Annotated in this window: 48 protein-coding genes, 1 tRNA gene and 2 pseudogenes (1 of these 51 running past the window's edge); 27 read left to right on the top strand and 24 right to left on the bottom strand. The window is 44.7% G+C overall.

Features of this window, described 5'->3' with window-relative positions; genetic code table 11:
• The 8 genes from QUA36_RS18025 to QUA36_RS17990 form a co-directional block, all read left to right on the top strand.
• A protein-coding gene (locus tag QUA36_RS18025) for a site-specific DNA-methyltransferase (protein ID WP_333458598.1) crosses the window boundary here: on the top strand, positions 1 to 2519 show its 3' portion. Its footprint begins 91 nt before the window's first position; only the last 2519 of its 2610 coding nucleotides appear in the window; its start codon lies beyond the left edge, outside the window; the stop codon is at positions 2517 to 2519.
• A gap of 53 nt (positions 2520 to 2572) precedes the next feature.
• Positions 2573 to 2917 carry a DUF433 domain-containing protein gene (locus tag QUA36_RS18020; protein WP_333055562.1) on the top strand — a complete coding sequence of 115 codons (345 nt, stop codon included), beginning with the start codon at positions 2573 to 2575 and terminating at the stop codon, positions 2915 to 2917.
• On the top strand, positions 2910 to 3266 hold the full coding sequence (locus QUA36_RS18015) for a hypothetical protein (RefSeq protein ID WP_333102654.1): 357 nt from the start codon (positions 2910 to 2912) through the stop codon (positions 3264 to 3266). Before QUA36_RS18020 ends, QUA36_RS18015 begins: the two co-directional genes overlap by 8 nt.
• A complete protein-coding gene (locus QUA36_RS18010) occupies positions 3266 to 3874 on the top strand; it encodes a Uma2 family endonuclease (RefSeq protein ID WP_333458597.1) in 609 nt (202 codons plus the stop codon). The genes QUA36_RS18015 and QUA36_RS18010 overlap by 1 nt, the downstream gene beginning before the upstream one ends.
• Positions 3875 to 4004: 130 nt before the next feature.
• The gene (locus QUA36_RS18005) at positions 4005 to 5189 is read left to right on the top strand and encodes a Fic family protein (protein WP_333344135.1); all 1185 of its coding nucleotides are present in this window, start codon (positions 4005 to 4007) and stop codon (positions 5187 to 5189) included.
• Positions 5190 to 5214: 25 nt separating this feature from the next.
• Positions 5215 to 8040 carry a BPTD_3080 family restriction endonuclease gene (locus QUA36_RS18000; protein ID WP_333458596.1) on the top strand — a complete coding sequence of 942 codons (2826 nt, stop codon included), beginning with the start codon at positions 5215 to 5217 and terminating at the stop codon, positions 8038 to 8040.
• A 55-nt stretch (positions 8041 to 8095) separates the two neighbouring features.
• The gene (locus QUA36_RS17995; protein ID WP_333458595.1) at positions 8096 to 9961 is read left to right on the top strand and encodes an ABC transporter ATP-binding protein; all 1866 of its coding nucleotides are present in this window, start codon (positions 8096 to 8098) and stop codon (positions 9959 to 9961) included.
• Positions 9962 to 10582: 621 nt separating this feature from the next.
• Complete coding sequence (locus tag QUA36_RS17990) at positions 10583 to 11203, top strand: Uma2 family endonuclease (protein WP_333452839.1); 621 nt, start codon at positions 10583 to 10585, stop codon at positions 11201 to 11203.
• Between the two features lie 129 nt (positions 11204 to 11332).
• Here QUA36_RS17990 and QUA36_RS17985 read toward each other — a convergent pair whose 3' ends face one another.
• Entirely contained in the window at positions 11333 to 11755 is a 423-nt protein-coding gene (locus QUA36_RS17985; RefSeq protein WP_333160556.1) for a hypothetical protein, read from the bottom strand.
• 293 nt (positions 11756 to 12048) lie between these two features.
• Here QUA36_RS17985 and gnd point away from each other — a divergent pair, with 293 nt between their 5' ends.
• The 3 genes from gnd to arfB all read left to right on the top strand — a co-directional run bounded on the left by gnd (position 12049) and on the right by arfB (position 14602).
• A complete protein-coding gene (gnd, locus tag QUA36_RS17980) occupies positions 12049 to 13503 on the top strand; it encodes a decarboxylating NADP(+)-dependent phosphogluconate dehydrogenase (RefSeq protein WP_333452837.1) in 1455 nt (484 codons plus the stop codon).
• A gap of 142 nt (positions 13504 to 13645) precedes the next feature.
• Positions 13646 to 14116, top strand: coding sequence for a restriction endonuclease (locus QUA36_RS17975; RefSeq protein WP_333458594.1), 471 nt, complete (start codon positions 13646 to 13648; stop codon positions 14114 to 14116).
• A gap of 72 nt (positions 14117 to 14188) precedes the next feature.
• Positions 14189 to 14602 (top strand): alternative ribosome rescue aminoacyl-tRNA hydrolase ArfB, encoded by a 414-nt coding sequence (gene arfB, locus QUA36_RS17970; RefSeq protein WP_333102661.1) that lies wholly within the window; start codon positions 14189 to 14191, stop codon positions 14600 to 14602.
• A gap of 39 nt (positions 14603 to 14641) precedes the next feature.
• On the opposite strand, the gene QUA36_RS17965 is transcribed toward arfB, so the two are convergent.
• Both QUA36_RS17965 and QUA36_RS17960 read right to left on the bottom strand, forming a co-directional pair.
• The gene (locus tag QUA36_RS17965) at positions 14642 to 14911 is read right to left on the bottom strand and encodes a helix-turn-helix transcriptional regulator (RefSeq protein WP_333160550.1); all 270 of its coding nucleotides are present in this window, start codon (positions 14909 to 14911) and stop codon (positions 14642 to 14644) included.
• Between the two features lie 235 nt (positions 14912 to 15146).
• Positions 15147 to 15428: a helix-turn-helix transcriptional regulator gene (locus QUA36_RS17960; RefSeq protein ID WP_333028172.1), complete on the bottom strand. Its 282-nt coding sequence runs from the start codon at positions 15426 to 15428 to the stop codon at positions 15147 to 15149.
• A gap of 361 nt (positions 15429 to 15789) precedes the next feature.
• Between QUA36_RS17960 and QUA36_RS17955 the strand changes: the two genes are divergently transcribed.
• Both QUA36_RS17955 and QUA36_RS17950 read left to right on the top strand, forming a co-directional pair.
• Positions 15790 to 16788: a hypothetical protein gene (locus tag QUA36_RS17955; RefSeq protein WP_333458593.1), complete on the top strand. Its 999-nt coding sequence runs from the start codon at positions 15790 to 15792 to the stop codon at positions 16786 to 16788.
• On the top strand, positions 16730 to 16957 hold the full coding sequence (locus QUA36_RS17950) for a hypothetical protein (RefSeq protein WP_333160543.1): 228 nt from the start codon (positions 16730 to 16732) through the stop codon (positions 16955 to 16957). Before QUA36_RS17955 ends, QUA36_RS17950 begins: the two co-directional genes overlap by 59 nt.
• A 319-nt stretch (positions 16958 to 17276) precedes the next feature.
• Here the strand turns inward: QUA36_RS17950 and QUA36_RS17945 are convergent.
• The 7 genes from QUA36_RS17945 to QUA36_RS17915 all read right to left on the bottom strand — a co-directional run bounded on the left by QUA36_RS17945 (position 17277) and on the right by QUA36_RS17915 (position 24253).
• Positions 17277 to 17350: transfer RNA gene (locus QUA36_RS17945), tRNA-Val, on the bottom strand.
• An 86-nt stretch (positions 17351 to 17436) separates the two neighbouring features.
• Positions 17437 to 19467: a serine/threonine-protein kinase gene (locus QUA36_RS17940; protein ID WP_333458592.1), complete on the bottom strand. Its 2031-nt coding sequence runs from the start codon at positions 19465 to 19467 to the stop codon at positions 17437 to 17439.
• A 258-nt stretch (positions 19468 to 19725) separates the two neighbouring features.
• Positions 19726 to 20172, bottom strand: a complete 447-nt coding sequence (locus QUA36_RS17935) for an SRPBCC family protein (RefSeq protein WP_333456033.1) — start codon at positions 20170 to 20172, stop codon at positions 19726 to 19728.
• Positions 20173 to 20363: 191 nt separating this feature from the next.
• The gene (zds, locus tag QUA36_RS17930; protein WP_333458591.1) at positions 20364 to 21800 is read right to left on the bottom strand and encodes a 9,9'-di-cis-zeta-carotene desaturase; all 1437 of its coding nucleotides are present in this window, start codon (positions 21798 to 21800) and stop codon (positions 20364 to 20366) included.
• A 62-nt stretch (positions 21801 to 21862) separates the two neighbouring features.
• The gene (locus QUA36_RS17925) at positions 21863 to 22234 is read right to left on the bottom strand and encodes a type II toxin-antitoxin system PemK/MazF family toxin (RefSeq protein WP_333160535.1); all 372 of its coding nucleotides are present in this window, start codon (positions 22232 to 22234) and stop codon (positions 21863 to 21865) included.
• On the bottom strand, positions 22224 to 22478 hold the full coding sequence (locus QUA36_RS17920; RefSeq protein ID WP_333458590.1) for a hypothetical protein: 255 nt from the start codon (positions 22476 to 22478) through the stop codon (positions 22224 to 22226). Before QUA36_RS17920 ends, QUA36_RS17925 begins: the two co-directional genes overlap by 11 nt.
• A 122-nt stretch (positions 22479 to 22600) precedes the next feature.
• Entirely contained in the window at positions 22601 to 24253 is a 1653-nt protein-coding gene (locus tag QUA36_RS17915) for a DUF6930 domain-containing protein (protein ID WP_333458589.1), read from the bottom strand.
• A gap of 245 nt (positions 24254 to 24498) precedes the next feature.
• Here QUA36_RS17915 and QUA36_RS17910 point away from each other — a divergent pair, with 245 nt between their 5' ends.
• From QUA36_RS17910 to QUA36_RS17900, 3 genes are all read left to right on the top strand, one after another.
• On the top strand, positions 24499 to 24852 hold the full coding sequence (locus tag QUA36_RS17910) for a HesB/IscA family protein (RefSeq protein WP_006632680.1): 354 nt from the start codon (positions 24499 to 24501) through the stop codon (positions 24850 to 24852).
• 125 nt (positions 24853 to 24977) lie between these two features.
• Positions 24978 to 25394, top strand: coding sequence for a tetratricopeptide repeat protein (locus tag QUA36_RS17905; RefSeq protein WP_333458588.1), 417 nt, complete (start codon positions 24978 to 24980; stop codon positions 25392 to 25394).
• Between the two features lie 196 nt (positions 25395 to 25590).
• Entirely contained in the window at positions 25591 to 25788 is a 198-nt protein-coding gene (locus tag QUA36_RS17900) for a hypothetical protein (protein WP_172187588.1), read from the top strand.
• 313 nt (positions 25789 to 26101) lie between these two features.
• On the opposite strand, the gene QUA36_RS17895 is transcribed toward QUA36_RS17900, so the two are convergent.
• Positions 26102 to 27733, bottom strand: a complete 1632-nt coding sequence (locus QUA36_RS17895) for a DUF3352 domain-containing protein (protein ID WP_333458587.1) — start codon at positions 27731 to 27733, stop codon at positions 26102 to 26104.
• Positions 27734 to 27881: 148 nt separating this feature from the next.
• Between QUA36_RS17895 and thyD the strand changes: the two genes are divergently transcribed.
• Positions 27882 to 28808, top strand: coding sequence for a thylakoid membrane protein ThyD (thyD, locus tag QUA36_RS17890; RefSeq protein WP_333458586.1), 927 nt, complete (start codon positions 27882 to 27884; stop codon positions 28806 to 28808).
• 976 nt (positions 28809 to 29784) lie between these two features.
• Positions 29785 to 30567 carry a hypothetical protein gene (locus QUA36_RS17885; RefSeq protein WP_333458585.1) on the top strand — a complete coding sequence of 261 codons (783 nt, stop codon included), beginning with the start codon at positions 29785 to 29787 and terminating at the stop codon, positions 30565 to 30567.
• A 538-nt stretch (positions 30568 to 31105) separates the two neighbouring features.
• Here QUA36_RS17885 and QUA36_RS17880 read toward each other — a convergent pair.
• Positions 31106 to 32050 carry a glutathione S-transferase family protein gene (locus QUA36_RS17880; protein ID WP_333458607.1) on the bottom strand — a complete coding sequence of 315 codons (945 nt, stop codon included), beginning with the start codon at positions 32048 to 32050 and terminating at the stop codon, positions 31106 to 31108.
• Positions 32051 to 32305: 255 nt separating this feature from the next.
• Entirely contained in the window at positions 32306 to 33208 is a 903-nt protein-coding gene (locus QUA36_RS17875) for a hypothetical protein (RefSeq protein WP_333458584.1), read from the bottom strand.
• A 331-nt stretch (positions 33209 to 33539) separates the two neighbouring features.
• On the opposite strand from QUA36_RS17875, the gene QUA36_RS17870 reads away from it, so the two are divergent.
• Both QUA36_RS17870 and QUA36_RS17865 read left to right on the top strand, forming a co-directional pair.
• The gene (locus QUA36_RS17870; protein WP_333458583.1) at positions 33540 to 34475 is read left to right on the top strand and encodes a class I SAM-dependent methyltransferase; all 936 of its coding nucleotides are present in this window, start codon (positions 33540 to 33542) and stop codon (positions 34473 to 34475) included.
• Between the two features lie 303 nt (positions 34476 to 34778).
• Complete coding sequence (locus QUA36_RS17865; RefSeq protein ID WP_333160513.1) at positions 34779 to 35102, top strand: hypothetical protein; 324 nt, start codon at positions 34779 to 34781, stop codon at positions 35100 to 35102.
• 37 nt (positions 35103 to 35139) lie between these two features.
• On the opposite strand, the gene QUA36_RS17860 is transcribed toward QUA36_RS17865, so the two are convergent.
• A complete protein-coding gene (locus QUA36_RS17860) occupies positions 35140 to 36492 on the bottom strand; it encodes a cytochrome P450 (RefSeq protein ID WP_333458582.1) in 1353 nt (450 codons plus the stop codon).
• A 298-nt stretch (positions 36493 to 36790) separates the two neighbouring features.
• Here QUA36_RS17860 and QUA36_RS17855 point away from each other — a divergent pair, with 298 nt between their 5' ends.
• Both QUA36_RS17855 and QUA36_RS17850 read left to right on the top strand, forming a co-directional pair.
• Complete coding sequence (locus tag QUA36_RS17855) at positions 36791 to 37015, top strand: DUF433 domain-containing protein (protein WP_190662860.1); 225 nt, start codon at positions 36791 to 36793, stop codon at positions 37013 to 37015.
• On the top strand, positions 36999 to 37325 hold the full coding sequence (locus QUA36_RS17850; RefSeq protein ID WP_333160505.1) for a DUF5615 family PIN-like protein: 327 nt from the start codon (positions 36999 to 37001) through the stop codon (positions 37323 to 37325). Before QUA36_RS17855 ends, QUA36_RS17850 begins: the two co-directional genes overlap by 17 nt.
• A gap of 51 nt (positions 37326 to 37376) precedes the next feature.
• Here QUA36_RS17850 and QUA36_RS17845 read toward each other — a convergent pair whose 3' ends face one another.
• The 10 genes and pseudogenes from QUA36_RS17845 to QUA36_RS17805 all read right to left on the bottom strand — a co-directional run bounded on the left by QUA36_RS17845 (position 37377) and on the right by QUA36_RS17805 (position 48064).
• Positions 37377 to 38318, bottom strand: coding sequence for a methylated-DNA--[protein]-cysteine S-methyltransferase (locus tag QUA36_RS17845; protein WP_333458581.1), 942 nt, complete (start codon positions 38316 to 38318; stop codon positions 37377 to 37379).
• A gap of 266 nt (positions 38319 to 38584) precedes the next feature.
• Positions 38585 to 39091 (bottom strand): MogA/MoaB family molybdenum cofactor biosynthesis protein, encoded by a 507-nt coding sequence (locus QUA36_RS17840; RefSeq protein WP_333160501.1) that lies wholly within the window; start codon positions 39089 to 39091, stop codon positions 38585 to 38587.
• A gap of 179 nt (positions 39092 to 39270) precedes the next feature.
• Entirely contained in the window at positions 39271 to 39606 is a 336-nt protein-coding gene (gene psb28, locus QUA36_RS17835) for a photosystem II reaction center protein Psb28 (RefSeq protein ID WP_333160499.1), read from the bottom strand.
• A 219-nt stretch (positions 39607 to 39825) separates the two neighbouring features.
• Positions 39826 to 41289: a DUF1565 domain-containing protein gene (locus QUA36_RS17830; RefSeq protein ID WP_333458580.1), complete on the bottom strand. Its 1464-nt coding sequence runs from the start codon at positions 41287 to 41289 to the stop codon at positions 39826 to 39828.
• Between the two features lie 376 nt (positions 41290 to 41665).
• Positions 41666 to 42388, bottom strand: a pseudogene (locus QUA36_RS17825) (IS1 family transposase).
• A 190-nt stretch (positions 42389 to 42578) separates the two neighbouring features.
• On the bottom strand, positions 42579 to 42713 hold the full coding sequence (locus tag QUA36_RS31385; RefSeq protein WP_445300008.1) for a transposase family protein: 135 nt from the start codon (positions 42711 to 42713) through the stop codon (positions 42579 to 42581).
• Between the two features lie 395 nt (positions 42714 to 43108).
• Positions 43109 to 46222: a CHAT domain-containing tetratricopeptide repeat protein gene (locus tag QUA36_RS17820; RefSeq protein ID WP_333458579.1), complete on the bottom strand. Its 3114-nt coding sequence runs from the start codon at positions 46220 to 46222 to the stop codon at positions 43109 to 43111.
• A 58-nt stretch (positions 46223 to 46280) separates the two neighbouring features.
• The gene (locus QUA36_RS17815) at positions 46281 to 47042 is read right to left on the bottom strand and encodes a DUF1822 family protein (protein ID WP_333458578.1); all 762 of its coding nucleotides are present in this window, start codon (positions 47040 to 47042) and stop codon (positions 46281 to 46283) included.
• Positions 47039 to 47734 carry a hypothetical protein gene (locus QUA36_RS17810; RefSeq protein ID WP_333458577.1) on the bottom strand — a complete coding sequence of 232 codons (696 nt, stop codon included), beginning with the start codon at positions 47732 to 47734 and terminating at the stop codon, positions 47039 to 47041. Before QUA36_RS17810 ends, QUA36_RS17815 begins: the two co-directional genes overlap by 4 nt.
• Positions 47735 to 47800: 66 nt before the next feature.
• Positions 47801 to 48064: an HNH endonuclease gene (locus QUA36_RS17805; protein WP_333458576.1), complete on the bottom strand. Its 264-nt coding sequence runs from the start codon at positions 48062 to 48064 to the stop codon at positions 47801 to 47803.
• A gap of 909 nt (positions 48065 to 48973) precedes the next feature.
• On the opposite strand from QUA36_RS17805, the gene QUA36_RS17800 reads away from it, so the two are divergent.
• From QUA36_RS17800 to QUA36_RS17780, 5 genes and pseudogenes are all read left to right on the top strand, one after another.
• Positions 48974 to 51148, top strand: coding sequence for a glutamine synthetase III (locus QUA36_RS17800; protein WP_333160438.1), 2175 nt, complete (start codon positions 48974 to 48976; stop codon positions 51146 to 51148).
• A gap of 114 nt (positions 51149 to 51262) precedes the next feature.
• Positions 51263 to 52357 (top strand): BMP family protein, encoded by a 1095-nt coding sequence (locus tag QUA36_RS17795; protein WP_333458575.1) that lies wholly within the window; start codon positions 51263 to 51265, stop codon positions 52355 to 52357.
• Between the two features lie 41 nt (positions 52358 to 52398).
• Entirely contained in the window at positions 52399 to 55233 is a 2835-nt protein-coding gene (locus QUA36_RS17790; protein WP_333458574.1) for a PAS domain S-box protein, read from the top strand.
• Between the two features lie 229 nt (positions 55234 to 55462).
• A complete protein-coding gene (locus QUA36_RS17785; RefSeq protein WP_333160432.1) occupies positions 55463 to 56470 on the top strand; it encodes an ADP-ribosylglycohydrolase family protein in 1008 nt (335 codons plus the stop codon).
• Positions 56471 to 56590: 120 nt separating this feature from the next.
• Positions 56591 to 57623: pseudogene (locus tag QUA36_RS17780) on the top strand (IS630 family transposase).
• Positions 57624 to 57671: the final 48 nt, after the last annotated feature.

Here is a 57671-nt window from a genome sequence, read left to right as displayed (position 1 = left end):
TTACGCCAGACACCGATCCAGATGGGGATAGCAAAAAATATGCCTACGATCCTCACCTTGACCCTCAGTTAGTTTGGGCTGGCAAAGCAGAACATACTAGCTTTGAAGTCCCTACAGTCTCGCTACACGTTCACGAACGCATCGATCCGCGCAGCATCATTGAAGCAGTGCGGAAGCAAAATCAAAGTCAGGGTGTACAGTTATCTCTGTTTGAAACACCCGAAGAAAATCCTCCGATTCGACAGGCGATCGAGTTTTACAAGCACAAGCATAATTGGAGTAACCGCTTACTTGCTGGAGACTCGCTTTTAGTGATGAATTCCCTATTAGAAAAAGAGGGACTGGCGGGACAAGTACAGATGATTTATTTCGATCCGCCCTATGGGATTAAATATGGTTCAAATTTTCAGCCATTTGTGAATAAGCGAGATGTCAAGGATGGGAAAGATGAGGATTTGACTCAAGAACCGGAAACGATTAAGGCATTTCGGGATACTTGGGAATTGGGGATTCATTCTTATTTAAGTTATTTAAGAGATAGATTGTTGTTAGCGAGAGAGTTATTGTCGGAAAGTGGTAGTATTTTTGTGCAGATTTCTGATGATAATCTGCATCTTGTTAGAAGCTTGATGGATGAGGTTTTTGGAGTATCAAATTTTTGTAGTATTATTACTTTTCAGAAAACGGGGAGCGTTGCATCAAATTTACTAGGCACAACAGTTGATTTTATTATTTGGTATGCCTCTGATAAAAACAAAGCAAAGTATCGCCAACTCTATTTGGAGAGAGAGCAAGGTCGTACATCGCTTGATCGTTATGACTATATAGAGTTTAAAGATGAAACTAACCGCAGATTAACAAAAGATGAAATTCAAGGAAAAATTCCACTTCCAGAAGGTAAGAGATATCGGTTAACTAGCCTTTTTTCTGAAGGTGTTTCTGCTACTGTGCAAGAGTTTAACTTTCAAGGAATAAAGTTTTTACCTAAATCTGGAAATCATTGGAAAACAACCATTGAAGGATTATCAAAACTTAGCATACAAGGTCGAATAGTAAGAAATGGGAATTATATTCAATACAAAAGATATGCTGACGATTTTCCTGTAATTCCTTTGTCTGACAGATGGGAATCTATTCAAATTGGCACAGAGAGACAATACGTTGTACAAACTTCTGAAGTAGTTATTCAACGCTGTCTTTTAATGACTACTGACCCAGGCGATCTCGTTCTCGATATCACCTGCGGTAGTGGCACAACTGCCTATGTTGCGGAACAATGGGGACGGAGATGGATTACTTGCGATACCTCAAGAGTAGCAGTAACCCTGGCCAAACAACGCTTGATGACTGCAACATTTGACTATTATCAACTTGCAAATTCCCAGGAAGGCGTAGGTAGTGGTTTTAAATACAAAACCGTTCCTCACATCACCCTCAAATCGATTGCCAATAACCCAGAAATTCGGGAAGGCATGAACCGCATAGAAATCGAACAAGCTATTAATAAATATGCCGACCAAGAAACCCTCTACGACCAACCCTTGATAGATAAATCCAGAGCCAGAGTTACAGGCCCATTTACAGTTGAAGCAGTCCCCGCCCCCATAGTCAAACCAATTGAGGATGTTATCAATCCACCCGTTGCTGACCAATCAATTGCCCGTTCTGGCGAAACTCTGCGGCAATCAGAATGGCGTGATGAAATGCTAAAAACAGGAATTCGCGGTAAAAACGGGCAATACATCCTGTTTTCGCGAGTCGAAGCTTTACCCGGTACTCGCTGGCTTCATGCCGATGCCGAAACTAAACCTAACGATTTGGGATCAAATACCGTCAAAGAATCTGGCGGCACTTATGATAAACCGATGCGAGTTGTGATTTCTTTCGGGCCAGAACACGCACCCCTAGAACAACGCCAAGTCACTCAAGCTATTGAAGAAGCACAAACTTTAGTACCAAAACCTAAATTAATCATCTTTGCCGCCTTTCAATTTGACCCTGAAGCGGCCAAAGACATCGACGAAACCAACTGGCCCGGTGTCACGCTTCTGAAAGCACAAATGAACATGGATATGCAGACAGAAGACCTTAAGAAAAAACGCGCTAGTAACGACAGCTTCTGGCTGATGGGTCAACCAGATGTCGCCCTCCGCCACATTGATCAAGGCGAAAATAAAGATAAGTGGGAAGTAGAAGTTTTTGGCTTCGATTATTACAACACCAAGACTGGAAATATCGAGTCTGGCAGCGTTGAAAAAATTGCCGTATGGATGTTAGATACCGATTATGATGGCAGAAGCGTTTTCCCGCGTCAGGTTTTCTTCCCAATGGCAGGAGAAAAAGATGCTTGGTCGCGTCTAGCCCGCAATCTGAAAGCCGAAATTGACGATGATTTAATTGAGTCCTATCAAGGGACGGTATCATTGCCCTTTGAAATCGGCGAGTATCAGCGCGTTGCTGTCAAGATTGTGGACGATAGAGGAATTGAGAGTTTGAAAATTATCCAGTTAACGGCATGATTTTCATTATTTATCACAATTCAAACCTTAAGCAACAAATGGAGGAATAAACCATGCTAATAGAAGAATATTTTGAGTTTTTAGCCGAGGATGACATTCGAGTAAAAGGGACAAGAGTGGGAATAGAAAGCATCCTCTATGAATATATTTATCAGCAACGTTCTCCCGAAGAAATTTTAAAACATTTTTACACTTTGACCCTCGATCAAATTTATGCGACTATCCTGTATTATTTAAACAATAAAGCACTCTTAGATAAATATATCGAAGACTGGCTAGAATGGTCGCACCAACAACGAAAAGCCCAAGAATTAAACCCTCACCCAGCTTCGGTCAGGCTCCAAAAAATCAAGGAAGAAAGAAATAAAAACAATGGCGCTCAAGTATCTCATGGATGAAAATATTGACCCGATTTATCCTACTCAAATTCGGAGCAAACAAGTAGAATTAATTATTCGGGTCATTGGCGAACCTTTTATCCCAGCCAAAGGAACTAAAGACCCAGAGATTTTAGAATGGTGTGAAAAATATGATTTTATTTTAGTCACGAATAACCGTAAATCTATGCCTGTTCACTTAAACGATCATTTACAAGCAAATCATCATATTCCTGGGATATTTATTTTAAATGCGAACTTAAGCGTTGGGCAAAACATAGATGAATTAATTTTGATAGCTGAATGTTCTTTTGTCAATGAATATCAAGATCAAATTATTCATCTACCTATCACTAAAGAGGTTTCCTGATGACTCAAGCTATATCCAAGTTAATGACTTTTGATGAATTTCTGGCATGGAAACCAGAAACCGGACGCTACGAACTACATAACGAAGTTATTGTTGAAATGCCAAATCCAACTGGTAAACATTCAGCCAGCGCCGGTTTTCAGGCGTTCGAGTTTGGTTTAGAAATCAGGCGACTACAACTTCCTTACTTTATTCCCAAGGAATGTACAATTAAATTTAGCGATAACTCTGGCTACGATCCCGATGTAATTGTATTAGATAAAGAAGCCGTAGCAGCCAATGAGTCTCGATGGGAAAGAGAATCAGTTATTACTGATGGAGATTCCGTAAAATTAGTGGTTGAAGTGGTCAGCACAAATTGGCGTGATGATTATGCCCACAAAATGATTGATTATGAAGCATTAGGCATTCCTGAATATTGGATTGTAGATTATTTGGGTTTAGGTGGTAGCCGTTATATTGGCTCTCCGAAACAGCCTACTTTATCGGTCTATCAGTTAGTAGATGGTGAGTATCAAATTAAGCTGTTTCGGGGAGATAAAAGGGTTGAATCAGCGGTATTCCCAGAGTTGAATTTGACCGCAGAGCAAATTTTTAATTGTGGGTAATTATTCAGACGACAAATCTTATTATACTAAAAAGTGTTTTAATATAATAAGATTCCGATCCAGCCGTCTTATTTCACTGGAATAACATAAGATAACAAGACCTCAACCTTTGTCCCTCCGTCACCCAATTATGCGATCTGGTCGATACGTCCAACAAATTGAAGGATACAGCGCCTTCATTCCAGCGCCCCTCCCTCCCGAACCGCCCATTAAAATGGACGCAGAGCTTCATCGCTTGCTCTCCAATGCCGATCGAGCTTTGGGAAGACTAGACGGTGCTACCTCTATTTTGCCCAACCCTGACCTGTTCGTAGCGATGTACGTCCGTCAGGAAGCCGTTCTTAGTTCGCAAATTGAAGGAACGCAAAGCACCCTAGAGGACGTACTTCAATATGAAATTGATGTCAAAGGTCAAGAACGCTTTAAAGATGTGCAGGAGGTTGTTAACTACGTTAACGCCATGAACTACGGTTTAAAGCGGCTTCAAGAATTTCCACTTTGTCTGCGCTTGCTGCGAGAAATTCATGCAGAATTGATCAAAGATGTGCGAGGGAGCGATCGCACACCGGGAGAATTTCGGAAAAGTCAAAATTGGATTGGCCCTCAAGGTTGTAACCTGGGTACTGCGGCCTATGTACCTCCAACAGTTGCAGAAATGCACCAATCTCTCGACAACCTAGAGAGATTTTTGCACGATAACAATTCTTTACCTGTACTGATTCATTGCGGATTAGCTCACGCTCAATTTGAAACAATACACCCATTTTTAGATGGAAATGGACGGATTGGACGATTGCTAATTACTTTTCTGCTTTGTCAGCAAGGAATCCTGCAAAAGCCTTTACTATACCTCAGTCATTATCTAAAATTTCACCGAATAGAATATTACGATCGCCTGATGGCAATTCGCACTCATGGTGATTGGGAAGGATGGTTAAAGTTTTTTCTTCAAGGTATTTTTGAAGTCAGTCAGTCAGCAACAACAACAGCCCGTTCTATTCTGGAAATGCGCGAAAAACACCGCGAAATTATTGGGCAGCAAATTTCCAGTAGCAGTTATGGGTTGCGCTTGCTAGAATTACTTTTTCAGCACCCGATCGTGAATATTCGTTTGGTCGAAAATGAACTGCAATGTAGTTACGCAACTGCTAGTAAAATAGTCGATAAATTTGTAGAAGTTACTTTGCTTCAAGAAGTCACCGGTTGGCAACGCAACAGACTTTATCGTTACGAACCCTATCTCAATCTTTTTGAAAGTAGCTACACATTAATCAATCCAGAAAAATCTGATTCTATACCCTCAACTCAAAGTTAATATTTTTTTTAAGACAGCAAATCTTATGTCATCAAAAACTAACATCGATCAACTTATTATCAATTCTCCCTACAAAGAACCCCAACAATATTGGCACTACGATCGCACTTCTCGCCTGTTTAATCTTGCAGAAGGAAGAAGACCCGCAGGCTATATCATTGCTTCCGAAAGCTCCAAAACCTTCGACGATCCAGGCAAATTTGTCGAAATTCCTCTAGTTAACCAAATCCGTCCCCGCGTCAAAGCTTGGTGCAATGAGGGACACCCCGGCGTTACAGGCGTTACCAAACGTCTGCTAGAACACTGGCACAACTCCGAAGAACGGGACTTCCCCTTCTTTTTCTGTCAGTTAGAAGCCATAGAAACCCTAATCTGGCTAACGGAATCCCCCCCGTCTGAAAAAGTTGGTATCGACATCCCTTCCGATGGGGGAAACTTCAAACGCCTGTGTTCCAAAATGGCAACAGGTTCCGGCAAAACAATCGTCATGGCGATGTTAATTGCATGGCAAATTCTGAATAAAGTTACCTATCCCCAAGACTCCCGCTTTTCCAAAGCTATTTTTGTCATAGCCCCCGGACTTACAGTTAAGAATCGTCTGCAAGTTCTGCTTCCCTCTGCTGAAAATAGCTACTACGAAATTTTTAATATAGTGCCTGTTGGCTTATTCGATCAACTTCGTCAAGGCAAAGTTTTAATCCGTAACTGGCACACCCTCAATTGGGAAACTGAGGAACAAATTAAAAAGAAAAAAGGAGTTGATAAACGTGGTGCAAAAAGTAATGAAGCCTACGCAAGGGAGGTTTTAGGTGAACTTGGCAACTCCAGCAACATAGTTGTCATCAACGACGAAGCACACCACGCATGGCGCATTCCTGCTGAATCCAAAGTTAAAGGTGTCAGTAAAGAAGACTTAGATGAGGCAACTAAGTGGGTTGGTGGGTGCGATCGCATCCACCAAGCTAGAAAAATCCTCACCTGCTTTGACTTCTCCGCCACACCCTTCGCCCCGTCTGGTAAAAAGAGTTCAGAAGAAGCTCTCTTTGGCTGGATTGTCAGTGATTTTGGCTTAAATGATGCGATCGAATCTGGCTTAGTCAAGACTCCCCGCGTTGTGATTCGCGACGATGCAAGACTCAACGTGCAAGATTTCAAATCCCGCCTTTACCATCTTTATCGAGATCCAGAAGTTTACGATGATGTAAATCGTAAAGCCAAGCCCAATGAATCGCTTCCTGATTTGCTCAACAACGGCTACCTCTTACTCGGAAAAGATTGGCTGGAAACTGCGAAAGCATGGAAAGAATCTGGGCATAAAGTTCCACCAGCCATGATTTCGATCGCCAACCGTACCGAAACTGCTGCCCGAATCAAATATGCCTTTGACCACAACAAAATTCAGGTCGAAGAACTCTGCATTCCAGAATACACCTTACACATAGATTCTAACGTTCTGAAAATGGCAGAATCCCAAGAGGAAAGCACTGAGATACAAGACACAAACCCAGAGACTGCCGAAGATGATAACTCTGATGATGAGCCTATTCGCAAACTTTCTAAGAAAGAACAGGCAGAACTTTTACGGCAAATGGTGGATACGGTTGGTCAAGTTGGGAAGCCTGGGGAACAGATTCAAAATGTCATCTCAGTTGGGATGCTGTCTGAAGGCTGGGACGCTAAAACTGTAACGCATATTATGGGGATTCGCGCATTCACCAGCCAACTTCTCTGCGAACAAGTCGTAGGTAGAGGTTTACGGAGAACTACTTACGACATCAACCCAGAAACAAAGCTACTTGAAGCCGAATATGTTAATATTTTTGGTGTTCCTTTTACCTTTCTTCCCCACGAATCCGATGAAGGAACTCCGCCTCCGCCCCCTACTCCAAAAACTGAAATTAAACCCGATCCAGAAAAGCAGCAGTTTGAAATAAGCTTTCCAAATATCGTTCGCATTGATTACATTTATAAACCAGAACTCAAACTCGATTTGAGTCAGGTTAAGCCTTTGAAGTTAAATGCCTCTGACAATATTACCCTAGCAGACCTCGCTCCCAGTGTCGATGGCAAACCCGATGTCACGAAAATAAAGGCGATCGACCTAGAAGATTTAGGTCGCAAACAGCGGATGCAAAAAATCACTTTTGAGGTTGCTAGAGATATCTTTGACCAGATGAAACCTGGCTGGAAAGGTAATCGAGAATACTTACTAGCAAAACTGATTCAATTAGTCGAACAATTCATCCACTCAGATTTTATCCAAATTACTCCGCCATTGTTCAATCGAGACGAAATTCGACGACGTATCCTGATCACTCTTAATCTGAGAAAAGTCGTTGAACACATCTGGAACGCTATTTATTTAGAAAATACAGAAAGAATTGAACCAGTTTTTGATCCAGTTCATCCAATCCGATCTACAGGTGATATGCGTTCGTGGTACACAGGTAAACCTTGTGAGTACACTCGTAAATCTCACATCAACTGCTGCGTCTTTGACAGTACATGGGAAGCCAGCGAAGCCTACGAACTCGATAGAGAAAGAAACGCTCATATTGTAGATGCTTGGGTGAAAAACGATCACCTTGGATTTGAGATTCTCTATATTTTTGGCGGAGTTGTTCGGAAATATCGCCCCGACTTTATAGTTCGTCTGAAAAATGGCAATTTTTTGATTCTAGAAACTAAAGGGCAACAAACTCGTCAAGATGAGGCTAAATGGGTATTTCTCGATCAGTGGATTAAAGCTGTTAACCAGCATGGTGGTTTTGGTTATTGGCAGTATGATGTATCCACAAATCCGGCTGATGTTGGATTAATCTTGGAAAAAGCTGCATTTCAGTTGAGATAAAGTTACTATAATATACCATCCGGGGATGAGTAGACCCGACACCTACCCACAAATAATGCAACCCATCCAAATTACCACATTCCAAGCTTTGCGGCGCAGCTTGAGCCTGATAATCAAAGCTGCACCCATTGAACTCCGCAATTTAATATTACTCAATATCATTCGCGGTACAGCCCCATCTGGCGTACTATTTTTAGATAAATTAATCATTGATGAAGTCTCTCGCTTGCTGTCGCAACCCAAAACAGCACAGCCCTTAGCTTTGATACTTTCTCATCCAATATTGCTGTGGAGTATTGCCGGAGTCTTAACTCTCAAATTAGTCAGCGATTCCATCGATACAATGAGTTCCTTTACAGTAACATCTTTGCGCGATCGCCTTCAAGGCGCAGTTGAAGGAAAAGTCCTGGAAAAAGTCGCCAATTTCGACGATATCGCCCTGTTTGAAAACCCAGAACTCTTAAATATTGTAGAACTCGCAAAAACCGGAGTATCCCGAATACAACAACTAGCATTCAGCATCAGCATGACAATCACCGGAATTTTTATATTTATTCCATCTGTCAGCCTTGCTGCTGCTATAGCGTGGTGGGTACCCGTGCTGATGTTAATCTCATCACTTCCCTCAATTTACATCGAAAGAAAATATACCAGAATCATCTGGAGAGTTCAAAAAAAGCAAGCTAAAATTAGTCGCGAAATGAACTTGTCATCACGAGTATTAACTGGGGAAGAATACGCTAAGGAATTGCGTTTGTTTGGGCTGCAAGAACTTTGGCTGAAACGCTGGCAAAGTCAGTTTGTGCAGTTTTTTAGCGAGATGCAGGGCATCCGAAAAAAAGCATCAATCATTGTACTGTTGTGGTCGATATTTAGTAGAATAGGAGTAGCTTTGCCTTTTGTTTATGTAGTAATGGGAGCTTTGGGAGGGCGCTATACTTTGGGGGATTTGGCGCTATATTCTGGTTTGATTGTCCAAGTAGAAAACAGTTTAGAATTATTGATTAATAGTTACACTAATTTGTACGATATTGGCCTCGGTGTCAGTCCGATTTTTCAACTGTTGGATCTGAAGCCAGAATTGCAGTCTCCGCTGGTAAATGTAGCATCTCGCTTGCCAAACTTGCCGGATAGCAGCCAAGATGTTGAGGTGAGAAAAGATAAAATTGGCATCGAAATTAAGGATTTATCTTTTGGCTATCCCGGTAGCACTAAAAACACAATTACAGATATCAACTTAACCATTAATCCGGGGGAAATGCTAGTGCTTGTTGGTGAAAATGGCGCGGGTAAAACAACTCTTGGCAAACTCCTCGGTCGCCTGTACGACCCGACAAGTGGTACGATCGACTGGAACGGCAAAGATTTGCGATCGTACTCTCTAGCATACGTGCGATCGCGCATCGCTGTCGTTATGCAAGATTACGCCCGTTTCCCCTCCACAGTCCGCGAAAACGTCGGTTTCGGCGACTTGCTTTCACTGTCAGATGACACCGCAATTAATGAAGCTATTTCCGAAGCAGGAATTAGCGCCAAAGTCAATAGTCTTTCCGCAGGTTTAGAGACACCGTTGGGGAAACAATTAGAAGACGGCATAGACTTATCGGGGGGACAGTGGCAAAGAATTGCGATCGCCCGCGCCTTAATGCGGCTTTCTACAGCCGAAGTGCTAATTTTTGACGAACCAACCGCCGCCCTCGACCCCAAGACAGAACACGAAATTTACAGCATCTTCCGCCAAATAGCCGCCGGGAAAACAACCATAGTCATCAGTCACAGATTGGGATTAGCAAAAATAGCCGATCGCATCGCCGTCATGGAAAATGGTAAAATAGCAGAAATAGGAACTCACGACGAATTGATAGCATCAAACGGAATTTACTGCTCAATGTTCACCCGTCAAGCTAGTAGCTATATTTAGAGTTAAACAAACAGTCCGCCAGGGTTGAAAACCCCGGCCTCATATCTCCCCAGTCGGTTTCAACCGACTGGGGAGATATTGCAATGCTGGTTCAAAAATGTGTCTTTCAGTCATCTTTGAGAGGACTTTTGCTATGAGACGGGGGTTTTCAACCCGGCGGATTTGTGGGTTAGCGTGGGGAATCTGGCGCGGGTGATTGCGATCAATTATCGCGGATTTGCGATCTAATTTCTCTCGTTAGGTGGCGAGAAACCGAGTTCCTGCGACAATTTTCAGTTGAGTACGAGAAATATCGGAAGAAACGCGGTTTCTGGGATGATTGTGCGAGATAGATTTATGATAGATTAATCTCATTTGTTTTGTGGCAAAGTCTCGATCCCCCCTAGCCCCCCTTAAAAAGGGGGGGACAAAAGTCAAATACAAATTCCCGCTTCTTAACGAGGGGACAAAAGTTCGATTCAAAGTCAACCCCTACTCCCCTTCTTAAGGGGGATTTAGGGGGATCTAGCCTTCGAGGTAAAGCAGAGATACCTGTTTTACTGTTGAATGCGATCTAATTGAGAAAATTGTCAGAAAGTGCGAGCTATAATAAAACCAACCTAGTTGGCGATAATATCAACGATGGAAACTATAACTCTCAACCTACCTGCAGCCGTCGCTTTAACCGACGAACAATTTTATCAATTGTCCATCGCTAATGAAGAGTGGCGATTAGAACAAACCCCAGAAGGAGAACTAATTATTATGCCTCCAACAGGCGGCGAAAGCGGCATCAGAAATTCCGATTTGACTACAGACCTAAATTTGTGGAATCGTCAGACTCGATTAGGAAAAGTCTTTGACTCTTCCACTGTCTTTCAATTACCCAACGGTGCGAAGCGTTCCCCTGATGCTGCTTGGGTACTCCTAGAACGTTGGGAAGCATTATCCGCAGAAGATAAGCGCAAATTTCCTCCCCTGTGCCCGGACTTTGTAATAGAATTGCGTGAAGCGAAGCTATCCCGTAGGGAATCGCAAACTGATTCCCTAGAAACATTGCGGGCTAAAATGCGGTATTATCAAACTAACGGCTGTCGCTTAGGTTGGCTAATTGACCCCCAAACGCCTTTAGTAGAAATCTATCGCTTGTCTGAAGAGGTAGCAGAAGTTATTAATTTCTCTTTTGACCAACCGCCTACACTTTCGGGTGAAGATGTACTTCCCGGATTTCTTCTAGATCTTACACCTATTCTCAATCCTTGAATCTAGATCCAGAACTGTCGCCAAAGTGGCGAGAAACCGGGTTTCTGCGACAATTTGGGTTGAGTACGAAAAATAAGGGAAGAAACCCGGTTTCTGAGATGAGCCTCCATCCACAAAAATGATCAGCAATTATCTCCCCGTCAACGTATCAGCATAAGGATCGGGCAAAGCTTGCTGCACTTCCAAAAGCGGCAAAGGATCTCCAGTCAACGGTTGACTAATCAAATTTTTTTTTACCCCATCCCCCCGGCGATCGCGCTCTTGCAAATGCGATAATTCCTCTTGATAAACCGCAACAATCCGCGCCAAACTCGCCGCCAAATCATCCCAGTTCTCATCTCCCACCAACTTCTCAGAAATTCCCTCAAATAACTCTCCCGCTTGCTTTTTTTGAACATAAGCTTTCAACAGCTTTCCCGACTTTTGCAAAACGGCCTGATAAATATCCCCATCCGACCACCACAGCCCCTGTTGACTCAGTAGCCAAGTCAAAATATACTCGCGAGCGTGTTGCTCCTTCACCCAGGCCGCGAGATACTGCAAATCTTCCATAGTTACAACCGTCTCCTAAAATTTCCTTAAAATGTCCGCTTGTTTGTATCTACCGTTACTGCGATCGACATAATACCTGCCTTATCATCACCTGCCCGCGTCATTAATATCCCTTAAATCTTAAAAAAACCCTACTGATTTACCAAACAGCAATTCTGAGAATATAAAAATAAACCTAAACCTCCTAGGTCTATTGTCCAATACTTTTAGTCCACCGGAAAGCGCTACACCCCGCCTCGCTTTCCTCTCTCGCAAACCTATCATCAAGCGGGAACAACAAGCGGGTTATTAGCATGACAAAGCAAAATTTTGGTTTAATCGGTCTAGCAGTGATGGGCGAGAACCTCGCGCTCAACGTCGAAAGCAGAGGCTTCTCCGTGGCTGTATACAACCGCACAGCAGCTAAAACCGACGAATTCATGGCCAAACGCGCCCCCGGCAAGAACATTGTAGCCGCCAAGACTCTGACAGAATTCGTCGATGCCCTAGAAACCCCGCGCAGAATCTTAGTCATGGTGCAAGCTGGGAAAGCCGTAGATGCAGTTATTGACCAGCTTAAACCCATGCTGTCACCGGGCGACATGATTATTGACGGCGGCAACTCGCTCTACGACGACACCGAACGCCGCACCAAAGATTTAGAATCGATGGGACTGGGATTTGTTGGCATGGGCATCAGCGGCGGCGAAGAAGGCGCCCTCAACGGTGCTAGCCTGATGCCCGGTGGCACGCGCACTGCTTACGGCCTACTAGAGCCAATTCTCACCAAAATTGCGGCTCAAGTAGATGACGGCCCCTGCGTCACATTCATCGGCCCTGGTGGCGCCGGCCACTACGTGAAGATGGTTCACAACGGCATTGAGTACGGGGATATGCAGCTCATTGCTGAAGCCTACGATTTGCTCAAAAACGTTGGTGGATTGGACGGCAAGCAGTTGCAGGAAGTTTTTGCCGAATGGAACACCACAGACGAACTCAACTCGTTTTTGATTGAAATTACGGCTAACATTTTCAAGTATATTGACCCAGAAACTAAGCAACCCTTAGTTGAGGTAATTATGGACGCAGCCGGTCAAAAAGGCACCGGCCGCTGGACTGTAATGAGTGCTTTAGAATTGGGCGTGAGCATTCCCACAATTATTGCTGCTGTGAATGCGAGAATCATGTCTTCTTACAAAGACGAGCGCGTTAAAGCTTCCCAACAACTGACCGGGCCTAGCGGCAAGTACGAAGGCGATACTAAAGAGTTTGTGAACAAAGTTCGGGATGCGCTTTACTGCTCGAAGATTTGCTCCTACGCGCAAGGCATGGCGCTGTTGAGCGCGGCATCGAAGTCGTACAACTATGACTTGAGTTTGAGCGAAATTTCCCGAATTTGGAAAGGTGGCTGTATAATTCGGGCTGGATTTTTGGACAAGATTAAAACAGCTTTTAAGGACGAGCCAACGCTGCCGAATTTGCTGTTAGCGCCGGAGTTCAAACAGAGCATTCTCGATCGCCAATCGGCTTGGCGGGACGTGTTAGCTACTGCTTGCCAACTGGGGATTGCAGTGCCAGCATTTAGCGCCTCGCTGGACTATTTCGACAGCTATCGGCGTGCTCGATTGCCACAAAACCTCACGCAAGCTCAGCGTGATTATTTCGGGGCTCACACCTACGAACGCACCGACAAACCGCGCGGTGAATTCTTCCACTCAGAGTGGACGCAAGTTGCTGAAGAGTCGCTGCAAACCGGTACTACCGACTAATTAATTTTTGTAGGGTGCGTTTCGGCGCACCTTACTAATTAATTATTCTGGTGTTGCTGCTTTGACGTTTGTTTTTGAGATAGTTTTAATATATTCGTCGTTAAAGAGCGATGGCGTCGTTTGTAGTAATTTATGTAATTTCATGAAACCTTTTATAGTAAAAGCCGCTGCCGTTTTCGGTGTGATTGCAACATCGGTATTGGATACATTGAAAGAAGAAGAGTCAAGAAAACGTTTATTAGACAGTGGTATTCTGGAAGTAGATGAAATGACGGGAAAAGAGTTTGAAAATTTTCTATATCTTTATTTTATAAACTTTGGTTATAGTGTTAAGTTAACTCAAGATAGTCAAGATTATGGGGCGGATTTAATTTTATACAAAGATGGATCAACAACTGTCGTTCAAGCGAAGAGAAGCAAAAACCCAATTGGTATTAAAGCAGTTCAAGAAGTAGCAGGAGCCGTCAGACATTACAAAGGGAATAAAGGAAGAGTAATCACGAACAATAGATTTACAGAAAACGCTTACAATCTTGCTAAATCTAACGACGTAGAGTTCTGGGATAGAAAAAGACTCATCGAATTCATCCTGACAGCTAAGAAGTGTAAATAATTTATCTACCCAAGTAAGTTATATATAAAAGATGCACTGCTTTCTCAGTATCTTTAATTTCACTTATTCATCATGTTACAAATTTCTAATACTGTGTTCATTCCTGATGGCGAAATCGAGATTAGTGCGATTCGCTCTCAAGGCGCGGGGGGGCAAAATGTAAATAAGGTGGCCAGTGCTATTCACTTGCGCTTTGATATCCCAGCTTCCTCTTTGCCCGATCGCTACAAGGAGCGTTTGTTGCAAATCAATGACCAGCGCATCACCTCCGAAGGTGTGATTGTCATCAAAGCCCAGGAACACCGCAGCCAGGAACAAAACCGGGAGGAGGCTTTGAGACGGCTGCAAGAACTGATTAAAAGTGCGATCGTCATACCGAAAAGGCGCAAACCCAGCAAAGCGACTCGTAGTTCCCAGCGCAAGCGTCTCGACAGCAAAACCAAGCGAGGGCAGATTAAAGCTCTGAGAGGGAAAGTCACCGATTGAGGGATGAAAGGTCGATCGGGCTTTTTGAGTTTTTACTTCTCAGTCAGGATTTGGTGGGCCTAAGTCGTCAGGCAAATCGTTAAGGGTTTTTCCCAAAGCTTTGCAAAGAGCTTTCATTTGAGCAATGGTCAGTTCTGGTTCGTCTAGTCCTCGTTCCCAGTTACTGATTGCTTGTTGACTTAGGGTTTTTGCGCCCGTTTTGTCGGGAATTTGTTTTGCTAAAGCTGCTTGCGATAAACCAACAGCCTCTCGCAAGATTTGCAGTGCTGGTATATCTTTGGACTCTTGAGTTTGTTTCTTTCGGGGCATATCATGGGAAATTTACAAGCAAACTTGTTGACAACCGCGAGGTTTACAAGTATCCTTGTTAAAGATAGAGACAACAGAAAGGCCGCTGCTTTAGCCGGACGGTGGAAACGCTTTGGTTTAGCAAGCTGCCCTATTTGTAGTTTCTACCCATTATGCCTGCATAGCCCAACCTATTTTCCGGGCTTGGTTGCATGACTCAAACCCGTTTCCCTAGACATTTCCGAACCCCTGCGGGTTAGTTGTCGTTCTGCGAGGGCGATCGACTTGGTAAGTCATCGGGAATTTTAGTTACATCTAATCCTAAAAGCTCAAACATAGTTTTTAGAGAAACCTGGTACAGGTTAGCCATAGCAAGTATGTTTTCAGCATTAGGTAGAGCCTTGCCTAATTCCCAGTCAGCTTGTCTTCGCTCGGAAATTCCGATTTTTTCTTTGACTTGAGGGCGTGTTAGTCCAGCTTGTTCTCTGAGTAGTCTCAATGGAGACTTCTCCTTTTCTTGTAAATCTTCTTCTATCATAGGACGAAATATTCATGAAGCTTACGTCTTGACAAAGGCTTGAATAAGACGTAAACTTCATGTTGGTAGGCAAAACAAAGGCCGCTCAACGAGCCTCCAAGGTCAAAATGCAGGTTTGAAGAACCGCCTTATTTGTTGTGTCTATCAATTATGCCTGCATACCCAAGCGTATTTTCGGGGGTTGGGCGCATACCTCAAGCCCCTTTTTTCTCAACGCCGAGGAGGTGGTGCTATGTAAAAGGTCGATCGACCTCACAGGAGTGCCCAACTCAAAATTGTATCAAAGATCCAGCCCAAAACTTATACTTTGCGATCGCACAACTTCCGTGGTATCGTGCCATTTCTCGAACCATTCCAGATCATGCCCACATCCATTGACAACTTCTACCTAGGCGATGTCGCCTCCAACTTTCACTTTGCAGGCCCGCTGCTAGACTTTGAAGAAGAAATCCAGAATCAATCTCCCTTTCACGATTTAGACTACCTGACAGGCGAAATTAAAAGGGGATTCCTAGACTACGTGCGTCAAGGAATCATGCTGGACGCCATCCGAAAGCTGCGATTGTACAAAGACAAATTCAAAACTTTTAAAACTTACTGTGAGCAAGCATTAGGCAGGCAGTATTTTTACTGCACGCAAATTATTAAATCGGCGAGTATTTGCCTGCGCTTAATTAAAGCAGGATTTGAGATTTTGCCTAGCTGCGTTGCTCAAGTTGTCCCTTTGTTCAAACACGCAATCACCGACCAATACGGCGACAGTCCTTTACAGGAAAAGTGGCAAGAAGTTGTCGATGTCATACCCAAAGAAAGGATTACCGCAGTAACTATTGCCGAAACCGTTGACAACAATCCCAACCTGCGGCTCAAACAAATTCGGATTAAAACCGACACTTACGCCCTTTTAACGAAAAAAGCAGCCGCAGCCGGACTATCAATTTCGGAATTTTTGGCAAGGTTGGTTGACGAATACAATCCCAGAAATTTAGAGCAGCCAGTGGAACATACTCCCGAACAAGAGGAGATTTTAGACCAATTAGACGCGGAGTTTAAGAAGCCAGCAACGGGAAAGGCTTCAACTTCTGCCCAAGGAAAAGTTAAGTCTAAAGGTTTTGGAGTCAAAGTTGAGCCTAAAGGTGGTAAAACGGAAGTGAAGGCGAAAACTTCGGAAAGGGAAGTTAAGGCAAAAACTTCGGAAGGTGAAGTTAAGTTTAAAAATCGGCAAGCTGAAATCAAAGCCGAGAAACAGTCGAATTCATTTAATGAGAAAAATCATGAAGTCATCTGCCCAAAATCCTATCATGCGTCAACTGAAATTAATGGAGGCTCAACTGAACGAAATTCACTGCCACCTTATTAAAGCCAGTGTGTTGAATTGGTGGCAAATAGTTTTGCCTGACGGTCAGAAAATTGCGATCGAGCACGCGGGCGGCGGACACTGGATTTTTCGGGCTAACGGGCTTGAGAAATTTCATCCAGAAGTGCGGCTAGCGGTGTTAAGGGCGATCGCCGAAGGCTGTCGCAGGTAAGTTATCAGGGGGTTTTTCCCTTTGGCGTCTCAAGTAGTCCTGCGGGTGAGGACACGGCTGTGATGCCGTGTCCCGGAAGGGGCTGGTGGGCGGACACTACTACCACGTCTTCTGAAATAGTCAAACCAAAAGCTTTATGCACTTTTTCTAAAGTAAAATCACTTTAAGCTATTTGATTTTTTCCCCTATTTTTCAGAATGGCTGACCTTGACTTATTCTGTCACCGTTCGTGTGGAACTGAGCCAAAGATCAGCGGAAAACAGAACTCTTAGTGAGATGGAAAACCTCAAACCCCGGATTTATAAATGGTGGAAATTCATGGACACAACTGGACTCGAACCAGTGACCCCTACGATGTCAACGTAGTGCTCTAACCAACTGAGCTATGCGTCCTCACGAATTCCTAATGTAGCAGAACATTCGATCGCCTGTCAAGCATAAATATAAGATTTTTTAGGCCGGCACTCTTGACATCTCCCCTAAAGCCCAATCCCCCGCCAAATCCTCACAGTTCGATCGCCCGCACCGCTAGCCAAACTACCCCCATCAGCACTAAACGCCACCGACAAAACCTCGCCCTCGTGGCCGGTCAGAATTTCCAGCAAACCCCCCGTACCCGCATCCCACAAATAAATCGTGCCATCCCGACTCCCCGTCGCCAAAACCCGACCATCGGGACTGAACGCCACACACAAAACATCCCCAGAATTGTCCCTCATACTCCGCAACAGCGTCCCTCGCCCCTGTGCATCCACCCGCCACAGCTTCGCCGTACCATCCCGACTGCCACTTGCCAAAATCAATCCTTCTCCTACTCCCCCCCTTACCAAGGGGGGGCTGGGGGGGGGCGGGCCGGCAAGGGAGTTGGGGGAACTCGCAGCAAAAACGATCGCCCGCACCCAATCCCCGTGCTCTGCTAAAGTACAAATCGATCGATTATTTTGCCAATCCCACAACTGCACAGTCTTGTCCCGACTGCCACTTGCCAAAAACTCCCCGCCAGGACTAAAAACCACCGCCTCCACCGCGCCAGCGTGACCAGTCAAAGCCGACATCCGCCTTCCCTTATTCAAATTCCACAACTGCACAGTTTTGTCCCGACTGCCGCTAGCCAAAACTTGACCATCCCGACTAAACGCCACAGCAGAAACCCTGTCAGAATGACCCGTAAGAGTGTACCACCGCTTACCCTTATTCAAATCCCAAATATGAATCATTTTGTCCCGGCCGCCACTAGCCAAACTCGCACCATCAGGACTAAACGCCACACAAGTCACCCACTCAGAATGACCCGTGAGAGTGTACCACCGCTTACCCGCGTCCAACTTCCACATCTCAATCGTCTTGTCCTCACTGCCGCTAGCTAAAGTCGCGCCATCAGGACTGAAAGCTACCGACGTAACAGCATTAGAATGCCCTACCAGAGTATGAACACACCTCCAAGTAGGCGCGCGTGCCGGTACAACCCGCTGCATCGGCGGCACAGGTAAAATGGTGCCTGCAACCGTTGGCGGCACAGCATTCTGCACCACAGGCGTCCTCTGTGGCACGGAAATTTTAGGCGCTGGTAGGGGCGATGCCCCCGCTCCCGCCCCCGCCGACTGCTGCGGCTGCAAATCTTTCAATACCTCAGCTACAGATTTGTAGCGCCGACTGAGACTCGATTCGATCATTTTGTCGAGGATGCGACTTAATTTCGGATCAATTTGAACCTTCAAAAAGTCTCGCCAAACCCAAGCATCTCGATTGATATCGAACAAATCAAAAGGAGATATTTTAGTCAGCAAATAAATGCAAGTTACTCCCAAACTGTACAAATCGCTGGCATAAACCGCTTGACCTCTAATTTGTTCCGGCGCCACGAATTCGGGAGAACCGATGACTGTACCGGTTTCTCTCAAACCCTCCACAACTTTTGCAGCGCCAAAATCAACTAAAACTAATTCCCCGGTTAATGTTGGGTAAGTATAAATGATGGGAGTTTGAGAAATGCGGCGGCGGATAATATTGGGCGGTTTAATATCTCGGTGAATTACACTGCGATCGTGCACGAACTGCAATACTGGCAATAAATCCTTCAGCAGACTGAGAATCTGACTTTCGCTGAAAGGCCCAGTCCGCGCCAACTCTTCTTGTAAATTGTGACCTTCTATAAATTCTTGTACCAAATACTGATAGCGTTCTTGCTGAAAGTGCGCCAGCAGTTCAGGAATTTGCGGGTGTTTCCCCAACTCGTCTAGCCGCACCGCTTCTCGGTTGAATAATTCTGCTGCTTTTTCGCTGCTGCTGGTACCTTGGGATAAGGGGAAAAATTGTTTAATTGCACAGCGCGGTTTTGAGGGTTTGTCTTGGTCTATTGCTAAAAAAGTGCGACCAAAACCGCCGCGCCCCAGGGGTTTGATGGCGCGGTAACGCTCTCTCAGCAACAGTTTGGAGCCGCAATTCAGGCAGAATTGGGTACGATCGGCATTTTGCGGGTTTTGACAGGCGGGGTTTAGGCAATAACTCATAACTGAACCGAGAAGGAATCAGCAGCACATCTCTATGATACTGAGGCCGGGGGGCGATCGACTCTCGCGTTACAATTATAGTCCTGGACGCACGGGCGACCAGAAACCGGGTTTTTAACCAAAATATTTGCTTCAAACTTTCAATCTCGGTTAAAAACCCGGTTTCTTTGTTCGGGTGTCTAAGTCCTAAATTAAAAATTAAATGACTGAAGTCCTTACTACAAAATGGTTAGGAGTCATGACTTTAGTCCTCATAATTTAAGATGTTGCCTTAACTTCCAGAGCATACTCTTTAAACCTTTCCAAGTCAGCCATAAGAGTCGATTCAACTACTCGCGCTAGAAATGAATTGTCCATCAATTTTGCCAGCCAGCCGGGAACTCCATAAGCTACCGTCAGTTTGACAATGCTACTGTTTTTGCGATCGTAAAATCTGATCGCACCCCGATTTGGCAAACCGTCTACCGATTCCCACTGAATTATCTGATTCGGTACTACTTTGAGAATCCGAGAAAGCCAGCTAAATTCTAACCCGCCAGTTGCGAGTTTCCAGCGCGATAATTCCGGGTTGTCTTCGAGAACGCGAACTGATTCTATCCACTTCATCCAGCGCGGCATTTGCTCTAAGTCTGACCAGAGTTGCCACGCTAATTCGATGGGAACTGCTACTTCTATTTGGACGCTGTGTTCTAACCAATCAGTCATGCGATTTTAGATTTTAGATTTTAGATTTTAGATTTGTTTCTTTCTGGTTTTCTCGTTACTAGGCTCTGCCTGGTAACGCATTTCTAGAGGCTCTGCCTCGCGTTTTCTGTCTAGATACTGGAGGCGGAGCCTCCTGATAGGCATTCCCAGGCATAGCCTGGGAACCAGAGAAGACGAGGGAGAACTAATGACTAATGACTGTAAGCTTCGAGAATTGCCTTAGCCGCTTGATGCCCTGAAAGTGTCGCTCCTTCCATACTATCAATGTAGTCTTGCTGAGTGTAACTTCCTGCTAGAAAGAAATTGGCGATCGGAGTTTTTTGAGCAGGGCGGAAAACATCCATTCCCGGTGCTTCGCGATACAAAGATTGAGCGAGCTTAACTACACTGTACCAAGTCATGTTTAATTCCCGCGCTGAGGGGAATAAATCCTGAACTTGTTTGAGTACGTGTTGGGCGATCGCCTCATTGCTTTGTTTAATAAATGGATCTCCCGGTGTCAGCACCAACTGCAGCAGCGAGCCTTGTCCTTCTTTATAATAATCCTTGGGACTTGTCAGTGCCAAATCTGCAAAACAAGAAAAATCTGCATCTGCTGAATATAGCAAATTATCGATTCCTACAGCGTGGCTCAACTGTTTGCGCTTGGCTTCGTCTTCGAGTTCCGTTACCCAACCGTCGAACCGCAATTGTACTGTAGCAACTGGCACCGCATCTAATTTATAAATGTTGTCAAATTCTGACCATTTGCGCCAGGCTGGGGGCAATATTTTCTGAATTCCTGGTACGTCGCAGGCGAAAACATAAGCGTCTGCGGTAATATTTTCTTCTGTTTCGCCGTTAGCTACTAGCAAGCCTGTTACGCGGGTTTCTTCGCCTTCTTCAAACTGAATTTCTCGGACTCTGCGCCGCGTGTAAATTTTGGCTCCTTTGCTTTCCAAATATTCCACAATTGGTTTGTGCAAATATTCGTTGGGAGAACCAGCTAGCATCCGCATGACAGAGGCTTCGGTTTTTGATGCAAAGAATTGAAAGATTGTCAACATACACCGGGCAGAAATATTTTCAGTGTCGATAAAACCCAGTGCGTAGGCGATCGGATTCCACATTCTTTTGAGCGAGTTTTGGTTGCCACCTTGACTGCGGAACCAGTCAGCGAAGCTAATTTTATCCAAATCGCGGATAGTTTTCATTGCCCCTTCAAAGTCTATCAAACCCCGGACGATCGGGCTAGTTCCCAGGGCGATCGCATTTTGAATTTTGTCTTGTACCGATAGCTGAGATGTCGTGAAAAATGCCTTCAATCCGTGCAAAGGAGCACCCACGGGAAAGCGAAAATCTAAAGAACCAGTTTCTCCGCCTCTATTAATAAAAGTGTGAACGTGTTCTTTGAGGAGCAAATCATCAAAAGCCCCCACTTTTTTCATCAGGGCAAATAAGTTATAATAGCAGCCGAAGAAGACGTGCAAACCCATTTCAACGTGATTGCCGTCGGGATCTACCCAACTGCCGACTTTGCCGCCGACAAAGGGGCGGGATTCAAAAATTTCTACTTCGTGGCCAGCATCCACTAAATCGACTGCTGTGGTCATTCCAGCCAGTCCCGCACCTGCGATCGCAACCCGCATTTTACCTATCCTTTACACTATTTTTACAAATTGTAACAAAATTTAGAATATTAGAAATATTATTAAAGTTCATAAATGCCGATCGACACTTGTACAGCCCTCTGAATTCTGGCTAGGACATCGGCACTAATTTGACCGTAAGGGCCTTGTTCTAGGAATGTCTGCCGCAAAGCAGAAACGTTTTCACATACATCTAGAGAATCAGCTTGCAATCCTCCCTCACCCGCAGGAATCAAGACACGAGTAGGATTTTCTACTCCTGCAAGATTACTTGTGAAAGGAACAACAATTACAGAATCAGTAAACTCGTTGCGGATATCGGGAGAAAACACAACTACAGGTCTTTTTTTGGTATCTCCTAACTGACGCAAAGCCCTTGAAAGATAAATCTCACCTTGGCGAGGATAAGTTTTTCCTGTTGAGTTAGAGTCCATCGCTGCTCCATGTTTCTTCTATCTGTTCCTCTACAAAATTAAACCACTCTTTTTCCTCCTCAATATCTTCGGGGCGGCGGTTTTGATAAAACTTCCGCAACTTATCTTCTATTTGCTTAGCGTACCAGAGACGGAGAGCTTGTTCGATCGCCTCCGTCCAATCATCAGTAAGTTGGTCTATTTTCTCCGCGAATTCAGCATCAAGGGCTACTAACACTTCTCGCTTTTGAGTAGAATTTGACATAATCCTTCTCCTTAATAATTTAAAAACTACGGTGCGCGGCAGCGCACCTTACAAATTACTTTTACCTCTTCCTTCTCAAAACAGTCAACAGTCAACAGTCAACAGTCAACAGTCAACTAACTTCAAAACATCGGCATCAACTGAAGTGGCCCAATTCCCAACTCTTTAGCAGACACCCAGCGCACCTCAAGCAAAGCGATCATATCCTTAAACTGAGGCTGACCGCGAGAAGCACCCATCAACCCTTTAGCAATAATCAAACCGCACCAACCGTTGGTTAATTTACAGCGACGGTCCCACTTTTTGCGAGCTTCCTGATGCACCGGATCGTCTTCATTAAACTCTCCAAACAAATACAGCTCCCCATTTTTTGTTTGCAAAATACCCAAGTCGAATTGCTCATCCTGAAAAGGATTTTCGCCCGGATTAAAACCAATCCCCTTGACGCCTCCAGCTTCTTTCAAATCCTGAATCATAGTTTTTGCCTTCGGATGAGAAGTTTGGATCATCACCACCGGCAAACCATCTCCGGCGGTATTAATATCAACTTCTGCACCTTGGTGAAACTGGACACTTTGGCGCAGGAAATCTACCGTTTCCCAAGGTACGGCGCCGAGACTCAAAAATGAATTTTGCGGCACCAAATCGTCCCGCAGCAGTGGCTTGTCAAATTCATCATCATCGTCATCATCGTCATCATCGTCATCACCGAGCATCTGTAATAATTCGTCTGACACATCCGGCATCGTCGAAACTTTAACGGATACCTGTTGAATTTCTCCGTCAGACTGCGGAACTGGGATGCGGTAGCGGCTGCTAAGACTGGGAAAAGTGTCTGATCCCAATTTCCGGCGACCGTTGCGGAAAAAGCGGTGAAATGCTTCGAGAGCAACTAACATCGTGAGGGCTTCTTCTTCATAAAGAATTGATCGCAATCCTTCTAAAGGATGCAGGTTGCCGAAATTTGGTTCAATTTCCGATGGAGGCAAATCAGCTAAATCAATTTCTTCTTCGTCGTCCTCATCAATATCGGTGGCACTTTCAAAGGTGAGAAACAAACAGTCTTGCCCTAAAAAAGCCTGTTCTAAATCTTCAAAAGATTCATCGTTGTTGACGACTCGTTCTCGAAACCGCTTCAAGGATTCTAGAGAACGGTACAGTAAAACTCCGTAATCCATTCTGCCTTGCCCCAATACCGACACGTAGAGGCTGGCGACATCCCACTGATTGATTTCAATAGATATAATTTGGTGTTCGCTCAAAGTCCGCCATGGAGCATCTTGCCAAATTTGAGCAGCTTTTTCCATTAAAACTTCAGCATACTGAGGGGGCAACTCAGGAGGTCGGTTGATGGCGACCTCTTCCATGCCTCGAAATATTTCGTCAATTAGGGGCAATTCCGGCACGTAGTCAATGGAAATGCCTAAATCTTGAAGTACGCCCCGCAGATAAAATTGAATTTCTCGGTTTTTGACTACTATTTTTTGGGGGCGGACTGCGGGAGCAGGACTTTGGGGATGTTCCATTGCCCGTAGCAGGGCCCGGACGATCGCCTCTGGGCCAGCATCTGGGCCTACCATGTCCATAGCCCTCACGACTCCTTCGGATCCATCGACCCAGAGAATGCACTCGCCACCAGCTTCTAGAAAGTCATCGTCATCTAGCATCATGTGCGAGTCAGCATTAGATAAGGGTCGGCGATCGCCCTCCCACACGCTGGGAATTTGAGGTAAGTTTTGTAGCCGACGAAGAGTAGAGCGATTCAGCGCTGCCATAGAGTAAGCCCGTTGGGTGAAGCATTGTTGCGGTGCCGGTAGCCGGTCAACCGCTGCTTATCAATCATAAACCCTATAGGGGGAGAGGACATCAAGCTGGGGAACGAGGCCCCACGGGAATTAAAAATTAGCAGGTAAAAATTCTGCCTTCAGCATCTAACCGAAGGCCTTCTGGCGAATGCCTGTACAATGGAGGGATAAGATTAAACTCTTAGCATTAGACAATCTCAGGAGTTCGGCAATTTATGACTCAAGCCATTTCTGAAAAGCGTGGAATTCAAATGACGGACTCTGCTGTCCGTCAAGTTTTAGCTCTGAGAGAAAAACAAGGTAAAGACCTCTGCTTGCGGGTAGGGGTGCGCCAGGGCGGCTGCTCTGGTATGTCCTACGTGATGGATTTCGCAGATCCTAGCACTGTGAAATCCGACGATGAAGTGTTCGACTACGACGGTTTTCAGGTAGTTTGCGATCGCAAGAGCATTCTTTATCTCTACGGTTTGGTTCTCGACTTCAGCGATGCTATGATCGGGGGCGGCTTTCAGTTTACTAACCCCAACGCAACTCAAACTTGCGGTTGTGGCAGTTCTTTTTCTACATAAATTGGAAAATAGGGCATTGGGGATTGGTAATTGCTAATTGCTGAGAATGCCTCGGACTGCATTGCTGCGTCCCGCACCCAATGCTCTTTCCAATCTAAAATCTAAAATCCAAAATCTAAAATCGAATGACCCCTGAAGAATTGTTTAAAGACGGTTTCGATCGCTACCAAGCTGGCGAAGCCCCGGCTAATCTGATCCCCGTGTTTAAAGAAGTGTGCGAAAAAGCTCCCAAAAATGGCAATGCCTGGGCTAGTCTCGCGTGGCTCTACCTGTTAGAAAATAAACCCGCACCGGCTCACAAGGCAGCGAAAACCGCCGTTAAATTGAACCCTCACGACCCCCAAGCTCGCATCAACCTAGCAGTAGCAATCCTCGATCTCAAAGAAAAAGGAGTGCGCCCTCACGTAGAAGTGGCTCAGCAATTAGTGATGGCTTCCGAAGAGTTGCTCGACGAAGTTAAAAAAAATTTTGAAGAAGGATTAAGTAGAAAACCCGACTGGAAGAGTCTCGCCCGCGTTAAACAGTGGCTTCTGGAGCCGTAACCGCGCAAACAAGTCGATTTTTGGGCGGGGATCGAAGGAATCGGGTTTGTGGTTTATTACGATCTCGTAATAAATCAATAAATAACTTTATGGAAAACTCAGAAAGTCAGTGCTAGTATTTGAAAACTTAGACGATTGACAAACCCGCTCAGCGGTTTTCAGATTTTACTACGATAATACTAGGAGTTGTAAAAACATGAGCAATGACAGCCACGTTAACATCAAACCAGCAACCCGCAACCACAAAGGTTTCTTTATTCAGCCCGCTTCTTACAAATTGATGAGCATAGATAAATCTGGCTGGGCATTGATTTGCATGGACAAAGCTGTTTGTCACTATGTAGATCCTGATGATTTGCAATTGCCCAATAAATCGGGAATGTCTGAAGGTTAATTCTGAAGTTTTGAGAGACTTTAAGATGTTTTATTTGAGTAGCTGCCCTCCCTAGAGAGGCAGCAACTTTTTTTTGTCGCTTTTTTGTGCCGAAGGAAATCCCGAAACGAAGCCGTGTACGGGATTTAACGGATAAAAGGATAGAAGGAAGAATTAGCGATTACAAATTATATCTATTCCGGTTGCACTCCTCATGAGAGTTGGCTGTTTAGAGTTAACTCTGGGTCGAAAAACTGAATGGTTGAGTGTTAACTGTTGACTGGATTTTATGATTCCGATGCAGCCGGAAACGATGTTACCGATTACAAATTCCCTAATTGGTAGATTTCAAAGCAAAAAGTATCTCCAACTGAGCAGTTGTCGGTTGTGTAGAAGCTGTGGCTACGCTAACCCCTCGGAGAGAATTGAGCAATTCAGCGACGGGCGGCGAAACTAAATTGGGCTGTACTGCGAGCAAATATTGGTTGGCCCAAGACATGGTTTTTTCCATATCTATGTAAAAGTAACCTTGGTTGCCCCGCGGTAAAGAAGTGGCGATCGCCTGAAAACTCGGACTGCTGCTTAGCGGTTGCGGTGGTGTGGAAGTAATCACATCAACTAAAGGCCCGCCGAAAGCTACAAACACAGAATTTTCATTCAGCCAACCGTGCCCGAATAAAGTGCCTTGCTGGGGTATTTGCCACTCCGTAACCTCTTTGCCCTCAACGGTTCTAGGGGCGACGCTGACTGTAGGATTGCTTTTGGCGATCGCATCGAGTTTTTTCAGGGTTGCTTCGGCTGCAGGGCGATCGCTCGTTTCAAAAATCATCGCCGCCCCCATCCCCAACTGAGACAAAATCCCTTGATCCGAACCGATCGCCCCGATCGCAAATTCCCCATTCATCCAACCAAAAACATCTCGATCGGCATCTAAATCCAACCGCTTAAAACTATTCCTCACCTGCTGAACTCCCCTGTCAACTTCCGGGCTATCTTGTGCCTCAGCAGTTACTTGTGACCAAATTTTATCGATTCCCTTGCCGCCGACTAAAGCAATAGTTTCATCCGGAAATCGGGGCAACAATTTCGATGCGAATTGTGGATTTTGCTGAACGAATTTAGGGTCGAACTGAGCAATAGTTTTTACCCTCAATCCCTCACTATCCGCTCCTATTCCCGCAACCAAAGACTTAACTTGTTTGAACTGCGAAAACACTGTCCAAGGCAACTGAATATCTGGGGGCAAATTAGCTTTCAATTGCTCAATTGCAGCAGGATAGTCAGCAATATAAACAGTTGCGATCGGATTCTTGACACCAGCACTCTCTGCAAAAAACTTAGTTGTGCTCGGCTGCGTAGCGAGGGAGGGTTCTCCTTTAAAAGTATCGATCGCCAATTCCACAGGCTTTTTCAAAGGAGCCATCACTAATTGGTCGTTCAGCAAAGCCAAACTGTAGCGCTTGCCAGTTGGCTCTGCAATTTCAAAAATTTTAACTCCTTTATACTCGGTTTCTTGAGTAGTTGCACCGGGCTGAGATTTTAATTTATTAGCAAAATTCCAAGCGCTAATTTTATTTTTGACGCTGACTACTACCAGCAGTTTTGGAGGCTCTGTATTTGTCACAGCATCAGGGGGCAGCAAAGCGACCATCACCCCCCCTAACCAAGGTTTTAAGTCCCTGTCAAAGTCGATTTGAGTGCCTGCCAAGCTTTGTTCTTGAAAGGTCTTCAAACCCTGACCGATCAACTTTTGAGCCCCTGGCGTGCCAAATCGCTGCAACTGGGCCAACGCTTGGGGATTGGGGGAGATGAACGCGGCCATCATTGCTTCGTCGGGTACAACTTTGGCGCTGTCTTGAGGGTTGGATACTTGTTGGCTCAAACCCTGGAAGTAAAAGTAGACCGCAGCGCTACCTGCTGCGGCGATGGAGGCAGCAATTAGAAGCTTTGATTTTTTTGCAGGCATGGTTTGTGTTCCTCGCGTCCCATATCAGTTTAATCAAAATACAGAAAGCTTGTGGAGAGGCGATCGAGGCTGCTGTTTATTTTTGTATGATTTAACACAAGTTTGGACGATCGTCTAAACTGCTAGAACTGTGCATTATTTGTAAAAGATGAAAGTAGCGATCGCGGGAGCAACGGGATTTGTAGGTAGCCGGCTGGTGGAGAAACTGCAAGCTGCGGGAGATAAAGTGGTGGTTTTGAGCAGGGATGCGGCGAAGGCTGGCCGAGTTTTTCCGGCTTCAGCTTATCCGAATTTGGAAGTTGTCGCCTACACTCCGGCGTCGTCTGGTGATTGGCAAAAGTCGATCGCAGGCTGCGACGCGGTTGTCAATTTAGCCGGGGTTCCGATTGCGGAGGAAAGGTGGACGGAGGCGCGCCAGCAAGCAATTCTCGACAGTCGCACACTGACGACGGCAAAATTGGTGGAGGCGATCGTCAATGCTAATCCTAGACCATCTGTGTTTGTTAGCGCATCGGCGATCGGCTATTACGGAACCAGCGAAACCGCTGAGTTTGACGAAACGAGCCTCGCGGGAAACGATTTTTTAGCAGCAGTTTGCAAAGACTGGGAAGCAGCCGCCCAACCTGCAAAAAATGCGGGAACGCGGTTAGCAATTTTGCGGCTGGGGATAGTTTTGGGAATGGGAGGTGCGTTGGCAAAAATGCTGCCACCTTTTAAACTATTTGCAGGCGGGCCACTGGGCACTGGGAAACAGTGGTTTTCTTGGGTTCATCGCGAGGATGTAGTTGATTTAATTTTGTACGCTTTGCAAAATCCGCAAGTTGAAGGCGTTTTGAATGCGACAGCACCGAATCCGGTGCGGATGAATGAATTGTGTCAAACTTTAGGGGAAGTTTTAAAGCGGCCTTCTTGGTTGCCGGTGCCAGGTTTTGCTTTAGAAATGCTGTTGGGAGACGGGGCAAAACTTGTTTTGGAAGGGCAGAAAGTGTTGCCGAAACAAACTTTAGCTAGTGGTTTTCAATATCAATATCCGACGCTGAAATTAGCACTAGAAGAGATTTTGTCTGGAAGCTAAGAAGTAGCCGAATCCTCGTTGTCCAAGAAACCGGATTTCTTCGATAATTGTGGCATCCTCACGCCGGATTTTGTTAATAAACCCGGTTTCTGAGGGTCCTGCGGGCCTAATCCAAGAAACCGGGTTTCTGCGAGAATGTTGGCATCCTACCGAAGATTTGGGTAAGAAACCCGGTTTCTGACTCCCCGACGCGATCACCTCAGCCTCAGCCAAGAAACCGGGTTTCTGCGACAATTTTTGCATCCTCACGCCCGATTTGGGTAAGAAACCCGGTTTCTGAATCCCCACGCGTGTTCCCAGAAACTCCAAGAAACCGGGTTTCTGGGAGAATTTTGGCATCCCAACAGAGATTTGGGTAAGAAACCCGGTTTCTCAACCCCCCACGCGATCGCGCCTAACCCTGAGCCAAGAAACCGGGTTTCTGTGATACAGCAGATTCCAGGCAAATAGAGTACACCTTAATCCCAAACACTTACCAAAAGCACTTACCAAAATGGTTGACAAACCCTTGCAACCGTACTCCATAAACCTGGAAATTGCTGTAATTTAGGCATCCTACCCAAGATTTGGGTTTCAAACCCGGTTTCTGAGCCCCACGCGCGACTATATCTAGTTGTTATAATAAATAAACCTGAGCATTTTTTCTTCTAATAGAATAGCTTGTATTAATTGCCAGATGAAGATTAAGCGCGATCGCCCCCCCGGAGAGTGACAGAAGAGGGATATAGGGTTTAATCTTCAATATTGCGATCGCAATATAAACGCATTCTTAATATTCTGTTTATTCCTTGCTATTGAAACTGTTTCAGAGTAATCTAGTAACCATAAGTCAGTTATAATATTTTCATAAGTTGGATTCACGAAAAATTTCTGCAAGTTTAACTCACATCTCTGGCGCTCAAATCATATGGACACATCTGAAAAGTTTTGTTTTTGTACTCTAGCTGTAGGTGATAGGTATCGTGCTCATGTAAAGATGCTAGCTCAAGATATCCAGACCCATATGCCTTCCACAACTTTATGTATCCTAAGCGATCAACCAGAGCAGTTTAAAAATTTCCCTCATGTTCTGGTGTTCAAGCACCACCTCCAGAGTGTGAAAGGGTATCATGACAAACGTTTCGTTCTTGAAAAAGCTCTCTCACTATTTGAGAGTTGTATGTTTTTAGACTCTGATGTTAGATTGCTAGGCCCTCTAGTAGAAGAAATGAATTGGTCTCCTGGAATTACAGCAAGAGCAGGTACTGATTTGGTCAAACACATACAAAACATTAAAAATCCGAAAAAAATTGAAGTTATAAAAGCAGCAGGGCAAAAACTAAATATTGATCTTCAACAAGTGAAGTGGCTTCACGAGTTTATGTTTGTCATGAAGAGACAGAATGGATTAGAAGGGAAATTTTTTGAACTTTGGCAGACAATTTCTTACTTTTTTGAAATGCAAGAAATCTATCATGGTGAGGGTTATGCTATGGGGCTAGCTGCGGCTCGAATTGGGATGACATTTGATTTTTTCCGCGAAGACAAATTTCCATTCTTTAAGGATAATATTGAACGAGTAAGAATCCAAAATGGACAAGCAATTATTCAGGAGAAACAAATTTACTTCGACATCCATAAACAGATTGAATATCCCAAACGTTCCCTTTGGGAGAAAATCAACAACAAACTAAGTAAACAGGTTGTGTTTTATTATCGATTATTTAGACTGAGAGTTTTTATTAAAAAAGATCCTAATTATTATAAAATCTTTGGATGAGTATACAAAAAATAATGGCTCTTCATTACTTGGTATGCTAACTTGTATAGAAATGTAGTCCAAACCTTTGCGGAGCAAAGGTTTTGACTATTTATTTAGATGAATTGGGCTAGAATGAGCGATATTTCGTTTAATCCTTATTTAATATTGTTTCCGGTTGCATCGGAATGATTTAACCACAGAGAACGCAGAGAACACAGAGGGAGATAAGAGAGATGAATAATTCCGATGCTACCGGATTTGATATAACAAGGTTTACAGCTTGATTTTGGGTTGTTTAGCATACTACGTACTGAAGAACCAAATATTTCAACCTGAAAGCACATGATGCAGTAATTTGCAGTATAGAAAATGGAAAAATAGTCATAGAGCCTGTAAATCAGAAACTTTCCAAATATACCCTAGATGAATTATTAGCAGGCGAAATAGAACCGGGCGAAGAAATCTCTTGGGGAAAACCAGAAGGAGAAGAATTTTGCTAAAATATATCCCCGAACGAGGTCATTTTATTCGCTTCAATTTCGATAATCACAGAGATTTATGGAGAAACCCGGTTCCTGAGCCCGGCGCGATCGTGAGCTTTGAGCAAACTCCCCGGATCGGGCCCAGCGGGGATAATGCAGCCGGGATTCAGCGGGAACAAATTGCCGTAATAATCGCGCTTCACAGCCTCCAAATCGCAAGTGCCCGCAACACCCGGTAACTGGTACAAATCGCGCAGATAAGCTCCCAAATGCTCGTAATCTTGAATGCGGCGCAGATTGCATTTGAATAAGCTGTAGTAAACTGCATCAAAACGGAATAGAGTTGTAAAAAGCCGCACGTCTGCTAAAGTCACCCGATCGCCACAAAGGTAACGACTCCTCAAGAGCGATCGATCGATCTCGTCTAAAACAGCAAACAATTCACTGCAAGCCGAGTCATAAGCAGCTTGAGATTGCGCGAAACCGCAGCGATAAACGCCGTTATTCACCGATTGGTAAATCTTCTCATTCCACTCGTCAATTTGTTCTCGCAAATCCAGAGGATAAAGATCCATTTGAGGATTGCTAGCAAACTCGTTAAACTCCGAGTTTAGCATCACAATAATTTCCGAACTCTCGTTATTGACGATCGTCTTTTTCGAGTCATCCCACAGCACCGGCACCGTACACCGCCCCTGATAGCCCGGTAAAGCCAACTGGTAAAGTTCCGGCACCGTATTGCAGCCAAAAGTCTCCGACTCCATCACCCACATTCCCCCTTCCGAGGGATAGACAATAGAGACGGATATCGCATCTTCCAGCCCTTTGAGCGCCCTCGTCACCAGAGTGCGGTGCGCCCAAGGGCATCCCGTACCCACAAAGAGGCGATACCGTCCCGCAGCGGGCCCGTGAGGGTTGTCTGGTGCAGTGCTGACAAAGTTGCGGAAACTGCTGCTGGGGCGAATGTATGCTCCGGTGCGATCGGGCGGCGCTAGTTTTGACATCATTAATTGCCACATTGATGTCCAGACAAATTTGCCTAGCTTGACTGTTACCGATGAAGGAAGCGATTTGTTTTTCACAATGCGATTAAAAGAGCTTTGCCAAACATAATTCGCTTATTTTAACTCACAGCCGAAGGAAGAAGGAAGAAGGAAGAAGGAAGAAGGCAAAGTAAGCAATGGTTTCCCTCGTCCCCAGGCTCTGCCTGGGAACGCATATTTAGAGGCTCTGCCTCGCTGTTCGCTGTTTTCCCTCAACTGAGAACGAGTTTTCTAGGATCTGCCAGAGGCTATTTCAGCATAAGCTCGATCGATCAATCGGCGAGCAACCGTCTGAATTCCCGTATGTTCGTAATAATTGGTAGTCATGTCCAAAAACGCCGCCACATAATCCAATTTGTCATCGGTAACATCAACGTATTGCTTGAGATGGCCCAAAACTATGGCCGGAGTTAAGCCGCGAGACTGTACTAAATTGTTCATCCAACCTTGCGCTGAGGCGAAACTTGCTGTCACAAATCCGAACTTTTGTGAATTATTTGCGCCCGGAATTAGGTTGCTGATATTTTGGAATGTTGAGTTTTGCTGCAAGGTTGAAGGATTCAATCCGCCTAGGGTATTTTGTGCTACTCTAATGAAGTCCGGGCCAAGGGGAATTAAACCGTCAGCACAAACTAAAGCAGCCATCCGCATCAAAGATTCGCCTTTGTAATGAGATAAATAATTACCAAAGCTTCCCACATTGTCAAGGGAAATATTGTTAAGTTTGCAGAAGGCAATTAGCTCGATCGCCACTTTGACGCACAAGTCGATCGTTTGAGTAGTGTCAGCTTTGGGAGTGAGGCGGTTGAGAAAGGAAAGAAAGCCGATGTTTTCGCCGATTTTATTCGCCATAGCCGTTGCACCTAACGCACTGTCGGCGCTGTCTGCTAACTGGTAAAGCCTGAGTACGCCTTGATATGGCTCGTTGGGGTTAGCGTAAAGCTCGATCGCGCGATCGCAAATTTTCCCCACTAATTTGCGCTTTGTTTCCCCTGTCACCGCTTCAATAGTATTATCAAAACCCGTCAGATTGTTCCACTCTCCCGGAACCACAAAATCGAGAGATTTTAACATCTTCACAGTGACCCCACCCGATGGCAAATTGTCAACCAATTCCACAATAGATTTGCTCATCACAAACTCCTTAATAGCCAGATTTAAAGTGTTCTTCCAAATACTCCAACTTCGGCAAATCCGATTCCAGATTCTAGATGAATTCCCCAGAACTAAGTAGGCAAGCACAAATAAATATTATACCAGCCGAGCCACTTTTGCCCTACTCTTATCTTTTCTCTCTTTTCTTCCTCTGCGTTCTCTGCGCCCTCTGCGGTTCATTAAAAAAAGTCTTTCCCCCAAAACATTTGCATTTCACTCGCCCTCACCAAGTTAAGTTTCATTATATCGAATAACTCAAAATCCTCGCACTGTGTTAAAATAGATGGCGCAAAATAGAAACACATAAAATATGACAGTTGCAGTTAACAAAACTCCCGGATTAGCCTCGCGTTTAGTAAATGGCGTACTCTCCATCAAACCTTTGGCTAATCTAGCCAAGCACCAAGCGCGGGAAATGATGATAACAAGAGCCGAAAAAATTGGAGTGCATTGGCGACAAGAATCCCAAGCACTTTTAGCTCGAAATTGGGATGCAGAATTGCTCAGCGTCCAAAATCCCGATCTGGTTTACCCGAAATATTATCTAACTTCATTTCACGCTTATGAAAAAGGTAATATGAGTTGGGAAGCTGCTACAGAAGTAGAAGTTGCCGCCCGTACAGTTCACGCGGGAATTTGGCCAGAAGCGGGTGCAGAAGGCGATGCAAAACTCCGCGCCAGCTATCACGAAGTCATCAAATCTCAGATTGCTTCTTCACCGCGAGATATTGTTGATTTGGGATGCAGTGTGGGAATGAGTACCTTTGCTCTTGGCGAGGTTTACCCGGAAGCGAAGATGACTGGGGTAGAGTTGTCTCCTTATTTTTTAGCAGTTGCTAAATACCGTTCCCAACAGCGAGAATCCCAATCTTTAAATCAAAAATCTCCGACTTGGGTTCATGCTGCTGCTGAATCTACTGGTTTACCTGCGGCTGCTTTTGATTTAGTTTCTATTTGTTTAGTTTGTCACGAATTGCCGCAGAAAGCTACTAGAGAAGTGTTCCGGGAAGCGAGGCGTTTGCTGCGTGTTGGCGGACATTTGACAATTATGGATATGAATCCTCAGTCGGAAGTTTATGCCAAAATGCCTCCTTATATTTTGACTTTGCTCAAGAGTACGGAGCCTTATTTGGATCAGTATTTTGGGTTGGATATTGAGCAAGCTTTAGTTGATTCTGATTTTGCTGCGCCGACAATCACTTGCAATACAGTCCGACACCGGACTATTGTTGCTAAGGCAATATAGCGGTTTTCAGTAGAGTGAAGTACAGATATCGGGTAGGACACGGCAGTGCCGTGTCTAAAGCTGTATTTATTTAATTCGATTGAAAACTGCTATAAATGGTAAAGTTGCAGAGATATTATTCAATCCTTGGGGCGGTGCGTGAGTGTAAATAGTCTAATCTGTGGATTTTAAAATTTCTGCGATCGCGCCCCCTACCGATAAATAATTCCGATGCTACCGGATTTGATATTGGACAGCCGTAGAAGCTATTCACAGCGCCATTTGTTAGACATTTTGATAGAACCATAAAAGTAGGACATCTTCATGAACCCGACAGCCCCCTCTCAAAACGTCATCGATTGTTTGCAGGTTATCTTGGATGCCACTGCATCGAAAAATTACGAGCTTTTTACCACAGTCGGTGATGCAGGCTACAAAGCGGGCATTACACAACAAATGTTTGACGATGTTAGCGAGCTGCTCGCTTCACGCCTGCAAAAGGGATACTCTATTACTTATTTTGGTGAGATAAAACAAGGTAATTCTCCGATTTATTTGTGGAAGCTGAGTTTTGAAGATGGTGGAGATGAATTTGTGGCACACATGACTATGAATGGAGACAAAGTTGCTGGGATTTTCATCGAATAACATATCTTGCTTCACACGGCGTTTTACTGCAATGAATCTAACGCCGATCGCCCACAACCGTTAATCGAAACCGATCGGGTGGCACAAAGGTGATTCCCCGGCGCACTGGACGAATTGGCCGATCGAGATTCGATACAAACTCACGGGAAGACAGCACCGTTGCTAAAACGAGCTTCATTTCCAACATCGATAACGCCATCCCGATGCAGCTTCGACTCCCGCCTCCAAACGGTAAAAATTCAGAGGCGGAAAACTTGCGATCTAAAAAGCGATCGGGGTTGAACCGGGCGGGATTTTCGTAGGTTTCAGGCCGACGGTGCGCCAAATAGACAGAGGGGATTAAAATCGTTCCCGGTTGATATGTATAGCCTTCGAGTTCGATCGTCCGTTTCACCTTGCGCGGCTGCGAAATTAAGGCAATTGGATAAACCCGCAGCGCTTCCTTGCAGACTGCTGTTAAGTAGGGCGACTGCGAAAGCGCGATCGGATCGGGATTCTCGCCCAATTCATCCAATTCCTTCCGCAACCTAGCAAGGCATTCGGGAAACTGATGCAGCCAGTAAAACGCCCAAGTCAACGCCGATCCAGTCGTTTCATGTCCCAACAACAACAGCGTCATCAACTGATCGCGCAATTCTCGATCGCCGAGGGATTCGCCGGTGTCGTCGCGGGCCATCATCAACACCGACAGAATATCCGTGCGTGACGAATCGAGAGAATGCGATCGCCTCTCGGCAATTTCCGCATAAATCAGCGAGTCAATCTGCGCCATCTGCTGCAAAAACTGCCCCCACGGACTCCAAGATCCCAAATTTTGCTGCAACGGTTCAAAGAAAAATTGTATCGAGTACAGCTCAGAGGTAATCGCCTCTAAAAGCTTGCTGAGCAATTGTTTCAGGCGTTCGTAGCGCTCTCCCGGCACTAATCCAAACACGACTTGCAAGATTACTTGCAGCGAAATTTCTAACATTTCTTCGCGTACTGCGATCGCATCTGGGGCTTTCCAGTTGATCGTCTGCTTTTTCGTCAAATCAACAATCAAATGCCCTTGACTGTGCAACTGTTCCCGATGCAGCGCGGGCATTAATAGCTGTCGCTGTCGCAGATGTCGCGGCCCTTCATTCATGATTAGGGATTCATTTCCCACCAGCGGGCGAAATACGTTGGTCACTTTGCCAAACTCAAAGGCATCGGCTAACGTCGTAAACACCGCCTGAATCGCTTCTGGACGGCCCAGAAACACCACGGGGGGCGAAGAGGGCCCTAACACGCGGGCGGTAAATGTATCGCCGTATTTGGCCCAGGAGCGATCAAAAAATGCGATCGGGTCAGCTACCAGCGAAAGCGTTTGGAACAGAGCAGGAGAACGAGATCCGGTAGGCAGCGTCATTGCAAAACTGGCGAAACACAATATTTCTAGTGTATTTTGACATACTCCGAAGTTTTCGATCGACCTTGCACCCTGCAATTTATCTGCGATCGATTGCGAAGGCCAGTAGCAAAAATAGTAATGCTATCCCGATAGATCGCAGATTGTATGGCTAGCTTCCCAGCCTAAACTGCTAAAAATTGTAGTTTTAGATGAAATGGATGCTAGCGATCATTTGTTTGGCATTCTGCTCACGAAAATCAAATGACTTTGGGATACAATTGTTGTAAAAGCTGGTAGCCAGTTGGCTGAATTTGTTATGACATTAACATCCCGTGTTGTTCATAGCGACCCCGATATTCTGGGGGGAACCCCTGTTTTTGTTGGGACTCGTGTGCCAATGAGAACCCTACTTGATTATCTTGAGGCTGGTGATTCATTAGAGGTATTTCTAGACCATTTCCCTAGTGTCAGTCGGGAACAGACAATTGCAGCTCTTGAATTAGCAAAGGAAATGCTGACAGCCTATGCGAATCCTGCTTGATGAATGTGCCCCACGACCTTTAAAGCGTGAACTTGCTGATTACGAGATACGCACAGTTGTTGAGATGGGATGGTCAGGAAAAAAGAACGGTGAATTGCTGCGGCTTATGAGTCAAGAGGGCTTCACCATTCTGCTCACCACCGATCAAAATTTGCGCTATCAGCAAAACTTGCAGCAAGCTGGAGTCGCCGTTATTGTTCTTGTAGCATCGAGCAACAGACTTCCTGATTTACTTCCTCTAATACCAGATGCTCGTAACGTGTTGAATATCATTACTCCGGGGGAAGTGATTGAAGTCGGAGGTTCTTAAAAGTTTTTAGGCGACGCAGCACGACAACTCCCGCGCGCGATCGCACAGATGTTATGTGTTAGGAGCGGAGGTAGTCTGCTGCGGGTGATTGACACCGTTAGATCGCTCTATTCCTGCGAGGGTGGTTCTGCAGATTGTACGGCTAGCCTCCCAACCTAACATGACTGTTTTACGCTCTACTCCCCAGCAATAGCCACCGAGTTCTCCAGATTCTCGAATGACTCGGTGACATGGAATTAGATAGCCGATCGGATTTTTACCGATCGCATTTCCGACAGCTCTAGCAGCAGTTGGGCGAGCTACCATTTGAGCTATAGTTTGATAGGTGGCGATCGCACCAAAGGGCAATTGCAAAAGTGCTCGCCAAACTTGGATCTGAAAGTTAGTGCCTTTTACCAAGAGCGTTAGTGGTTTTTGCTCGCTGAGAGTTTCTGAATTGAAAATCAGGTCACGCAATGATTGAGTGGCTTGCTCATCACGAATGATTTCAGCATTTTTCCAGGTCAATCGCAGTCTTTGTTCGGCGGTTTGTTCGTCTGTTGTATCCAAGAAATAAAGATTACAAATACCACGGGCAGTTGTAGCAATTAGAGATGTGCCAAAGGGGGTATCATGAATACCATAGCGAATTTGCAAACCTGCTCCGCCTGCTTTGAACTCCCCTGGTGACATTGCTTCCAAGTTCACAAATAAATCGTGCAATCGTCCGGGACTCGATAGTCTCACGTCCAATGTTAGGTCTAGAAGGCTTTTAGTCTGAGTGATTTTTGACTTGGCATATTCAACTGTCAGATATTGCAAAAACCGCTTGGGGCTAATGCCGGCCCATTGAGTAAATAGCCGTTGAAAATAATATTCACTAAGTCCTATGTGCTGGGCCACAGTTGCCAGATTGGGCTGGTTTAGGTGGTGTTGTCGCATAAAGGCGATCGCCCGAGCAATCCGGTGATAATCTTCGCTAGCATAGACACTCGCATTCTGCATCGAAATCATCTATCTAAGTCAAGGGAATTTTGATGTTTCCTTACTTTAGCCATAGAGTCGGCTCAAAGCCACCCGTTTCTTGCGGTGAATGCAATCAGTCGATTTTAGATTTTAGATTTTAGATTGAAGAGTTTGAAGAGATTGAAGAGATTGAAAAAAGCGACCTCATATCGTTTCCGGTTGCATGGGAATGATAAAGTCAAGGTCGCGCAATTCCACATTCCCCCACGGATCACCTCCCACTCGCCATCATTCCGGTGTTACCGGAATTGATATCACCCTCCGCGCAACTGCGTCACCAAGTGAACTAATTCTGGTAAAATTAGCTTTTCCACAGCTAGTTTCACACCATTGCTAGAGCCGGGAAGAGAAAAGACTAACTTGCCTTGATACACGCCTGCAACTGCGCGAGAGGCGATCGCCCTCGAACCAATTTCTTGATAGCTCAAAAACCGAAATATCTCCCCAAATCCCGGTAAAATCCTGTCGAGCAAACTCTCCATCACATCATAAGTCGTATCTCGGGGAGCGATGCCCGTCCCGCCATTAAAAATGATTGCATCCACATCTTCACGCTGGGAAAAAGCCTGCATTTGCAATACAATTTTGGCCGCATCATCTTTAACAACAGTGTAAGCTACCACAGAGTGACCCGCATCTTTTAGCAACTTCTTAGTTAACAAGCCGCTACTGTCTGTTTCAGCCGAGCGCGTGTCGCTAACAGTAATGATAGCGCAATTTACGGTTATTTTAGATAAATCGGGGTGAGGAATTTGCGTCATATAACAGATGTTTAAGAAAAAAGAAAGAAGCAATAAGGAAGAGGAAATCAGGAAAAGGGAAGAGGGAATAAGTCATTAGTTAGTTGTGATTTGTTCGTTGTTAGTTATTCATTATCAAATAACTAATAACCAATAACCAATGCCCCATGCCCCATTCCCCATGCCCTATTCCCCCTCAATTATGCCTTGCTAAATCCTAAGCCGTTTGTTTCCGAGTAGCGTTCCATGAAACGCATAAATCGATCCCATTCTGCGGAACTTTTCATTATATAAAGAGCTTCCAAACCTGCAGGCTGACCGTTGATGAACTTAGCATTAACCTCGCGAGTGATGAGTTCGCCTTCTTCGTCGATCATGTACATTCCAGTAATGTCTTCGGTACTGGTGCTGCTGAGAGCTTTGGGATTTTCAAAGATAAACGTGGCAGTGCCTTGCTCTCCGCTTTTAGAACGGGTTAGGCGCACTTCGGGCACAGCATCTTCGTCTATACCCCGAGAAAATTGAATTTTAGCCATAATCTGACAGTCGAACCTTAAGGATTGCTTAATTTCTTAATGTTTAATCATAAAACGATTCGGGTACTCGCAAATCAAGACTTGGGAGAGTGGGAGTGGGCGAGAGTGGGTGAGAGTGGGTGAGAGTGTGTGAGAGTGAGGGAATCGCAGACAAGGGCTAGGGGAGATGGGTTGATTCTTTGTACCCCAAGTTCTCCTATCCCTTGTCTCCCAATTCCCTTAGACGATGTAGGGAGAGTTAATTGGCTCGGCCCGCTTTGTGGCTACCAGAGTTTGGTAGATAAGGGCGGATATCTCGCCGCGGGTGATGTCGTGGGCGGGGCAAAGCTTTTCGCGGGCGGGATAGTTGACCACGATTTTGCGCTCTGTGGCGGTTGCTATCTCGTCGGTGGCAAAACTGGGAATCTGAGCTCGATCGACATAAACGCTCAAAGAATTGGGGTTGCCGCCGCCCAACTGCAAGCCGTTTACCAAAGAAACGATCGCCTGAAGTCTAGTCAAATTCTGCTCCGGGCGAAACGTGCTGTCTGGATATCCAGCCAAAAAGCCAGCTCGATTAGCTTGGTCGATCGCACCTTGCGCCCAAAAATCCGTCGCCACATCCTTAAAAACCGTCGCCTCACGGCGAGGCATCAATTCAAACGCCTTCGCCAACATAGCCGCATACTGAGATCTAGTTACAATCTCGTAAGGTTGAAAAGTGCCGTTAGGAAACCCGTTAACAATATTCATCTTTGCCAAGCGATCGATAAAATCCTTAGCCCAATGCGTGCTGATGTCGCTAAACTTTAGCCCGCCAGGAGTCGGAATTGGCGTCACATTGCCCAAATCAAATAAACCTTTCACCCGCGAAGAATTGAGTTGATTTCCCCCCGCAAAAATCTTAACCCCAGTCGCATTTTGCAAGTCAAATTCGCCGTTATTCTGAAAGATATTGCCGCCCAAATCTTGAGCATTCCCCATATCTGGCAGCGACTTATCCACCGCATTCAAACCGTCTTCCGTATTTTTTTCGATGCGATTATTGCGTAAAATCGGCTGAGATTCTCCCGCTAAAACTATACCGGATCGATTTTCCAAAATTTGGTTATCAGCAATCAAAGGAGCCGACTGAGCTTGCAGAGAGATGCCGAAACCCGTCTTTTGAAAAATATTGCGCCGTATTACTCCCTTAGCAGTTCCCGCCATAATCACCCCAGCCGCAGAGTTGGCCACAAATATGTTGTCGAGAATCGCAGGATTAGCGGTTCCCGTGGCAAAAACGCCTTCGCGCTTGCAAAGTGTGAAAGTGCAGTTAGCCACAGTCGGAGAAGTTGACTCAATCCAGACTCCCGTGCCGCGACTATCGAGATTAGTAACAGTTACTCCCCGCAATTCGGAATTAGTTGCTAGCAGTATCGTGATATTTTGGCCCGCAGCGGTGGGACTTACAAATTTGCCGCTGCCTTGAATCAGAATGCCTCTACCTTTGTTAGCTTCATTGCCAATAACTTTGACTCCCGATGGAATTTCCAAGGGAAATTTTTCGCCACTAGCAGCGCTATAAGTTGCCGGTGCTAACTGAATCGTAGTTCCTGATGCAGCGCGGGCAATGATCGCGCGGGCTATAGTTTTGAAGGGGGCTGATTGGCTGCCGACTGCGGCATCGCTGCCTGTTTGCGGGTTGACGTAAAGTGTTGTCATGTTTTTGGCCAAGAGATAATTGGCGATCGAGCTTTTGTGCAATTTCCATTGTCTGGGAACTTGACCCCGGATCTATATTCACCTTTGATTGCGAAGATTATTTAATTGCACGATATCTGCAACATCACCCATCAGGAGCATTTGTGACAAGTTAAGAAAAAGTGCAAATTGTCAAGGGGATAGAGAAAAAAAGGTAAAATAGGCTGAAACATCTATCTGGCAGGCAGTTGAGCTATAGTTGAACCAGTTATGAGTAGCAAAAAAAGAATTAACCGAGATCATGCAAAGAAAAAAAATCGTCTCCAAGTAGAAAATGAAGCGATCGCGAATCACCTGGAAGATTTATGGTAGTGATAAATATGTAGTGATTAGATATTCATTGGCTCGAAACATAGTTGTAATGATGAATAAAATACCAAATAGCACCCATATGGTTTTCTAACTTTTTAGAAAATCAAAGAGTCTTTCTTACGAGACGAGAAACACGTTGGCGCAAAGTATTATTAAATCTTTCAATGTGATTATTTTTTCCACTGTCTTTACCAACAGGCAGATGGCGTTTGCTTGGAAAAATACAAGCATAAGCCTGCCAAAAATCTGTATAGCAAACAGCGCATTGTCGATATACAGTAGGTAGAGAATTCCAGAATTGTTTTGCTGGTTCTTCGCTACGATTGCCAATATAAAAACCAATAATTTCTCTGCTTTCTCTATCCATTGCTAACCACAGCCATTGCTTATTTTCTTTGTAATCTACAAATGACCACAGTTCATCAAATTCAATATTAAATCTGACTTTTTTTTTAGGTCTAACCTTTACTATGCGTTCGATTGAGGCATATTTATTATTTACGTAATCCTGTAACCATTTTTGAGAAACACCCGTGCTTCTAGCTATAGCAGCCAAAGAGATATTCTCTAAAAGAAGTCGCTCTATTAAATCTTTTATTTGTGATCTAATTACTTTTTTTGTGAGATTTCCGACAAATTGGCAACTGCAACTTTGACATTTTTATTTTGGTTTTTTATCATGAATTCTACCATTTTCAACTATGTGATTTGAACCACAATCATGGCAGTCTGGTCGTAAAAATAGCATATTACATGACTCAACTAATGTTGGCAGATATCAAGAATTCCAGCAATAGTTACTTCTGATAGCATAAGTGTAACTAAATCTACATTCCAGCGCGTCAATAAATATTAAAATCACAAAATTTGATTGTGTCATTTATAAAATTATCCTATGTATTCAATTACTGTAATTAAACTTCACTACATATTTATTACTACCGACTAAAAATACCTTTAACTTCGTCATAACTCAATCCTTCTTCTCGCCTAATTTGTGAGATGCTCGACTGTTGAACACGCGCATCAATATTTTGTTCGTATCGTTGAGTATGTCGTCTTTTTTTGTCCACAAACTTTAATTGTTCTGTAACATAACGTTGACAGTTAGTACAATAAAACTGCCGACGACGCACTTGTAAATATACACTCGCAACCGAAAAATGATAAATCCCTGACTAATATAGGTCGATCTTGGTGCAGTTATTCTGTATAATTATTACAGTGAAGACAAACTATTTTTGAAGCCAAAGCACCCAGTTTAAACTAAATTTATCCTTCAATTTGAGTGCAAGTTTCAACCTTGACTCCAGGCAAGTCTAATAAATAGTCCAAATGAAATCTCATTACTCTAACTGTATTGGTTGATCTATTTTACACCATAAACTTAGAAGAGCCATTAATTCTCGCACCAACTTTGTAATGACGCGGGGATAAATTTTGTTTACTATTTAAATGTGATGTAATTTTACCGAATCCCAGTGCAGGTAAAAGCGGCCCAGTAAAAAGGGTGAGAGAACGGCTTTAATTCTTGACAATATTTCTCTAAATTATTGCGAGATAGATAAATTTGTTTACCAATCTTATCATACTTTTTGTATTCTTCATCCCATTGCTGATAGTCTGAGGAACCGGAGGAGCAAGCCTTTCGTTCTGCCTGGGAGCTTTTGCGGAGCGCGTCGGTTTCTTTAAGTTTCTCTTTCAAAAGTTCTGTGAGTTGGGGTTTATAAATAGCAGCTAAAGTATTGCCCGTAAGCTCTCGCAACTTAACTTGAGCTTGTCTCATAGCTTCTGGGCGATTCTTTCCCTGCTGCCACTCTTGATAGTAAAATATCGAGAAAAGTGCTGTAGCTAAATCATCGACAGCCCAAAGCGTACTGATAACACTTCTGGCTCCCGCCGACAAAAAAGCAGTTGAAAAAGTGAGGATATCACCAGTAATTTCACTCAATCCCAATCCTGTTTCGCAGCAGGAAAGAAATACATCCGACAACTGAGGAAGACGCCATGCAGGAGTCATTAGCTGACCTAAAGTAATGCAGCCATCTCCTAAAATTAATGTCGATTCAAAGGGATTGTCAAAGCGCGACTGGGCGTGGTGGCTAGAGTGGAGGATTTGGACGGTTTGCGCCAGTTCTCGATAGTTACTAACCGTGGCTTGACGGCGACCTTTTAAGCGTTGATTGTCTGGGATACTATAAAGAACTGCCAGTTGCTCTCCTTCAAAGCTGGCGCAAGGCAAGTCGCCCGTCGCATCTTCAATAGTGCCACAGTTTAGGTTATTGCCGGGGGAAGGGCGCTGCTGACAGAACTCTAGCACTTGGCAACTAGGTGCGTAACGAATCAAAAACTTGTCTCCTAAATATCGGTTGTCTCCGATGGGTAGTGCAGCGAAGGGGATTTGGTGAAGGGCAAAATGAGGAACTATAATCAGTTCCGAAATTCCTTCTAAATGCCATAAGATTAGATCGTTTAAATTTAACTGTTGTGCCAGTTCAGTTAACATCCCAACGAACTCTTCTTTCCAAGAATTGTTATCTTCAACATATTGTCCTAACCAATTTTGGAAAATCCATCCGTGCAAAGTCTCAAATCCTAAATCAGCGCAACTTTGCAGGGTAATCTCGTTTTGCCGCACGACGAAGATAAAGGTGTCGCTAACAGTGGTGTAAAAGCTAATAATTGCAGTGGTGGGTTTGTCGATAAGCTGCTGGATGGATGGGAATTTGAGAGGATTGACTCGAATTTGACCCGCAAGCACCGTATCTAAGCGACGAAGTTGTTCCCAAATTAGGAGTTTTTCAGCTTCCAGATCTGCTATTGTTTGATTGTAAGCTGCTAGTGCTGCACGGCTGTTATCAAGTTTGCTATTATCAAAGTCGTTGCTAGGTTGATTGCGCCCTCGTTCTTTGTCAATTTGCTGCTGTAGCCGTTCAAAATCCTGTAAATACTGTTGAATTTCAGCAGGAATTTCTGCACTTGAATAGAGGTCATTGCTTGCCATTAAGTCTACGAGGCGTTTAGAGCGCGATCGCTCTACATATTCAACAGCTTTATCTAACTGCTTGTTATTGATGCAAGCTTGCACGATGTTTGCATAAAGATCGATCGCCTCTGACAAAATTTCTTGGCGGCGCAATTCCGAAGTTGCCCAAGTACGGCTGGTTTCTACGGCTTCAATCGCGATACCGTATCCCTCAATGGCTAACTGCCAATCTTCCGTTACAAATGCTATTTTTCCAAGGGTTTCTCCAGCGTTAAAGCATTCAAATGGAAAAGCTGTTGGCGTGCAAACTTTCAAAGCAGATCGATAAGATGCGATCGCTTTTTCGCGTGATTCAACCATCAAGTAACATTTACCCAGATTCATTTGAGTCATAGCCCACTCTCTAGGAAAAATATCGGGGTTAAAGACTTTCAAAGCAGCTTGATGGGCGGCAATAGCCATTTCTAAATTCTCATTTCGATCGCCCTCAAGTCGATGCACGTAAGCGTTGCCCACATTCGTTTGCACTCTAGCCCAATCTGTGGGAAAAGCGTCTTGAGTATAAACTTGTAATGCTGCTTTGTTAGCTGCGATCGCCTTTTCCATATTTTCTACCGCATCTCCATGATGTCGGTGGCGGTAAGCAGAGGCAAGATTCATGTGAGTTTGCGCCCAAAGTTCCGGGGATTCTTCGCGGGTGCGGAATAACAGGGCGTTTTGATAACAAGCGATCGCTTTTTCCAAGTTTTCCGCCTTGTCGCCGTAGATGCGATCGCAGTAAATAATACCCAAATTGTTTTGGACTTGAGCCCATGATTTCGGATTTGCTTCGCGGGTGTCAACTTCCATTGCTGCAAAACAAGCGGTTCTTGCCAATTCTGCATTCTCTAATTGATCTCCGCGAATTCGGTTGTCATAGGCAAGAGCTAATATATTTTGAATTGCGGCCCAGTTTCCTGGAGAGGCTTCGCGGGTAAATACTTTTAGAGCATTTTGGCAGCAGGCGATCGATCGTTCTAGATTTTCGGCGCGATCTCCTTGAAAACGGTGATGATAAGCACGTCCAAAATACATCTGACAATCTGCCCACATTTCTGGATTAGATTCGCGGGTTAAGACAGTAGCAGCAATTTCATAACCTGCGATCGCAATTTCTAAATTATTAGCTTGATTTCCTTTTTTAAATTCATGGATGCACAGGCTTAAAACTATAATGCTAGCAGCGAGTGCTTTTTTATCTTCTGGTGGCACTTCAGATAGTATGGCAGACGAGCGAGATCGCAACACCTTAATAAAGTGTTCATCAAGTCGATCTTGGTTAGCTTCAAGCACAAGGTTAACTTCTGGAAGTCCCCTGAAAAAATGCTTGTCTATTCGAGCTGCATTTGTTTCCACCAATCTGTCAACGGCGTCGAGTCTATCTGAGTTTGTTTCCGCCAATCGATCAACCGTTTGGAAATTTCTTTTACTTTCGTCAAGAGCTTTGAATAACTGAAAAATTAAACGATCGCGAGTTTCCTCTTGGATGGAATCCCATTGTGCTGTCTGACGTTTTGTCGCTGGGGGAGCTTTCTTCGGGCCGAATCCTTTTGCCATATTCTTTACAGGTTACGAAGGGGATACTACATATACACATCAGCCATCCGCTCCAAAATTACGCAGCATCCCTCCATATTTCTGCTAACTTCTCCAGCAGTGCTTCGGCTAAATCTTCTAAATCAGTGTCGGCGCGATCGGCACTTTCACGAGTAAATTCCCCTCCTGCGGTACTCCCAGCTAACATCTCTCCCGCTGCGTACCGCCACTCGTACTCCTCGCAAGTTCGATAAATACGCTCTAATTGGGCAACAATATTGCTCTGCGATTGAGTTTGGATCGTAGATCGCACCTGTACCGCCACTGGATCGTCAGTTTCTAAGAAGGCGATCGCTTCTTCTAAACGAGTAATCTGTTCGATTAAATTGTCGATCGGCATCAGTTCTGCTACTGCTATTTGTTGCGGTGGATTTGAGCTATCTAAGCTGGGAGCAAATCCCAATAGTTGCACGGAGTCAAGGCGATCGCTAAACTGTACTCCCACATATCCAATCCGATTTTCTATTACTTCTTCGGGTAAGAAGATGGTTGTTTCACCAGGTAAAACTGGGCGGCATTCTAAGGAACCGATGCCAGTAATTAGCAAGTCAGCGACATTAGCTAGCGCTGTTTTTGCGGGATTGAAGCTATCGGAAGAATTCAAATTTGTTTCAATTTGCAGCCATTTTAAATAGCTGTGAACTGCGTAAACAGCCAGTGCATTCAAGTAAACTCGTTTTCCTTTTTGGACTGTACTTTGAACTGCTGCCAACTGTCGAGCCAATTCGTGAGCTTTTAACTCTAGCGGTACTGTTAACAGAGGTATTTGTGCGATGTTCATGGTTGTGATTCCTGTTCATATCCTAGAGTGCGGGCTATTTCTTGCAACAAAGGTTCGCATTTTCTCTTCCAGTGAGAATTAAGAGTGTTGTATTTGACATTTAACTCGTTTGCTAAGTCTTTAAACTTGTCAGGAGGGTCTTTTAACACTCTTCTTTTGCTGAGGAATTGGCAGTTGCACTCCGGGTTAGAACCAGGGCAGCTATTTCTTAGCTTCCTTTCTGGATCTTGCTCGATATATAGTTCTAATTCGCACCCAATTCGCTGAAGAGTTTCTTTCTGATCGTTTTCAATCATGCCATCCAACCCGCTGAGCGTAAAATCGGGTAATAGTTCGAGCCGAGTTGTTTCCCCAGCATCTACCGCAATCGGAGCATCTAAACTAATTGGAGCATCTTTGTCAGGAGAGTACAAATCTTTAATTCGCCAACCCAGGTAGCTGTTAATCCAGTTAACCAAACTTTTTGAAACAGAAGGTGATCGCGGCTCAAATTTAGCAATGTCGCGACTAACCCATTCAAAAGTACGATTGAGGGCTTCAGGATAATTTGGATGAGATGACTTTTTGAGTCCTGGTAGTTGTTGAATTTGCAATAACAGCTTGTTCATGGCTGTTCGCCATTTTTTGCTTGGGGCTGGGTGTTGGCGCACCTCTGCAATTAGAGCGCTTAACCGTCCATCTAGGTCATCCATGCGACTTTTTTGAGGAGCAAGTTAGTTTGTTTATTAGCTATGAAAATTCGCGATCGTGCGAAAATCCTAAGCTATTTTCTCATGTGGTTGAGCTCTTTGTGTGCGTAAGTTCTTGCCGTCCGGAGGCAAGAGGCTATTTCCACGGGAATTATTGCAACTGAAGCAGGCTAAACGCAGGTTGGAGAGTGCGTTAGACCCGCCTCGGCTTTTCGGGAGTAAGTGTTCGATGGTTCTTTCTGATTTCTGCATCGACTTGTTGCACCAGTGGCAGCGGTTTCCGTACAGTTCCAGAAGTTGGCGTCTCTTGTTGCGTCTTGAAGCTGGGGACATAAAGCTTTCGGAGCCTCACGGCTGTTACGTGTTCATTTACGTATCAGCTCCCTGCTAAAAATTTACGCAGCAGTTTCTAACTGAGGGATAACATTTGCCTTAAGTCTTTTGATCACATTGAAATGAACTTAAATACCCAGCTATACGTCTGTCGCTTGTTGTATAAGAGAGTCGGTGACGTTGTGAGAAGTTAAATTTTTAATTTGATGACCATTGCTCAAAAGTTTGAAAAAGCGAGATCCCTTTCTTCCCACACTATATATAGTGTGCCTGCGTCCAGGACTGTAAATGTACGATCGCCCCGCAGTTTCAGCGCCCCGCATCCTGTTACACTGAAATCCTGCGGTTGTGTGCGATCGACTCTTCGGAAAAAAACATAAAATTCTGTAGCCTACAATACATTTATTTGGTTAATGATTGTTTAAACTCTCCAAGTGTAGATTGTGTACTCTCCATAATTCTCCAAAACCCCTAAACGAGTGCGTTGTTTGCTGGACTGCGATTTATCGATCGTCGAACCGTTAAAAACCATAAGTAGTTTTGACCTGAATTCATCGGAATTGATTTGCACAAAATTTTTGAGCTGACCAGGGTGAAGACTAGCTACTAAATCTGTGCAGCGCAGGCATCTATCATATTGACTCAAATTAGTACAGGCTCTTGTCATCTATTTTCTTGCTAATAACCGAAATCCAACCGCATCTCACACTGGATTGTCACGCCCGGTGGACGGCGAAGTGATTGAGCCTCGCTCCTCCAATCTTTTAGAGCCTGCCAAAAAGGGCATTCTCCCAAAAGTTAGCTTTGACAAAAATCTTGGGTTAATCCAACATATTCGTCAATCGTTAGACTTTTGCTAACATCTATTTTTTCTCAACTACTCGTCCTGCAACCCCAATAAAAATAACCATGAGTGGAAACGAATCGCGCGTTCAAGCAATTTCTCAAATCGTCAACCGCAAACTGATGCCATGCCGGCCTCCCAAGCGGCTAGAAGATATGTGGGCAACAGACGTTTTTAGTCTGAGCAAGATGCAAGAAAGTCTGCCCAAAAGCATTTTCAAATCAGTAAAAAACACCATTCAAACTGGCCAAAAACTAGATGATTCCGTAGCTGATGTAGTTGCAGCAGCAATGAAAGATTGGGCTATTTCCAAAGGAGCCCTGTACTACGCCCACGTATTTTACCCGCTAACCAACAGCACCGCCGAAAAACACGACGGTTTCATCTCAGTGCAAGGCGACGGTTCCGTCATCTCAGAATTTGCAGGCAAAGTTCTAGTACAAGGCGAACCCGATGGCTCCTCATTCCCCAACGGCGGCATTCGCTCCACTGCCGCCGCTCGTGGATACACAGCCTGGGATGTCACCAGCCCTGCTTATGTCATGGAAACAGACAACGGCATGACATTGTGCATTCCCACTGTTTTCATATCCTGGACAGGTGAAGCCTTAGACAAAAAAACGCCGCTTTTGCGTTCCATTTCGGCAATGAACAAAGCAGCAACCAGAGTGTTAAAGCTATTAGGAAATACCGAAATTGCTCCGGTCAATTCCAGTTGCGGTTCCGAACAAGAATACTTCCTGGTAGATGCCAATTTCACCACCAGCCGCCCCGATTTAATGCTAGCAGGTCGCACCCTTTTCGGCAAACCTCCTGCCAAAGGTCAGCAATTTGACGACCACTATTTTGGAGCGATTCCAGAGCGCGTTCAAGTCTTCATGCAGGAAGTAGAAGAAAGAATGTACCGGCTGGGAATTCCTGCCAAAACCCGCCACAACGAAGTAGCTCCCGGTCAGTTTGAAATTGCACCAGTTTTTGAAGCAGCAAACGTCGCCAGCGACCACCAACAATTAACCATGACAATTCTTCGCAACACTGCGAAGAAACACGGTTTTATGTGTTTGCTGCACGAGAAGCCTTTCGCCGGCATTAACGGTTCCGGCAAACACGTCAACTGGTCAGTCGGCAATGCCACCCAAGGGAACTTATTAGACCCAGGCGATACACCGCACTCGAACATACAATTTCTAGTTTTCTGCGGCGCTGTGATTCGCGGAGTTCACAAATACGGGCCGCTGTTGCGCGCCGTAGTTGCGACTGCCAGCAACGACCACCGATTGGGTGCAAATGAGGCTCCGCCAGCAATTATTTCTGTCTATTTGGGTTCGCAATTAGAAGATATCTTCGGGCAAATTAGCCGGGGAGAAGTTAAGGACTCTAAATGTCGGGGAATTATGAACTTAGGTGTAGAAACACTGCCTACTTTCATGAAGGATGCTGGAGACAGAAACCGGACTTCGCCCTTTGCCTTTACTGGAAACCGATTTGAATTCCGTGCAGTAGGTTCCGGTCAGTCTGTTTCCGGGCCGCTGGTGGCGATGAATACAATTCTTGCAGATTCTTTGGACTGGATTGCTAACAAATTAGAAAGCGATTTGGCTAACGGAACTGAACTGAATGCTGCCATCCAAACACTTCTCAAAGAAGTGATGGACGAGCACGGTGCGGTTGTATTTGGCGGCAATGGCTATTCGGAAGAATGGCACAAAATGGCCGTTGAGGAACGGGGTTTAGCTAACTTGCGGACTACTGCCGATGCTTTGCCAGTGTTGAAGGAAGGATACATTGAAGACTTGTTTGAAAAGACAGGTGTTCTGACTCCCGTTGAATTGGAAAGCCGTTATGACGTTTATGCTGAGCAGTATTTGCTGGCAATTGAAGTCGAAGCAAAACTGGTAATAAGCATGGCAAAAACCATTATTTACCCCGCAGCCGTGAGGTATTTAGCTGAACTTTCCGGCACGATTTCTAAATTGAAAGAGATTGGGATTGAACTGGAAAAGGAAAGTGCCGAAAAAGTAGCGGTGCTGGTTAAGTCCATGATGGATACTGCGAGCAAATTGAGTGCTGCTTTGAGCAAGCACGATTTTGCTTCGACAGAAGACCATATGCAATATGCTTCGCAAACAATTCGTCCTTTGATGGATGAGGTTCGCCAGTATGCGGATGCTCTGGAAGGTGAAGTGGCTGATGATTTGTGGCCACTGCCTACTTATCAAGAAATGCTGTTTGTTAAGTAATAGCAAACAAATTCGGTTAATTGCAGGTTAGATTTGTAAGGACACGGCAGTGCCGTGTCCTTGCTTGTTTTTGAGGTTAAATGAGTGGTACGCTGAATCGGCCAGAGTCATTAAATGCCAGCTACAGTAAGAGTTGTGAAGATTGTTGAGATACGCTTCAACAAATTTATCGGCGTAGAAAAACTAATATTGCTGCGAAAAGCTATTATGCGAATTCAATCTTTCTTGAAACAAATGACTCTGGCTGCTCTAGCTCTGGTTTTTGCGATCAGTTGCAGTCGATCGACTCCGAACGTAAACTCTTCCCCTGAAGCAAGTACCTCTAGCAGCTTTAGAGTGGCGTTGGTCGTCACAGGCCCCAAAGACGACAACAGTTGGGCTCAAGCCTGCTTTGAAGGGTTAAACCTAATCAAAGATAAATTTAATGCTCAGGTAGACTTTACTGGCATTGACGGTGAAGATAGTGAAGCTGCCCTTCGCAAATATGCTCAGTCAGGCTATGACCTGGTAATTGCAGCCAGTGGTGGGTATATCAAAGCTGCCGAAAAGGTCGCTAAAGAATTTCCACGAACGAAATTTGCCCTGATTACAACGCATCCAGGGAATAACACAAATTTGGGGGCTGTTGCCTTTCGATCGGGTGAGGTGGGGTACCTCACAGGCGCTTTGGCTGCGATGAAGACTAAAAGCAATAAAGTTGGCTATATTGTGGGTGCACCTTATCCGGTTTACAAAGAAGAAGAAGCCTTGTTTAGGCGCGGAGTGAAGGCAACGAATCCCTCTGTTCAAGCCTCGACAGCTTTTCTCAATTCTTGGGTTGATACGGAAAAAGCCATCAAAGTCGCAACGGATATGGTGGCCTCTGGAGTAGATGTTTTGACAATCAACGCGGATGAGGCAGGATTAGCCGCGCTAAAAGCCGTTACGCAAAAGCCAGGAGTCCTTGTGATTGGTTGGGCCAAGGATCAGTACGAACTGGCTCCCGGCAAAGTCCTAACTAGCGTTCTGGAGGACATTCCCAATCTGGTGCTCAATGCGGCGGTGTTAACCCAGCAAGGTCGCTGGGAAGGAAAACTTTACAAGTTTGGGCTCAAGGAGAAAATCTACGACTTTGCTCCTTTCCGTGGTAGTCTCACGTCTCAGGAAGAGGACACTTTCAAGACCATCCGAGATGCTGTGACGACTGGCCAAATTGATGTTTCTCCTTAGTGCGCGCATTAATTGATGTACCAATATTGATCCTAAGTCCGATGCAAAATCAACGCAACGATCGCGCTCTGCCGATTGCCAGAAGCTCCCGTTCTCATCCCTGGCAACGCTTCTTATCTATTGCAAATCAGCTCCGCTATGGTTTGATATTTTTGGTTCTCCTGAGCTTACTGCCCACTGGTGGCTTGCTGATCTACCTCAGCTTTCAGGCGCAGATCCAGCAATCGCGATCGCTCCAAGAAGAGCGTAGTCAGACAGCACGAGGGCAGATTGATAATTATCTAGATGGCTTGAAACAAAGACTGAGCTATTTAGCTAGGGTCAAAGGACTCACCAACTTTCAACCTCAAGCGCAGCAGAGCCTGTTGGAAGGGTTGACTCGTCATAATGATGCTTATGAAGCGGTTGCCATTTTGAACCGGAAGGGAAAAGTTGTTGCGTCAGTTTCACCCTACGAACCGCTCAAGTTAGAAAATCCAGCCAATTCGCCACTGTTTATTCGTGCCTTTAAACAACATGAAGATTATGTGAATCCTGTAGAAATTAATCCTCAAACCAACCAACTAACCACCATTCTGGCGGTTCCGATTCGGAATGAGCGAGATGAGGTGGATGGGGTGCTATTAGCGCAGGTAAATCTCAACTTTCTCTGGTTTGTTGTTTCCCAAACGGAGGTGGGCAAGACGGGTTATGTTTATGTAGTTGATGAGCGTAATTTTCTCATTGCTCAAAAGGCTCGTAAGCCAGAAACGTTTCAACTTGAAGATATTTCTAAGCGTCCGTTTTTTCAATTCTTGAAAGCATCCGAAGATACTAAACGCCTTAACGTTTATCAAGGTCTAAAGCAGGTAAAAGTATTGGGAGCTAGTGCCTTAGTTCGGAGCGTCAAGTGGAATGTGGTTGTAGAACTGCCAACGGCTGAGGCGTATGCTCCCGTTTACCAAATGCTCTCAGTTATGGGAGGCTCATTGATGCTGGTGACGATCGTCGCTGTTGGCATTGGGTATCTATTTATTCGTCGGCAAATTGTGGTGCCCCTCCAGCACTTAACGACGGCAGCTACTGAACTCAGTGCGGGGCAATTAGAGGCACGGGTCAACATCGACAGCCAAAACGAATTGGGGACATTGGCGATCACCTTTAACAATATGGCAACCCAGTTAGAGGAACTGATTAAAGCTGTTGAAGTGGAACGCAATTTTGTTTCCGCTATTCTTGAAATTGCAGGTGCCCTGGTAGTTGTGCTCGACCCGCAGGGACGAATAGTTCGCTTTAACCGAGCTTGCGAACAAACGACTCATTACTCGTTTAGTGAAGTGAAAGGGCGCTACATTTGGGACTTGTTCCCGAACTCAGACTTAGCTGGAGAAGCCAAAACTACTTTTGAGTCTTTACAATCTGGTAATTTTCCCCAGCAGTATGAAGGCAGTTGGGTGAGCAAAGATCAACAACTCAGACTGATTGCCTGGTCAGATACTGCTTTACTGGATAATCAAGGTGAAATTGAGTACATCATCAAAACAGGGATTGACATTACTCAACGGAAACAGGCAGAAGAAGAACTCAAAGCGTCGGAACAGCGACTATCTTTTCTATTCCGCCAAAGTGCACTGGCAGTTTTGGAATGGGATTTAAACTTTAAAGTCACGGCATGGAATCCAGCGGCAGAGAAGATTTATGGTTACACGGCTACAGAGGCGATCGGACATCATGCAGCAGAATTAATTGTGCCTGCGTCTGCCAGGAAGGTAGTCGATCGAGTTATGAACGAGTTGTTGAGTCAGGTTGGAGGAATCTACAGCGTCAACGAAAATATTACGAAAGACGGCAAAACCATTATTTGCGAATGGTTCAATACGCCTTTAGTAGGGGAGGCTGGAAAGATTGTTGGAGTTGCATCCTTGACACTGGATATTACTGAGCGCACGCAGGCCGAAGCTGCGTTAAGGCAAGCAAAAGAGGAAGCTGAGGTTGCACTCAAAACCTTACAGCAAACTCAGGCACAACTCCTTCAGGCAGAGAAAATGTCAGGTTTGGGGCAACTGGTGGCTGGTGTTGCTCACGAAATTAATAATCCAGTCAGCTTTATCTATGGCAACCTGAGCCATACTGCCGACTACACGCAAAATTTACTAAAGTTGATTCAGCTTTACCAGCAAACCTATCCAACTAATGCCCAAATTCAGGAAAAAATTGAAGAGTTCGATCTGGACTACATTAGTGAAGATTTGCCCAAAATCCTGACTTCAATGAAGGTAGGAGCCGATCGCATTCGTCAAATTGTCCTGTCGCTACGAAACTTCTCGCGGCTGGATGAGGCAGAAATGAAGCCAGTTGATATCCACGAGGGAATTGACAGCACATTGATGATTTTGCAAAATCGACTGAAGGCAAATCCGGATCATCCTGCTATTGAAATTGTCAAAGAGTACGGCGACTTACCGCGAGTAGAGTGCTATGCCGGATTGTTGAACCAAGTCTTTATGAATATTCTGGCAAATGCGATCGATGCTTTAGAAAACTACGATAATCAGCGTTCTCGAAAAGATATCCAAACAAATCCCAGTCGCATCACTATTCGGACTAAGCTAGTCACAAACGAAACTGGGCCCGGTTGTTCTAAAAACGTGGTGATTCAAATTCAAGATAATGGGCCTGGGATGACAGAAACTGTTAGACAACAGGTGTTCAATCCCTTCTTCACCACAAAACCAACTGGTAAAGGAACTGGATTAGGGCTATCCATCAGCTATCAAATTGTAGTTGATAAGCACGGTGGCTTACTCCAGTGCTTCTCTCAACCCAATCAAGGAGCAGAGTTCCGAATTGAAATTCCTGTTTTGCAAAGCGGTGCTGTAGCAATTGTTGGTAAATAACTGCTATCACATTCCTCTATATATAGCGTTTTTTAAGTAGCTGGGAAACTGCTAGAGTGCGTCTGAATGATTTGTGTAAATAAAAGAAAAGTGGTCAGCTCAAATTCAAGAAAAAAAGGAGGTAGACAAGTAGTTAATGCTAGCAGCGGGCGCTCTGACTCTCCACAGCAGGCTTTAAGAAGTCGGGGATTTAACATAAGATTAGATCGACCTACTTAAAGCTAGATAAATGACAGTACCGCGTCTCGAACAATTTAGAGGTTGTCTGATCGGTCAGTGTCTCGGCGACGCTATAGGCTGTAGAGTAGAAGGCTATCCGCCGGAAGTTTGCCAAAACTTTGTCAGCTACGAAGTTAGACTCAAAAAAATCAAAGATCGCGATCGCTTCGGCTTTCCTTTTGGTCAATACACCGACGACTCCCAACTCGCCCGCGAACTCCTCCAAAGCTACGTCGCTTGTGGCGAATTCGATCCCAGCGACTACGCCGCCCGTATTGCTGACATTTTCGCTCAACAGCGCATTGTCGGGCGGGGTCGAGCGACAGAAGAAGCTGCAAACCGCCTGATTCGGGGCGTTGCTTGGCAAGAAGCTGGTACTCGTGCTCCCAGTGCTGGTAATGGCAGTGCTATGAGGGCTGCACCGATCGGCTTAATATTCTACGATGACCCGTCCCAGCTTGTACAAGCTGCTTGCGATCAAGGGCGCATCACCCATCAAGATTCGCGGTGTTCTGCAGGTGCTGTGGCGATCGCGGGGGCTGTGGCGATCGTCCTTCAATCTGACATGATGATTGAAACTGAGCCATTTCTCTGTCAACTGAGCGAATGGGTAGCAGAAGTTGATCCTTCCTTTGCTGCTTTGCTCAAAGATTTGAATGATTGGGTGAAATTGCCCCCAGAGTCAGCCGTAGAGTTCATTTCTAAAGCTGGACTCCCGTTAAACTACGAGCACTCTTGGCAAGGAATTTCCCCTTTTGTAGTCGGTAGCGTCTTGTGGAGTTTATATGCGTTTTTGAGAACGCCTCAAGATTACTGGGAAACTCTCTGCACTAGCATCGCCGTCGGTGGCGATGTGGATACCACCGCAGCAATGGCTTGTGCCATCAGCGGGGCATTTCTGGGTCTAGAAGCCATCCCGAATCAACTAGCGGAATGTTTGAACGATCAGGGTAGCTGGCGTCTGGGCGAACTGATTAAACTCGCTGACATTTGTTATCAGTTGAAAGTCAAGTTGTAGCCGCTTCTAATACCATTTTTATAAAGTTATGATAGACTTATATAAAAAGTAAAGGAGAACATTAAAATGTCTGGCCGTCCTCATATAACGATTGCCGAATCTGTAGAAGTATTACTATAGATGAGGAAACAACAAAAAATAATTTTAGCATATAATAAAGTTCAAATGCTTTATTTATTTCAATCAAAACAAGTAGAAACAGTCCGAGAAGTATCGTCGATTTTGGGTAAAAGTGAAACCACAATTCATCGCTGGCTCTTTCAATATAAAGAGGCTGGTATAGAAAACTTGTTAAAAAATCGGCAGATTTTTGGCAGACCAAAAAAGTTTTCAGTTTAAGTAGCGGCTTCGTTACAACAAGAATTGAGAGACCCCGAAGGATTTTCCAGTTATAAAGAAGTTCATCTTTGGCTATAGTTAATCAAAGAGATACCTAGTAATTATCAAGCTGTATACTCCTTGGTAAAATGGGAGTTAAAAAGTAAATTAAAAACCCCAAGACCTCGAAGTCTTGAACAAAAGCCAATGGCAATTAATGAATTCAAAAATAGTCTTTCTCATCCAGTCAAAGCCTTGCTAGAAAAAGCTCCTGACCAAGTAAAGAAATACAAAAAATTTCTCTTTGGGTGTAGTGATGAAACTCGATTAGGACTACATACAATGAGCGAGACGAAGGCTAACACTACGGGGTGTAAAACCTCTAGGAAAACATCAATGGAAATTTAAATGTTTCTGGCTTTACGCAGCCGTATCCCCATCTACTGGAAGAAGTTTTTTTTGGGGGTTTTCCCATTTAGATCGAGTTTGTTTTCAAGCATATTTGCAACAATTGTCGCTTCAATATCCAGATGAATTGCATATCATTCAAGTCGATAATGCTCCCGGTCATCTTTTAAGCACATCTGAATTGCCAGACAATATTATTTTACTATTTCAGCCGCCTCATTGCCCTGAAGTAAATCCAACAGAAAGAGTGTGGGAATACATCAAAGAATTTTTAGGTTGGTTAGTCTTTAGTAATCTTGACGAACTCCGCGTAAAAGTTCAGGAAATTTTATCATCTTTAACAAATAATGTCATTGGTTTTCTCACAGGATGGTCTTGGATCTTACATTCTTTATCTCTAGGGCGTAGGTACAGTATTAGAACTTGACAAAAGTAGGAAAGCATGATAAGTGAATTTAGGAGCTTGTTAAATCCT

Origin of the sequence: Microcoleus sp. Pol10D4 (assembly GCF_036701555.1) — a bacterium.
Taxonomy (GTDB): domain Bacteria; phylum Cyanobacteriota; class Cyanobacteriia; order Cyanobacteriales; family Microcoleaceae; genus Microcoleus.
The sequence above is the reverse complement of the archived record's forward strand: the minus strand, read 5'-3'. Positions and strand labels throughout refer to the sequence as shown.

Bases quoted from the DNA above. Each gene is read 5' to 3' on its own strand.
- QUA36_RS17950 (WP_333160543.1), top strand. From the start codon at position 16,730: ATGCGTCAACTGAAATTAATGGAGGCTCAACTGAACGAAATTCACTGC.
- QUA36_RS17925 (WP_333160535.1), bottom strand. From the start codon at position 22,234: ATGGACTCTAACTCAACAGGAAAAACTTATCCTCGCCAAGGTGAGATT.
- QUA36_RS17800 (WP_333160438.1), top strand. From the start codon at position 48,974: ATGAGTGGAAACGAATCGCGCGTTCAAGCAATTTCTCAAATCGTCAAC.
- QUA36_RS18010 (WP_333458597.1), top strand. From the start codon at position 3,266: ATGACTCAAGCTATATCCAAGTTAATGACTTTTGATGAATTTCTGGCA.
- QUA36_RS17850 (WP_333160505.1), top strand. From the start codon at position 36,999: ATGCGAATCCTGCTTGATGAATGTGCCCCACGACCTTTAAAGCGTGAA.
- QUA36_RS18020 (WP_333055562.1), top strand. From the start codon at position 2,573: ATGCTAATAGAAGAATATTTTGAGTTTTTAGCCGAGGATGACATTCGA.
- QUA36_RS17865 (WP_333160513.1), top strand. From the start codon at position 34,779: ATGAACCCGACAGCCCCCTCTCAAAACGTCATCGATTGTTTGCAGGTT.
- QUA36_RS17900 (WP_172187588.1), top strand. From the start codon at position 25,591: ATGAGCAATGACAGCCACGTTAACATCAAACCAGCAACCCGCAACCAC.
- QUA36_RS18005 (WP_333344135.1), top strand. From the start codon at position 4,005: ATGCGATCTGGTCGATACGTCCAACAAATTGAAGGATACAGCGCCTTC.
- QUA36_RS17910 (WP_006632680.1), top strand. From the start codon at position 24,499: ATGACTCAAGCCATTTCTGAAAAGCGTGGAATTCAAATGACGGACTCT.
- thyD (WP_333458586.1), top strand. From the start codon at position 27,882: ATGAAAGTAGCGATCGCGGGAGCAACGGGATTTGTAGGTAGCCGGCTG.
- QUA36_RS17995 (WP_333458595.1), top strand. From the start codon at position 8,096: ATGCAACCCATCCAAATTACCACATTCCAAGCTTTGCGGCGCAGCTTG.
- gnd (WP_333452837.1), top strand. From the start codon at position 12,049: ATGACAAAGCAAAATTTTGGTTTAATCGGTCTAGCAGTGATGGGCGAG.
- QUA36_RS17790 (WP_333458574.1), top strand. From the start codon at position 52,399: ATGCAAAATCAACGCAACGATCGCGCTCTGCCGATTGCCAGAAGCTCC.
- psb28 (WP_333160499.1), bottom strand. From the start codon at position 39,606: ATGGCTAAAATTCAATTTTCTCGGGGTATAGACGAAGATGCTGTGCCC.
- QUA36_RS17855 (WP_190662860.1), top strand. From the start codon at position 36,791: ATGACATTAACATCCCGTGTTGTTCATAGCGACCCCGATATTCTGGGG.
- QUA36_RS17985 (WP_333160556.1), bottom strand. From the start codon at position 11,755: ATGGAAGATTTGCAGTATCTCGCGGCCTGGGTGAAGGAGCAACACGCT.
- QUA36_RS17880 (WP_333458607.1), bottom strand. From the start codon at position 32,050: ATGTGGCAATTAATGATGTCAAAACTAGCGCCGCCCGATCGCACCGGA.
- QUA36_RS17990 (WP_333452839.1), top strand. From the start codon at position 10,583: ATGGAAACTATAACTCTCAACCTACCTGCAGCCGTCGCTTTAACCGAC.
- QUA36_RS17905 (WP_333458588.1), top strand. From the start codon at position 24,978: ATGACCCCTGAAGAATTGTTTAAAGACGGTTTCGATCGCTACCAAGCT.
- QUA36_RS17820 (WP_333458579.1), bottom strand. From the start codon at position 46,222: ATGGCAAAAGGATTCGGCCCGAAGAAAGCTCCCCCAGCGACAAAACGT.
- QUA36_RS17810 (WP_333458577.1), bottom strand. From the start codon at position 47,734: ATGGATGACCTAGATGGACGGTTAAGCGCTCTAATTGCAGAGGTGCGC.
- QUA36_RS17860 (WP_333458582.1), bottom strand. From the start codon at position 36,492: ATGACGCTGCCTACCGGATCTCGTTCTCCTGCTCTGTTCCAAACGCTT.
- QUA36_RS17895 (WP_333458587.1), bottom strand. From the start codon at position 27,733: ATGCCTGCAAAAAAATCAAAGCTTCTAATTGCTGCCTCCATCGCCGCA.
- arfB (WP_333102661.1), top strand. From the start codon at position 14,189: ATGTTACAAATTTCTAATACTGTGTTCATTCCTGATGGCGAAATCGAG.
- QUA36_RS17915 (WP_333458589.1), bottom strand. From the start codon at position 24,253: ATGGCAGCGCTGAATCGCTCTACTCTTCGTCGGCTACAAAACTTACCT.
- QUA36_RS18015 (WP_333102654.1), top strand. From the start codon at position 2,910: ATGGATGAAAATATTGACCCGATTTATCCTACTCAAATTCGGAGCAAA.
- QUA36_RS17805 (WP_333458576.1), bottom strand. From the start codon at position 48,064: ATGTCCCCAGCTTCAAGACGCAACAAGAGACGCCAACTTCTGGAACTG.
- QUA36_RS17920 (WP_333458590.1), bottom strand. From the start codon at position 22,478: ATGTCAAATTCTACTCAAAAGCGAGAAGTGTTAGTAGCCCTTGATGCT.
- QUA36_RS17965 (WP_333160550.1), bottom strand. From the start codon at position 14,911: ATGCCCCGAAAGAAACAAACTCAAGAGTCCAAAGATATACCAGCACTG.
- QUA36_RS17940 (WP_333458592.1), bottom strand. From the start codon at position 19,467: ATGAGTTATTGCCTAAACCCCGCCTGTCAAAACCCGCAAAATGCCGAT.
- QUA36_RS17815 (WP_333458578.1), bottom strand. From the start codon at position 47,042: ATGAACATCGCACAAATACCTCTGTTAACAGTACCGCTAGAGTTAAAA.
- QUA36_RS17885 (WP_333458585.1), top strand. From the start codon at position 29,785: ATGCTAGCTCAAGATATCCAGACCCATATGCCTTCCACAACTTTATGT.
- QUA36_RS17840 (WP_333160501.1), bottom strand. From the start codon at position 39,091: ATGACGCAAATTCCTCACCCCGATTTATCTAAAATAACCGTAAATTGC.
- QUA36_RS18000 (WP_333458596.1), top strand. From the start codon at position 5,215: ATGTCATCAAAAACTAACATCGATCAACTTATTATCAATTCTCCCTAC.
- QUA36_RS17935 (WP_333456033.1), bottom strand. From the start codon at position 20,172: ATGACTGATTGGTTAGAACACAGCGTCCAAATAGAAGTAGCAGTTCCC.
- QUA36_RS17975 (WP_333458594.1), top strand. From the start codon at position 13,646: ATGAAACCTTTTATAGTAAAAGCCGCTGCCGTTTTCGGTGTGATTGCA.
- QUA36_RS17845 (WP_333458581.1), bottom strand. From the start codon at position 38,318: ATGATTTCGATGCAGAATGCGAGTGTCTATGCTAGCGAAGATTATCAC.
- QUA36_RS17870 (WP_333458583.1), top strand. From the start codon at position 33,540: ATGACAGTTGCAGTTAACAAAACTCCCGGATTAGCCTCGCGTTTAGTA.
- QUA36_RS17955 (WP_333458593.1), top strand. From the start codon at position 15,790: ATGCCCACATCCATTGACAACTTCTACCTAGGCGATGTCGCCTCCAAC.
- QUA36_RS17830 (WP_333458580.1), bottom strand. From the start codon at position 41,289: ATGACAACACTTTACGTCAACCCGCAAACAGGCAGCGATGCCGCAGTC.
- QUA36_RS17795 (WP_333458575.1), top strand. From the start codon at position 51,263: ATGCCAGCTACAGTAAGAGTTGTGAAGATTGTTGAGATACGCTTCAAC.
- zds (WP_333458591.1), bottom strand. From the start codon at position 21,800: ATGCGGGTTGCGATCGCAGGTGCGGGACTGGCTGGAATGACCACAGCA.
- QUA36_RS17785 (WP_333160432.1), top strand. From the start codon at position 55,463: ATGACAGTACCGCGTCTCGAACAATTTAGAGGTTGTCTGATCGGTCAG.
- QUA36_RS17960 (WP_333028172.1), bottom strand. From the start codon at position 15,428: ATGATAGAAGAAGATTTACAAGAAAAGGAGAAGTCTCCATTGAGACTA.
- QUA36_RS17875 (WP_333458584.1), bottom strand. From the start codon at position 33,208: ATGAGCAAATCTATTGTGGAATTGGTTGACAATTTGCCATCGGGTGGG.